Raw genomic sequence first — 55,772 nt, 5'->3', positions numbered from 1 at the left:
CCGGTTCCACGCCCTAGAATCCGCCGATGCACAGCCCTCTTCCTCCGTTATCCGACGCCGCGCGTGCGGTCGCCGATCTCAAGGCCCACGGTTTCGCGGTGCTGGCCCCCGACGCGCTGTCGGCGTTGTGCGATGTCGCGATCGCCGATCTGCAGGCGCTGCGATCCGACTGGGACGCGTTGCCGCCCGACGACTACCTGCGTGATGGCGGGCGCTATCGCCGGCGCCGCCATGCCTGCTACGTGCAGCGCGGCGACCAACTCGTCGCGGCGGCGCGACGCGCGCACTGGCAATCGGAGGACTACAACGCGCTGCACGGCGGTATGCATCGCTGGTTCGAACCGGTCGACGCGGCCACGGCCGCGGCGCCGGTGTGGACGGCGCTGATCGCCGGGCTCGGCGCGGTGTTCGACCAGGTCCGCGCACGCCAGCCTTGGTACGTGGAGGCGCACCAGTTCCGCATCGACACCACCGATGGCATCGGGCGGCCGACGCCCGAAGGTGCGCATCGCGACGGCGTGGATTTCGTCGCCGTGCTGCTCGTCGCCCGCGAGGGCATCAAGGGCGGCGAAACCCGCGTCTTCGACGCCGACGGCCCCAGCGGCCAGCGCTTCACGCTGACCCGGCCGTGGTCGGCATTGCTGCTCGACGACCACCGCGTCATCCACGAATCGACGCCGATCCAGCCGATCGACGCCACCGGCCATCGCGATACTCTGGTGCTGACCTACCGCAGCGGCGCGTTCCAGGGCGAGGACTGATCGCGGGCCGGCACTTGGTTACAATCGCAACGAATAGCCGACGCCAACCGGAGTTGCCATGAAGCTGGGTTCATTGAAGGAGGGCGGCCGTGACGGCACCCTGATCGTCGTCTCGCGCGACCTGGCCACGGCCGTGCGTGCCACCGGCGTTGCGGCGACACTGCAGCAGGCGCTCGACGACTGGTCGAACGCCGCGCCCCGGCTCAATGCGCTCTACGAATCGCTCAACGCCGGCGACGCCGACGGTGTCTTCGACCTCGATCTCGTCCGGCTCGCCGCGCCGCTGCCGCGCGCCTACGAGTTCGTCGACGGCAGCGCCTACCTGCCGCACGTCGAGCGGGTGCGTCGCGCGCGCGGCGCCGAGGTGCCCGAGAGTTTCTATACCGATCCGCTGATGTACCAGGCGACCAGCGCCGGGTTCTACGGCCCGCGCGACACGGTCAAGGTGACCAGCGAAGACTACGGGATCGATCTGGAAGCGGAGATCGTCGTGGTCACCGACGATGTGCCAATGGCCGTGACGCCGGTCCAGGCGGCCGGCCATATCCAACTCGTCGGCCTGGTCAACGACGTCAGCCTGCGCAACCTGATCCCGGGCGAACTCGCCAAGGGCTTCGGCTTCCTGCAGGCCAAGCCGAGGTCGGCACTGAGTCCGGTGTTCGTGACGCCGGACGAGCTGGGCGATGCCTGGCGCGAGCACAAGCTGCACCTGCCGCTGGTGACCCACGTCAACGGCGAATGGTTCGGCGCCCCGGAGGCGGGCGTGGACATGCAGTTCGACTTCGCGCAACTGGTGGCCCACGCGGCCAGGACGCGGCCGCTGACCGCCGGCACGATCGTCGGTTCGGGCACCATCGCCAACGCCGATACCAGCAAGGGCGCCTCGTGCTTCGCCGAGCGCCGCGTCGTCGAAACCCTCGAGCATGGCGCGCCGAAGACGCCGTTCCTGTCGTTCGGCGACACCGTGCGCATCGAGATGCTCGATGCGTCCGGGGCGAGCATCTTCGGCGCGATCGAGCAGGTCGTCGAGCGCTACGTGCCCGACGTAGACGCCGACGCATGACCGATGCTGCGCTGACGCTGTACGGCTACTGGCGTTCGAGCGCCGCGTACCGCGTGCGCATCGCGCTGCACCTCAAGGGGCTGGCGTTCGCGTCGGTGCCGGTGCACCTGCTGCGCGACGGCGGCGAGCAGCGCGCGCCCGCGCACGCGGCGCGCAATCCCCAGCGGCTCGTGCCGGTGTTGCGGCATGGCGAGCGCATACTGACCCAGTCGCTGGCGATCATCGAATACCTCGACGAGGTCTTCCCGTCGTCGCCGTTGCTGCCCACCGATCCCGTCGCGCGGCATCGCGCGCGCGCGCTCGCGCAACTGGTGGCCTGCGACATCCATCCGCTCGGCAACCTGCGCGTGCTGCAGTTCCTGGAGCACGAATGGGACATCGATGCGGCGGGACGCACGCGCTGGATCGAGCGCTGGGTCAGCGATGGGCTCGCGGCGTTCGAGCGCCTGCTGGGCGAGGCGCCCGAAGCGGGCAGGTTCTGCGTCGGCGACGCGCCCGGGCTCGCCGATTGCGCGCTGGTCCCGCAGCTCTACAACGCCCGCCGTTTCGGCGTCGAGCTTGCGCAGTACCCACGCATCCTCGCGATCGAGGCGGCTTGCCTGGCGATGCCGGCCTTCGCCGACGCGCGGCCCGAGGTCCAGCCCGACGCCGCCTGAAGGCCGCGGGCTAGAGCGACTGCGGGGCGAACACGTCCGCGTACGGGTCGTGGGCGTCGGCTGAACCTTCGGAGAGCCGGAACTTCAGATCCAGACCGTCGCGCGAGTCGGCGGCGCGCAGTGCGGTTTCGCGCTCGATGCGCCCGCTCTTGTAGAGGCGGTACAGGCATTGGTCGAAGGTCTCCATGCCTTCCTCGAGCGATTCCTCCATCGCCTGCTTGACCTCGTGGACATGGCCCCGGCGCAGCAGGTCGCGGATCGTCGGCGTGTTGAGCAGCACCTCGGTCGCCGGCAGCCGGCGGCCGTCCACGCCCTCGACCAGGCGTTGGGAGATCACCGCGCGCAGGTTCAGCGACAGGTTCATCAGCACGTTCTTGTGCGCGGCCTCAGGGAAGAAATTGAGGATGCGCTCGATCGTCTGGTCGGCGTTGTTGGAGTGCAGGGTGGCCAGACAGAGGTGCCCGGTCTCGGCGAACGCGATCGCCGCTTCCATCGTGGTCGCGTCGAGGATCTCGCCGATCAGGATCACGTCGGGCGCTTCGCGCATCGCATTCTTCAGCGCGTTGTGGAAGGTCTGGGTGTCGATCCCGACCTCGCGCTGGTTGACCAGTGAGCGCTTGTGCCGATGCAGGTACTCGATCGGGTCCTCGATGGTGAGGATGTGGCCGGCCGAACAGGTATTGCGGTGATCGATCATCGACGCCAGCGTCGTCGACTTGCCCGAGCCGGTGGAGCCCACGATCAGCACCAGCCCGCGCGGGGCGGTGATCACGTCCTTGAGCACCTGCGGCAGCTGCAACTGCGCGATGTCGGGAATCTTGCTGCTGATCGCACGCACGACCATGCCGGCTTCGCCGCGCTGCCGGAAGACGTTGACCCGGAAGCGGCCGACCTCGGGCAGCGAGTAGGCCATGTTCATCTCGAGGTCGCGCTCGAAACGCCGGATCTGCTGCTCGTCCATCATCGAGTAGGCGATCTGGCGGACGACCCCCGGCGCCAGATGCGTGCCCTCGAGTGGCTGCAACCGACCTTCGATCTTGATGTGGATCGGCGCGCCGGTGCTCAGGAACATGTCCGACGCGCTTTTTTCCGTCATCAGCTTCAGAAACGGGCCGATGTCCATGTATGAATTCCCCACGGGCGACCGGGGCACATTGCGCGCCCCCGGCTTGCTGACGACAATGCCCGCAATGACGCTTTTCGGGCACGATGCTTCGATGAAGACAAGCTTCGCATACATCCGGCCACTGCTGGGCGCAGCCGTGCTCGCCTGTGCCCTGTCGCTTGCAGGCTGCGCCAGCGCACCGCCACCGACCGAGGATCTCGCGGCTGCCCGGCTGTCGGTCGCCCGGGCTGGCGACGCGGACGCCGACCAGTACGCACCGATGCAGATCGACCAGGCGCGTCGCGCGCTCGAACAGGCGCAAGCGGCAGCCGGCAACGGCCGCGACGCCGAAGCGCGGACGCTCGCGCTGTCGGCCTCCGCGCTCGCCGATCTGGCCCACGCCCGCGCGCGTCAGGCGGTCACCGAGGCCGAATTGGCGCAGCGACGCGCCGAGATCACCAATCTGCGCCAGCGGCTGCAGGGGGAGAACTGAGCATGCGCCTGTCGATTCTGATGCTCGCCCTGACCATGGCCGTGTCGACGGCCTGGGCCCAATCGGGCAACGACATCGATGCCGCCGCGCTTCAGCAGCGGCTGCAGGCCATCGATGCCGATGCCGGGACCGCCGGCGCGGCCGCCTACGAGCGCCTGCAGGCACGCCAGGCCCTGGCCACGCTCGCCACGGTGCGGAGCAGCCAGCGCGCATCCGCGCTGCAGATTGCACAGTGGCGGGTGGAAACGGCCGAAGTCGCCGCGCAGACCGAGGTCGCGCGCCGGGAACTGGGCGAGCTCGAGCGCGAGCGCGCGCAGTTGTTGGTCGAGGCCAGCCAGCAAGACGCCGTGCGGGCACGCCAGGAGGCCGAGCGCCTGCGTATCCAGGCGCAGATCCAGGCCGAGGAGGCGGCGCGCCTGCGTCTGGCGGCCGAGGAGGAACTGGCCGCGCGCCAGCAAGCCGAGACCGTGCTGCAGGGGGTCGCGAGCGGCGAGGCCGCCAAGCTGCGCGCCGCGCGCCAGCGTGAAGCCGAACTCAAGCGGCGCGAGGCCGAACTGCTCAAGAGCCTCGAGCCCTGAGTCATCCGTCGGCTGTGTGAGACGGCCGGCGCGACATGCGAGCCTTGTCACTGGCTGTGGGCGCGCGGGGATGTGCCGTCCCGGTGGATCACCTCACATCCATGAATCCAAGTGGAATCAATCACTTGGCCTCGTCTTAACGTGCCGGCCGCGCCATGACGCGATGCGCGTAGGTCCCCGAGCGCCACTCTTAACGCATCTGACTGCGCAGCTGCGTCGCAGCATGCCGTCGGGGCCTTGCCGCCGTTGCGACCCCGGAGTAGGGTCGATTGCGCCGGGTGGTCTCCTCTTTCGCCATCCGGTCAACGAACCAGGCCGATGACCGAGACGATCCCCTACGAGGTTCCCGATGCCCGCCCCAAGCGCGGCACCGCATTCCCGAGCGGATCGTTTCAGGCCATCCCTGGAGGCCGTCCCCGCAGCGCCCCTGCCGTCGCCGGCCGGGGCGTTCGCATTCGTGTCAGGAGGATTTCATGTTCGAAGCGCACTCGCAGGTGGAACTCGAAGAAATCATGAAGGGCAATGTCGAGTTCCGACAGCTCTACTACCGGCACAAGGAGTTGGACAAGAAAGTGCTCAATGCCGAGCTGGGCGTGTTGCCGGTGGATGAAGCCACGCTGTCGCAGATGAAGCGCGAGAAACTTGCCGCGAAGGACCGCCTGGCGTCGATGTACGACGCGATGCAGAAACACTAGGTTCACGTCAGTCGCGGGCGGTGGCGGTCATCCTCGTCGGCCGCCATCGCCCGCGAATGCCGGGTACCGCGACCGGCGCGGTGGCGATGGGCGATAATCGACGGCCCGCCTGCTGTGGACCGGACCCCATGCCGATCGCCTCTTCCGTCCTCGACCTGATCGCCGAGACCCCGATCGTCAAAGCGCGCCGCCTCGACGCCGGCGTCTGCGAACTCTACTTCAAGCTCGAGAACCAGAATCCTGGCGGCTCGATCAAGGACCGGATCGGCCTGAGCATGATCGAAGCGGCCGAACAGCGCGGCGACATCGCGCCCGGCGCCACGCTGGTCGAGGGCACGGCCGGCAATACCGGCATCGGCCTGGCGCTGGTGGCCCAACAGAAGGGCTACAAGCTGATCCTGGTCGTTCCCGACAAGATGAGCCGCGAGAAGATCTTCAACCTCAAGGCGATGGGGGCCGAGGTCGTGCTGACGCGCTCGGACGTGGCCAAGGGCCATCCGGAGTACTACCAGGACCTCGCCGCGCGCATTGCCGCCGAGACCCCCGGCGCTTACTTCATCAACCAGTTCGGCAACCCCGACAATCCCGCTGCGCACGAGCACGGCACCGGCCCGGAGATCCTGCGCCAGATGGCCGAGGTCGGCGGTCTGGACGCGATCGTCTTCGGCTGCGGCAGCTCGGGTACGATGACCGGCCTGTCGCGCTGCTTCGCCGAACATGCCCCGGACGTCGAGCTGGTGCTGGCCGACCCGGTCGGCTCGATCCTGGCCGAATACATCAACGACGGCACGCTCAGCGACAAGTCCGGCAGCTGGATGGTCGAAGGCATCGGCGAGGACTTCCTGCCGAGCATCTCCGACTTCTCGCGCGTGCGGCAGGCCTATGCGATCAGCGACCGCGAGAGCTTCCTGGCGGCACGCGAATTGCTGCAGGCCGAAGGCATTCTCGGCGGCTCGTCCACCGGCACGCTGCTGGCGGCTGCGCTCAAGTACTGCCGCGCCCAGACGCGCCCCAAGAAGGTGCTGGTGTTCGTCTGCGACACCGGCAACAAGTACCTGAGCAAGCTCTACAACGACTACTGGATGCTCGACAACGGCTTCATCGAGCGCGAGCAGCACGGCGACCTGCGCGACCTGATCCTGCGCCCGTATTCGCGTCGCGACACCGTCGTGCTGGCCCCGGGCGATCTGCTGGTCACCGCCTACCAGCGCATGAAGCTCTACGAGATCTCGCAGTTGCCGGTCATGGATGGCGACCGGATCGTCGGCATCCTCGACGAGAGCGACGTGCTGCTGCACGTCTACGGCGACGAAGGCCGCTTCCGCGATCCGGTCTCGACCGCGATGGTCAGCAAGCTCGACTTCCTGGACGTCAAATCGCCGGTCGAGGCGCTGTTGCCGGTGTTCGACCGCGGCCAGGTCGCGATCGTCACCGAGGGCGAGCGCTTCCTCGGCCTGATCACCCGGATCGACCTGCTGAACTACCTGCGGCGGCGGGTGCAGTAGGCGCCGCGAAGGCGCTGTCGAGCCGGTCTTGATCGACTCGCGCTGCGGTTTGCGGCAGTTCTGGCGCCACGCCAGCTGAACGGCGTGCGCATGGCCTTCTGCGCGCGTCCGTGCCCCGTGGGGCGCGTGAGGCCCGATGCTAGAATCGCCGGCCAGTCGAACAGGACCTTCTTCCATGACCGATGACCGCAACGCGGCCGATCCGGCGCAGTGGGCACTCGGCACCAAGGCGATCCACGCCGGCCAGTCGCCCGACCCGAGCACCGGCGCAGTCATGCCGCCGATCTATGCGACGTCGACCTACGCGCAATCCAGCCCGGGCGAGCACCAGGGCTTCGAGTACTCGCGCACGCACAACCCGACCCGCTTCGCCTACGAGCGCTGCGTGGCGGGCCTGGAAGGCGGCAGCCGCGGCTTCGCCTTCGCCTCGGGCATGGCCGCCACCGCGACCCTGCTCGAACTGCTCGATAGCGGCGATCACGTCATCGCGATGGACGACCTGTACGGCGGCACCTACCGCCTGTTCGAGCGCGTGCGCACGCGCAGCGCCGGTCTGACGTTCAGCTATGTCGACCTGACCGACCCCGACGCGTTCGACGCCGCGGTGACCGACAGGACCAAGCTCGTCTGGATCGAAACGCCGACCAATCCGCTGCTCAAGATCGTCGACATCCAGGCGATCGCCGAGCGGGCCCACCGCCGCGGCCTGCGCGTGGTCGTCGACAACACCTTCGCCTCGCCGATCGTCCAGCGCCCCCTCGAACAGGGCGCCGACATCGTCATGCATTCGGCCACCAAGTACCTCAACGGCCATTCGGACATGGTCGGCGGCATCCTTGTCGTCGGCGACGACGCCGACCTGGCCGAGCAGATCGCGTTCCTGCAGAACTCCGCCGGCGCCGTCCAGGGCCCGTTCGACAGCTTCCTGGCGCTGCGCGGCCTCAAGACGCTGCACCTGCGCATGCGCGCGCACTGCGAGAACGCCCAGGCGCTGGCCGAGTTCCTCGAAGGGCATGACGCCGTGGCGCAGGTGATCTACCCAGGCTTGCCTTCGCACCCGCAGCATGCCCTTGCCAAGCGCCAGATGGATGGCTTTGGCGGCATCGTCTCGGTCCGCATCAAGGGCGGCTACGCGGCCGCGCAGCGCTTCTGCGAGCGGACCGAACTGTTCACACTGGCCGAGTCCCTCGGCGGCGTGGAAAGCCTGGTCAATCACCCTGCGGTGATGACGCATGCCTCGGTGCCACCGGCGCGGCGCGCACAGTTGGGGATCCACGACGACCTGGTGCGGTTGAGTGTGGGGGTGGAGGGGTTGGAGGATCTCAGGGCCGATCTTTCCCGAGCCTTGGGGCAGTGAATTGATATGGGCCTGCTCTCTGCGTTCGGGCGTGACCGCTCCCTCGCGTTCGAGCTGACGCGGCGTGAAATTCTGGGGCGATACAGAGGTGCAAGCTTCGGCATGCTCTGGTCGCTGATCACGCCGTTTCTGATGTTGCTGGTCTACACCCTTGCATTCGGATTCATCATGAAGGGGCGCTGGCCCGGCTCATCCGGTTCGACGACCGATTTCGCATTGATCCTGTTCGCCGGCTTGACAGTCCATGGGTTCTTCGCGGAATGCTTCACGCGGGCGCCGCAATTGATTGTCGCCAACACCGGCTACGTGAAGCGGGTGGTGTTTCCGCTGGAAATCCTGGTCTGGAGCATGGCCTTCTCTGCGCTGTTCCATCTGGCGACGAACATGTTGGTTCTGTTGCTGCTGTTCGTTGGTGTCAAGGGCGTTATTCATCCCACAGCGCTGCTTCTGCCGGTCATTCTGGCGCCGTTGGTCATCCTGACGGTTGGCGTGTGCTGGATTGTATCGGCGCTCGGGGTCTACCTCCGGGACATTGGTCAGATTGCAGGCGTGATCGCCGCAGCGATGCTGTTCCTCTCGTCGGCAATCATTCCCGTCGAATCCGTTCCCGAAAGCTATAGACTCGTTTTCGAGCTTAATCCGCTCACCTTCATCATCAATCAGGTTCGCGAGGTCGTGATCTGGGGGCGGCTCCCGGATTGGACTGGCCTGGGTATCTACACCGCGATCGCATGCTCGTTCGCCGTCGTAGGCTACGTGGTCTTCAAAAAGCTGCGTGTGGGATTCGCCGATGTCATCTGAACACGTAGACGTCGACAACGTGATTGAAGTGAAGTCGGTGGGCAAGTCCTACCATATGTACGAACGTCCGTCGCATCGCCTGTGGCAAGCGATGATGGGCAAGCGCAAGTCGTTCTACAAGGATTTCTGGGCCCTGCGCGATGTCAGTTTCTCGATCCGTCGTGGTCAGACGGTGGGCATCGTGGGGCGCAATGGATCCGGAAAGTCGACGCTGCTGCAAATGATCGCCGGTACGCTCAATCCAACAGAGGGAAGTATCGTTGTTCGTGGCAAGGTGGCGGCGCTGCTTGAGCTCGGCAGTGGGTTCAATCCCGAGTTCACTGGGCGGGAAAATGTCTATCTCAACGCGACGATTCTGGGGCTGAGTCGGGAACAGATTGAGCAGCGATTGGAGAGTATTCTCGAATTCGCCGACATTGGCGAATTCATCGATCAGCCGGTTCGAAGCTACTCCAGCGGCATGTCCGTGCGGCTGGCCTTCGCGGTCATCGTGCACGTCGACGCAGACATCCTCATTATCGATGAGGCGCTGGCGGTAGGCGATGCGTTTTTCTCACAGAAATGCATGCGGTTCTTGAGAGAATTCCAGAAGAAGGGGACATTGCTGTTCGTCAGTCACGATGCCGCGGCAGTGACCAATTTGTGCGAAAGTGCGGTCTGGCTTCAGAACGGGCGTATGAGGATGGTCGGCACGTCTCGTGAAGTTGTCGAGTCCTATATGACGGAGCAGCATGTCGTCGGTCGACGCGAAGCGGGTGCTGAGGACATCGTGGTCACGCACAAATCGCCACGGAGTGTTGACCGCAGCGCTGCGGATTTTCGCCTGGAGGATTTTCGAGAAGCCGGCGTGCGGCACCGCATCGCGGTATTCGAGTTTGATCCTGAGAATGTCGGTCGCGAGTTCGGTGCGCAGGGTGCACGCATTGTCGATGTCCGGCTCAGGAATAGCGAGGGAAATCCCGTTCAGGTTGTGGAGGGCGGTGAGCTCGTCAGGCTCGAGATCCGCGTCGCGCTGGAGCAAGCGCTAGATAAGCTGATTGTCGGGTTCTACGTCAAGGACCGACTTGGGCAGAGATTGTTCGGAGACAACAGCTACTTTGCCTGTAGGGAAAGCCCTGTCGGTGGCGCTGCGGGCGACACCATCGTCGGATCGTTCCTGTTCCGCATGCCGGTTCTCCCTTCCGGCTCATACATGATTGATGCTGCCGTCGCTTCCGGTGACCAGCACGATCATACCCAGCAGCATTGGATCCATGATGCGCTGGAGTTCCGAGGCGTGGATGAAACCATGCGCTTCGGGCTGATCGGCCTTCCCATGCTGTCCATCGAGGTTTCGAAAGAATCGCAATGATCGAGTTCACAGGCGAGCGATATGTCCCCACCGAGCAGGGCGTGATTCGGCAGGAACACCTGCATCGCTATGCCTGGTGTCTTCCGCTGGTCGACGGGAAGGATGTCCTGGACATCGCCAGCGGCGAAGGCTACGGAAGCGCGATGCTGGCTCGACGCGCTCGTTCCGTGTGCGGAGTCGATATCTCTTTGGAGGCGGTCAGCCATGCAGCTGCGCGCTATGCGGATATCGATAACTTGCGTTACCTGGCGGGTTCGGCCGCGTCGATTCCGCTGAGCGACAGCAGTGTCGACGTGGTCGTGTCATTCGAGACCATCGAACACCTGCTCGAGCAGCATGAAATGCTGGCCGAGATCCGACGAGTACTCCGGCCTGATGGCGTCTTGGTGATGTCTTCGCCGAACAAGGCTGTCTACTCCGATCGGGCTGGTTATCACAACGAGTTCCATGTTCGCGAGCTCTATCTCGACGAGCTCGAGGATCTGGTGTTGCGCCATTTCCCGGCAGTGCGCATGTATGGGCAGCGCATGGCGGTATGCTCGACCATCGTGGCCGTGGAGGGGGCGCAGCGTGAAGTGGCATATCGAGGGTTGACCGACACCGGAGATGTCGTGGAAGAGCGTGTCGCCTCGACGCGTGATGCGGTCTACTTCATCGTGGTCGCCGCTGCGAACCAGTCCATTCTGTCTGGTATGCCGGCATCGGTTCTTTACTCGGAGGCTGAGGACATCTATGCCCTCCAGCATCAGACTGCGCGATGGGCGCAAGGGGTCGATGGAGAGCGTGAAAAAGCGGTGCAGTGGGCACGTTCGCTAGAAGCGGATCTGCGCAAGTCTCAAGACGAGTACCGGCGTATTGAGGCGGAGTTCGAGGGGCGGACCCGGTGGGCTCTCGAGTTGAATGCCATCGTAGAGAGCCTAGGCGGCGCGCAAGGTGCGGAGGCCATACGTGGAGAGGTTGATCGACTGCAAGGTCTCCATGCCGACCTGGCGGCCGAGAACGGCCGGCTAACCCGGGAGCGGGACGCGGTCGTCCTGCAGCTCGATGCCGTAATGGCGGAGCGAGATGGAGTCGTCTCGCAACTGGACGCAGTGGCGGCGGAGCGAGACGCGCTGCTCGTAGCCAGGGATGAGGTCTTGTCTCGTTTGGAAGACGAGCAGCGCGCGGCACGTGTCCATGCCGATTACCTGCGTGAGGCACTCGAGAACGCCGATCAGAGTCTTGCGCAGAAGCTGCAGCTCTTCGAAGGCTTGCGACAAAGGACGGGTTTGACCGCGCCGGCAAAGGGCAGTGGCAGCACGGAGCTTGAAATCAGGCGGATTATCGCGAGCTACGACGACCAGTTGAACGGTCTCAGCGAGACATTGAACAGCGTGCTCGAATCGAAGTCCTGGCGATTCACAAAGCCGATGCGCTTTGCGTCGAGACTGCTGCGCGGTGATGCGCCTGCGGTCCTTGCTTCTTTGCGTGGCTCTCCTCTTGTTCGCCATCGGTGGCTGGCGCCATTCGCGCGGCCCGTGCGCAATTGGTTGTTGAGTCGGAGCAGGGAAAGCGTGCAGCCGCCGGCGAATTTGTCATTGCCTGCGGTGCTGGCAAGCGGCGACGAGGTCCTCAGATCGCTGTCCTTCCCTGAATGTGATGCGCCAGAGGTCAGCATCGTCATCCCTGCTTATGGGAATCTTCCGCATACTCTTTCGTGCCTGCAGTCCATCGCGAAGTATCCACCTGCCGCGAGCTACGAAGTCATTGTGTTGGAAGATGCATCGGGCGATCCGGAAATCGAGAAGCTGGAGCAACTGGCTGGATTGCGCTTCCATCGGAACGCCCAGAATTTGGGCTTTTTGCTATCCTGCAATCAAGCTCTCGAGCTGGCGCGCGGGCGTTATGTGTACTTTTTGAACAACGACACCGAGGTCCGGCCCGGCTGGCTGGATGCGATGCTCGATGTTTTCAAGACGCATTCGGACTGCGGCATGGTCGGCTCCAAGCTCATCTATCCGGACGGTCGTCTGCAGGAGGCGGGTGGCATCGTCTGGCAGGACGGATCGGCTTGGAACTATGGCCGCTTGGATGATCCGTCTCTAAGCCAGTACAACTATCTGCGGCGCACCGATTACTGCAGCGGCGCCAGTCTGCTCATCACGACGGCGTTGCTACGCAGGTTGGGCGGATTCGATCCTGTGTTCGTGCCGGCCTACTGCGAGGATTCGGATCTGGCATTTCGGGTACGGCAGGCCGGGCTGGAGCTTTACTATTGCCCGGCATCTGAGGTCGTGCATTACGAAGGGATTTCGCACGGAACCGATACCGGCAGCGGCACGAAAGCCTATCAAGTGGCCAATCAGCGCAAGCTATACGACCGTTGGAAGGCCGAGTTGTCCCAGCATCCGCAAAATGGCGAGCACGTGGTTCTGGCGCGTGATCGTGGCTGGCAACGCGAGACGATCATGATCGTCGATCACTACGTGCCGCAGCCGGATCGCGATGCTGGGTCGCGAACGATGATCGCGTTTATCGATGCACTGATTGCCCGAGGCTGTATGGTCAAGTTCTGGCCCGACAACCTCTACTACGATCCTGTTTACACCCCGCCGCTGCAAGCACGGGGTGTGGAAGTGATGTACGGAGGCCAATGGGTGGGCGGCTTCGCTCGCTATCTTGGCGAGAATCCTCATATCCGGGCAGTGATGCTTTCGCGTCCGCATATCTCCGAGCACTATCTCGAGGCATTGAGGCAGAACCCACAGGTTCACTCCGTGTATTACGGGCACGATCTGCACTTCCGCCGCATGGAGATGGAAGCTCGGCGTAATGGAGGAGACGATTCCGATGCGCGCGATATGGAGCGTCTGGAGCGCAGGATATGGGGCTCGGTGAACCGTGTTCTATATCCGTCACCGGAGGAGACGAATGATGTTCGCATGCTCGCGCCGGATGTCGACGTGCGCACGATCCTTCCCTACGCATTCGATGTGTTCCAGGAGGATGCCGTCCCGGCCCATCGAAGTGGAATTATCTTCGTGGCGGGGTTTGCGCACGGCCCCAACGTCGATGCCGCGCGATGGCTGGTGGAAGTGATCATGCCCCTCGTGTGGGAGGCGCGGCCGGATGTCAAATTGTCTTTGGTCGGCTCCAATCCTACCGCTGAGGTCCTAGCGCTGGCCGGATCTGACGTTGAGGTGACGGGATTCGTGACCGATGAAGAACTGACCAAGCGTTATGCCTCCGCTCGCGTGGCGGTGGTGCCGCTTCGATTTGGTGCGGGCGTCAAGGGCAAGGTCGTTGAGGCGATGCAGCAGGGGGTGCCGATCGTGACGACGCCGGTCGGCGCACAAGGTCTCGATGGCCTGGAGCGTGTTGCTTCGGTCTTCGACGAACCTGAAGCGATTGCGGCGCAGCTGGTGAACCTGATGGCGGATGACACACTTTGGGTACAGCGATCCAGGGACGCGGCGGCCTATTGCCGCGCTCGCTTCTCGCGCGATGCCTTGGGGCGCGCGCTAGAGTCTGCGTTCGCTAGGGAGGCAGCGCGATGATTGTGCGTTCACGTGCACCCTTGCGTCTTGGCTTGGCGGGTGGAGGAACCGACGTATCGCCGTTCTGCGACCAGTTCGGCGGTCATGTGATGAATGTCACCATCGACAAGTATGCCTATGCGACGCTGGATCCTTCGCCGCAGGGAAAGGCGGAGTTCTATGCGCAGGATGCCGACGTTTATGAATGCATAGAGCCTGCCGAGGTCGAAGCTTTGGCAGGCCCTTTGCAGCTGATGAAGGGCGTCTACTTGAGGGTCAGCGATGAGTTCCTCGGTGGCCGGCGGCCTGCTATCCGCATACGTGCCCATTCTGACGCCCCTCCCGGATCAGGGCTGGGGTCATCGTCCACGATGGTGGTGGCGATGGTCACGGCCTTCGCTGAGTATTTCTTGTTGCCGCTGGGGGAATATGAAATCGCACAGCTCGCATATCGCATCGAGCGGAGCGACCTGGGCCTTTCGGGGGGGAAACAAGACCAGTACGCCGCGGCGTTCGGCGGGTTCAATTTCATGGAGTTCTACGCCTCCGATCGCGTGATCGTGAATCCACTGCGCATCAAGGAATGGATATGGAGCGAGCTGGAAATGGGGCTTGTGCTCTATTTCACCGGCGTCTCCAGGGAGTCGGCGAAGATCATCGACGAGCAATCCCGCAACATCCACGAGGGCCGCGTCACTTCGCTCGATGCCATGCACCGACTGAAGGAAGAGGCCAGCCAGATGAAGGAATCCCTGTTGAAAGGTGACTTCGAGAGGCTCGCTCAAGTGATGCAGTCAGGCTGGGAAGCCAAGAAGCAGAGTGCAAGCAGCATCAGTAACCCGATGATCGATGAAATTGAAGCATTGGCGATGCGACATGGCGCCCGGGCGACCAAGGTGTCGGGTGCCGGCGGCGGTGGTTTCATGATGTTCCTGTGTGATCCAGCCAGCCGTCTGCCTCTGGTACGTGCTTTGTCCAGTGCTGGCGGCACCGTGTTTGACACTCATTTTACGGATCAGGGGGCTAAGGCATGGAAACTGGGATGACAAAGCAGTATATCGAGAGCGAGTTTTCCAAGGCGCTGGCCAATTTCCAGAAGATGCAGAGCGACCCGGCATTGGCCGCGCAGATCGAAGCTGCCGTCTCCTTGTGTGTGGACGCATTGCGCAAGGGTCGCAAGATCATGTTTGCCGGTAACGGCGGCAGCGCCGCCGACGCCCAGCACTGGGCCGGGGAGCTTGTGAGCCGCTTCTACTATGATCGGCCAGGTTTGCCCGGCATTGCGCTTACCACGGATACGTCGATTCTGACTGCAATCGGGAACGATTACGGCTATGACTACGTGTTCGCCAGGCAGGTCGAGGCATTGGCCCAGGATGGGGATGTGCTCGTCGCTATCTCTACCTCGGGCCGATCAAAGAACATCCTGAGTGCCTTGGATGCATGCGAGAAGAAGGGTGTAAAGGTGATCGGTTTCACGGGCGGGCAGGGGGGCGAGATGGCGCATCGCTGCGAAATCTGTTTCCGGGTGCCTTCCGACGAGACGCCTCGAATTCAAGAGGGGCACGAGTTCATCGGCCACCTGCTGTGCGCTTTGATCGAAAGCGCCATGTTCCCGAGGTGAGCATGCGCTGCGAGGAGGTGCTGATCCTGGCCGGTGGGCTTGGCACGCGCTTGCGTAGCGAAGTGCCCAATCTGCCCAAGCCACTGGCGCCGGTGAATGGCAGGCCTTTTCTCGCGTATCTGCTTGATCGATACGCGAGCGTCGGGATGCGGCGGTGCATCCTCGCGACCGGCTATCTGGCCGAGATGATTCAACGGACCGTGGGGGCGCGTTGGGCGGGGATGGAGATCGTGTACTCGCAGGAGGACGCCCCACTGGGAACAGGAGGGGCGATCGCAGCTGCCGCGCACTTGACGGTGGGCAGTGGTCTGCATGTGTGCAATGGCGACACGTATCTCATCTACGCGCCCCCCGCACTGGAGGCGGCGGCCGCGAACGGCGGCATAGCGATCGCCTTGGCGTACGTGGAGGATGTGTCCCGCTATGGGGCCGTCGCTGTCAGCAAAGGCCGAGTGCTGCACTTCGAGGAGAAGCGCGCGGGTGGTGCTGGGTTCATCAATGCGGGAAGCTATTTTCTTGACACAGAAGCGTTGTCGCGTCTGCCTCAGGGACGAGCATTCTCGTTCGAGAAGGATGTCCTCGAGCCCGAAGCGGCTGGTGGGAGGGTGGGCGCGCTTGTCGAGACGAGCGGTTTCATCGATATCGGTGTTCCCAGCGATTTCAGGCGTGCGCAATCGCTTTTCGCGTCAGGTGATTGCTGATGCAGGCTTGTCGCCCGAGGATAGAAGGGGTACCACCAGGTTCGCTGTCATCTGAGCAAAGACCGGCGATCTTTCTTGATCGGGATGGCGTGATCAATGTAGATCACGGATACGTCAGTACACCCGAGGCAACCACCTGGGTGCCAGGCATTTTTGATCTCTGCAGGTTGGGTCAGGAGCTCGGCTACGTACTGCTCGTGGTGACCAACCAGGCCGGCATAGGAAGAGGGCTGTATACCGAGGCCCAGTTCAAGTCGTACACGCGTTGGATGCTGGGTGAGTTCACGGCGCGGGGTATTTCGGTCTCCGCTGTCTATTACTGCCCGCATCATGCAGATGCCGGCGTTGGCGACTACAGAACAATCTGCCGCTGCCGCAAGCCTGCTCCTGGCATGTTGTTGGCCGCCAAAGAGGATTACGGTCTGGACCTGCGACGCTCGGTGATGATCGGGGACAACGTCTCGGACATGCAGGCGGGCCTTGCGGCGGGCGTTGGAACATGTGTGCGGCTGCTTCATGACTCATGTAGTCTGCAGGCCGGGGTGGGATTTAGGCAGGTAATGGACTTGTCGGAAGTTGCCGGTCATGTTCGTGCGGCAGCAGCATCGGCATCGTGCGCCTCATCGCGCGGAGGTTGAATAAGACGATCGGCTTGGTTTTGTCGTGCACCTGGGTTCTAGTCAACAAGGAGTGCGGTGATGCAGGATCCACAAGAGGATGTGTCGTCTCAATTGATCAGCGTCGCGAGCGATTCCGTGGGCTGTCTGCTTTGTGGCGATGCGGCTTTCAGCATGCGGAAGGTGGACGGAGTCGATTATTACGAGTGCCCGGCCTGTGATTTCGTGTTTGCGGATCCAGTGTTCATCGAGCGCGTCGATCAGGGCATGGCGAGCCGCGAGTACGACCAGGACTATTGGGCATCCGAACTCGCATCGGCGAGACAGCGCTCTTATGGCTCGAGTCTGGCGCGGCTTGCAGAGGCGCTGCTCTATTGCACGGTGCCAGTCAATAAGTTCATCGATATCGGGGCCGGGCCGGGCTACCTTCTTGATGCCGTCCACGCATATCTCCCATCCAGCTCCGACGTCTTCTATGGTGTAGAAAAGTTCCCGCCTTCTGAAGAGTGCGCGACAGACAATAAGAACTACATTCGAGCCGATCTATCCGATGTAGAGATGAAGTTCGAGTGTGGTGTATGTGTAGAGGTCATCGAGCATCTCACACCCAAGATGGCGAAAGGACTGGCGGCATCACTTGCCAAAGTGTCTTTGCCCGGATCTCTCTATCTGTTCAATACTGGACTCACGGACTATCTTCGATTCGAAGATCCAGGTTACCTGGATCCGTTTCGGCGTGGTCACATCACATGCTGGTCAATCAAAGCTGCTTCCCGCGTGTTCGAACCGCATGGGTTTGTCGTCCGACCGTTGGTCGGAAAGAGCTGGGCGTTCGTTGTCGAAATGCCGGGTGTGCCGGAGCGGATGGAGGTTCCCCTCGCAGATCGCATATGGACCGCGGAAGTCCGTAATACGGAGTTGCTGCGCGACAGTAAGATGGGGGATGTGATGTACATCCTGGGAAGGGAAAGTGCGCGCGCCTATCGATGAGTCCCTACGTTGCCCGTGATGGCATCGCTTTGTTACCTAGACGGGGCGAACGCGGTACGCGCTCCGGGGTGCAGCGTTACGCGCGCCGGGCCATGTGGTGTTTGCGCATCGATCGAGGGCTGCACCGCTGTGCATAGGCACGCGATCGGTAGTTATCCTCAGGGTCTGTATCCAGGGCGATGGGCCAGTTCCAAGTGACGCGAACTTGATTTGCGCGCCACTGTGAAGCACCGCCGCGCGTTTGCTATCATGCCGACGTGAAGGGGATGTGATAAGAAGGTTGCAGTTTGAGGGCATCAATCGTCGCCAGGACGGCCGCGACGGGCCGTTTCGTCATACTCACTTGTGCGATCGGAACCGCGGTGGGAGCCGCTAGCAGATGGGCTGCTCTCGACAGCGCGCCCAGCCTGTTGGGCGTAACGCTCGATGCGATGTTCGCGTTGTGCTTTCTGTGGTTGATCAAAAGAGGGGGGGGCACCAGGGCGCAGATCGTCGCTGCGCTGTCTGTTTGGATCTTCGTCTTCCAGCTCACGCACGTCGTAAAGCTGTCTGCGCTGGGCGTGCCTGCTTTTTTCGGCGATCTGTCAGCGCTTGGCGTATTGATGAGCGTGTCGGCCCCCTTGCACGTGGCTTTGTTGGTTGCCTCGATCGTGCTTCTGTTGCTGTTGCTGGCGTTCGGCCTGTGGCCAGCGAGCCGGAAGCAGATGTTGTGGCCTCTCGCGGCGTTGTCGATGCCCTTTGCGTTGTACATGCTGGCCCCGTGGCAGGGGCGTTTGGTCGATGCTCTTTTCCCGTCGCTTCCTGGCGATTACACGACACATCTGCAGCACAGAGGGGGCGTCCAGTTCCTGCTGGACCAGCACGCGCGCCGGCAAGCACTGGCGGCCAGGCAGGGAGATCTCCTGCAGCGGCGGGATGCCGCCTACGCGCCTCGACTGTCCCACCGCCGCAATGTCCATCTCGTACTACTCGAAACCTTCTGGGACCCCCATGCATTTGGGGCGTTCGAGTTTAGTCGGGATCCGTTCGATCCACGCTTCCGGGCGTTGCTGGATGAGGGTGGAAGCTCGGGTGTGCTGACGCCTCATTTTGGGCATCTGACTGCTAACGCGGAATTCGAGGTCCTCTGTGGACTACCTGCTGCCCATGTTGCGGTATTTCAGAGCAGGATGACGGGATCACTGCCTTGCTTGCCGAGGTTGCTACGCGAGCTTGGCTATCAAACCCTCGCATCGCACTCCAATCACGCCGATTCCTGGGGCCGTGATCGTGCTTACGGTTGGATGGGATTTGCCCATTTCAATGCCTACGACAGCTTCGTTCGCGATGATCTGGACGGGGTGTTCCTCAATGACGGCAGCTTCTATCGACAGAATCGCGAGGCGATCGCAGGGCTGAGTCCGGGTGCCCCATACTTCAACTATTTGGTGACGATCAGCTCCCACTATCCGTATCGTCAGAACCCGGAGCGAAGACCTGCGCTTGTCGCGACCACGCCGACGAATGCGGCGGTTGAGGACTATGCAAACGCAATAGCGTACTCGAGTGCGGCGTTCATGGACTGGCTTGCCGATGTTCGACGCACCGATCCGGACGCGTTGATCGTGGCATTTGGCGACCACGCGCCTACCATGCCCCCTGACCAACGGCCCTACTCGCAGTCGGGGATCAAGATCCATGCAAGGCCGTTCGAGGACGCGCACACCTTGCTCTCGATGTCACGCACCCCCTTGTTGTTCATCGACGGGCGCAAGGGGGCCGTGAACGTGGGTACGGTGTCATTGGAGTACCTCCCCGTTCTCATCACGCGGGCGTTGGGGATTCAGCCTGAAGGACTCCCGTACCTTACTGACGATATGGAGAGTGCGCGCGCGGCGAGAAGCGCACGCTTTCTGGGGAATGTCATCACCTTAACGGATGAAGGTTGGGTGATCTGCGGCCCTCAGGAGGGCGAGAGCCAAGCTTGCCTTGAGGCCACCGAACTTTACGACCAGAAGCGTTCGCTGCGTGACGCGCTTCTTGCGCGCCCTCTCCAGACGCTCGAATTACTTGGCCTCGAGGCTTTGGCGCAGCCGACCGAAATGAACATCGATGCACCGAACGGTTGCCTGATCGACGTTCAGGATTGGGGGCCCAAGTCTGCGGTTGCGGGAGATCATTTCAATCGCCAAACGGGCTCGGGCCTGAGTGCGACATGGCTGCGTGTGGCCCGCGTGCAGGGCAAGCCTCGGCTGCAGATAGGCGTGATGAGCGCCAAGGTGGAGGGGGCGGGGGACGTTCTTGCGGCGGTGTGGCCGGCACCGAGCGTGATCAAGGACGCTGGCGAGTATCCGGTACGTGTCCTTTGTGGCGAGACAGAAGTGGCGACGTTGGGCACCATGACAGTTGCCGCACCATCGCTCAATGGCGGTGCTGATTCATCTTCGCATGGCGAAGCATTCGAGGACGTGGGGCGGACAGTGACCGGCCCATTGTCGGTGCAGCCCGAGGATGCCGGCTCTCTCCAGGTCTCGGCATCCGCGCTATCGGGCGTGTGTCGTGGTGACAAGATGGAGGCTGCCGTCGTCGAGATGCATTGGCAGCATCCCGAAGGTGAGCATGGCATTCGTGTCATGGTGCAGCAAGGGCGGGAGACGCCCAAGCTATGGAGCGAAAGCGGACCCCAAGGGACATCGATCACGGGTCCTTGGGTGAACGAGGATGTCCGCTTTATCTTCACAAACTCGACGGGTCACAAGCTGGGGGCGGTGAAGCTGATGGCCCCCGGGTGCGGCTGAGGCTGGATCGGAGGCTCTACCCCTGCATCTGCAGCTGCGCATACGCTACTGGTAGCATAGCGCTGCACGCCCGCAGTGGGCGCTTCCCATCGTTGCAGTAGGGTAATCGTCGGCATGGATGACTTTCCGCAAAGCGCATCCACAACCTCTATTCGACCCGCCGCGAAGCTGGTCGTCATCGGGTTGCTGTCGATGGTCGTCCTGTCCATCGTGCACCAGGTGCTGCTGACGCGCGCAGCGCCTGACGTCCCGTACATGGATTCGCTCAGGTTGCTCGCTCAACTGCAAGACTGGAGGACGGGTCTCCTGTCTACGCTGGAGTTTTGGGGGCAGGGATCGGCCCATCGGGGCTTCGTGAATCAGGCATTCCTCCTGGCCAATGTCGACTTCTTCGGCCTGGACGTCATGCTCGCCAATCGTCTGACGGCGATAGTCATTCTGGCGGTGTCGTTCGTCCTGGTTCTGGCCTGGGGCCGTGATGTTCGTACTCAATACGTCTCACCTGGCCGCATGACGAGGATTGTACTGGCGCTGACGACAGTGGCGATCGCGGGGTTGTGCTTCAGTTGGGCTGGAGTGGAGTTGTTCACGCTGGATCTCGGGTTGCCGTTGTGGACGAAGAATCTCTGTTTCCTGCTCTTCTTCGTCGGACACGCCGCCATTCTGTCGGGACAGGTGTCGAGCATCCGGAAGCTGCAAGTCGTCCTGGCTGCGACAGCGCCATTTCTCGTATTGCTGGTAGGGATGGGGTGGAACTACGCCTTCGTCGGCGCTGTGCTGGCGCTGCAACTGCTCGCCTTTCTTCCCAAGTGGCGACAGGAAGGCCGATGGCTCGGTCTTCTGCCGACGATCGCAGTGTTGGTCTCATTCGCGATCTATATCGGATCAGGCCAGATGATCCATGCAGAGGTCGACTCTGCACGCATTTCTTTCAGTGCCGAAACAATGGTCCTGCCCTTCTATGCGTTCGGGAGCGCGTTTGGGGGGCACGAGGCGTTGTTGCATGGGGGGCGCAGCCGTGAACTTCTGCTCGGCCTTGGTGCGTTGCTCGTGATATCGGGCGGCGCCGCCTCTTTGAGTTGGTTGCGCCGTGGTGCGCCAGGTTCGCGACTTCCGCTTTACCTCATACTCTACGGCGGTCTGACTGCTGTTTCCGTATCGATCGCCCGTGGTGGTGACGGTCCAGGGGCGGTTGTCGCGTCGCGGTACTACATGGATTTCGTGTTCCTGCTGATCGGCGTGCTGTGGCTGGCGGCGCGCGAGGTGGCTGCTCTTGCGCCCTCGGCTCGGCGCCTGCCGGGCAGTGCGGTCCTTGTGCTGTTGTGCTTGGTGGCATCAGGACATGCCCTGACTTACTTCCGCGAGTGGCAAGCGGGCCCATTCCGCGAACTCATCTTTAAGGCCATGGGTGAGGCCATGGTCCAGGGCGTTCCCGACGAGGAGTCGGCGAAGTTGCTCCAGTCGCCACTCGATCACGCACGTCGAGGCGTCAACGTCATGCGTGACAACCGTCTTGCGCTGTTCTCTGGGTTGCCTGCGGACTACTGCCGCCTCGATGATGTCCGGTACGGCGCAGGCTGGAACGGCGAGGAGGCGCAAGGCAGGTGGACTCGGGACGCCTCGGAGCTATTCCTTCCCACGTGTGACTGCAACTTCGCTGTCGAGGTCTATTTGCCCGCCGTGATGTCCGCGCGCGAGGTCCGAGTCATCGGAAGCGACGGCCTGGAGCGCAGCGCTCGTGTCGAGCCTGGCCGCTCTTCGCGCTTGGTTCTGGGGCCCAGCGTTGATGGCGGGCGGGTCCGCTTGCTGGTGTCGCCGACGACGATACCCAGTCGCGAGTCCCCTGGCAGTCTCGACGCGCGCGTGCTCGGCGTTATGGTGAGCGACATTTCCTTGAGTTGCGATGGTTCGCCAAAGTGAGCGGGACACTGGGGCGTAAACACCCGGAGGAAGGCGAGATCGCGCCACAACCCGGTCCCCTGCAGCGTCTGTTTCGCGACCAACGGTTGCTCTTCCTCGTCGTGGGGGGGCTCAACACGGCCTTCAGCACGGCATTGTTCGCAGCCCTCGTCCTGTACCTCGGGCCACGCGTACCGTCGGCGGTCAGCCTGGCCATCGCATGGATCATCTCTCTGCTCCTCGTCTTCAACGTGCACAGGCGCCTCGTTTTCAAGGTGCAAGGGCACGCCTTGCGGGATTTCGTCCGGTTCGTCGGCGTCAACGTCGTGTCCTTCCTGCTCAATGCGGGTGCGCTGACATTGTTGGTGGAGATCGTGGGCTTTTCTCCCATTCCGGTGCAGATTCTCATCACGATCGTGCTCGTGGTATTCAACTTCGTCGGCCACAAGTACTTCTCGTTTCGCAGGTAATCCATATGACGCGCTCGAGCGATGCGCCCCGTGTTTCGGTGGTGATACCCGCCTACAACAATGCCCGCGACATCCGGTCGGCCATCGATTCGGTGCTTGCGCAGGACTACGCTGACTACGAACTCGTTGTGGCTGACCATGCATCCACAGACGGCACATCCGCGATTCTGGAGGACTATCGCGATTTGCCTCGGGTGCGTGTGCTGGCGCCGACACCTGCGGGCGGAGGAGCGTTGGCGAACTGGAGCCGTGTGACGGCACACGCGCGTGGCGATCTTTTGAAGCTCGTATGTGGCGATGACCTCATCACCCCCGATGCGTTGCGTCGCCAGGTCGCGGCGTTCGATACCAATCCGGATGTCGTGATGGTCGCGACGCGACGTAACCTCATCGATGCGAGCGGCCATCAGTTGTTGGCTGCGCGCGGGCTGGCTGGGTTGCAAGGGTGCTTGCCTGGTCACGAGGCCGCCAAGATCAGTATCTTGGCCGGCACAAACGTGTTTGGTGAGCCGGCATGCGTGCTGCTGCGTCGCGACATTCTTCAAGAAGAGGGGGGATGGGACGGACGGTTTCCTTACCTCATCGATCAGGCCACCTACAGCCGCGTCCTGATGCGCGGGAACTTTGTGGCGATCCCGGAGGTCATGGCAAGCTTCCGTATCAGCGCTGGGCAATGGAGCGTGCGCTTGACGCGCGAGCAGTCGCAACAGGCCATCGCCTTTCACGAGTACTTTGCCTCGGCGCATGCGGGTTTGTTGAGCGCGGCTGAGTTGCGCCGTGGCAACCGGCATGCGCGCTGGATGGCGCATGTTCGGCGCATCGCCTATGCCTGGTTGCGGCGACGGATGTAGGTGGTGTGCGCGGGATCACGTCGGGGGCAGCGCCGGCGCACCTGCTGTCAGGCGAGAGGCGCATCTGTGCGTTCGAGTTTCAGTATGTCGTCGGCATCACGACACCGGTGCGAAAACTCGTCTGTCTGTCGCCCTTACGTCGTGATTCCACGGAACGGCCGCATCGTTCTCAGGACGGGTTGCTGGCGTCCGCCTGGAGATTGACGCGCTGGCCGACCACATACTGAGGGCGGCTATTGATGTTGAGCAGGATGCGACCGATGTACTCGCCGATTGCCCCCAACGCCAACAGTTGCAGTCCGCCCATGAACAGGATGGCCACAATCAGCGATGGCCAGCCGACCGCCATGCCGGGGTCCACGAGCTTCCTCCATACGACGCCCAGGGCCGTGAGAAAAGCGAAGGCCGAGGCGAGCACGCCAGCAAGTGAGACCAGCCGCAGTGGCACGATCGAGAAACTGGTGGCCATCTGCAGCCATAGCGATACGGACTTTCGCAAGCTGTAGCCCGACTTTCCATCGCGACGGGCATGGTGCTTGCCTGTGATGCTCGTGTAATTCGCTGTGCCTTGCAGCAGGAGCCCGTCGACGTATACGAACGGGCCCTTGTACTTCAGGGCCGTCTCGCAGACTTCGCGCCGGATTCCACGATATGGTGACAGATACAGACTGCGTGGCTTGCCAAGCAGCCTGCTGGCCACCAGGTCGTTGAACGCACTACCCATCTTCTTCCAGAGGGCATGTTCGCGTTTCTCGAAGTTCACATAGCACAGATCCGCGCCGTCTTTGAGCGCCTGCACAATCCTGGGAATATCGTCGGGATCATGCTGCAGGTCGTCATCCATCGTGATGATGAAACGCCCCGTCGCATGGGCAAATCCGGCCATGACCGCATTGTGTTGGCCTGCGTTTCGCCTCAGGTTGACGCCTTTCAACCACGGGCGATCTGCTGCCAAAGCGCAGATCACCTGCCAAGCGTTATCGGGGCCGTGGTCGTGAACCAAAATGACTTCGAATGCATCTGTCGTGTAGGCCTTCAGGCACGACTCGAGGCGTTCGACCAGCGATGGAAGAATGCCGGCGCTTCCGTACACGGGGACGACCACAGAAACTTCCATGTTCATCGACTCCCGCCGTAGTATTTCTCGACAACACGGTAGGGGTAGTCCTTCCCGAAATCCAGACCGATGTCAGTGGCTATTTGGTCGCTTAGCGACGCGTCAATATGCATGTCGTCCCCCCGATCGATTTCGATGGCTTCGGCGCGGCGTCCAAGAACCGATTCGAATATCTCGAGTATTTCCCGCATCGAGAGCGTCCAGGGCGATGCAACGGATACTCGACGCGGAAAGGCGCTTGCGTTTGTCAGGATGTGATGCGTGATCGCCACCACGTCGTCGATATCGATGAGGTTGCGTCGGGCACGCGTCCACAGCTTGACCATCTGACCGGTCATGATCTGGTGGGCGAGATGGTTGGTCAGCGTGTTGGGATTGTTCGTCGCGCCGACGACTTGGGGCAGGCGAATCACCAGCCCGAAGGCAGCGTCGCCCACCAGCCTTTCCATCGACCGTTTGTGCTCGAAATAAGCCGACTTCTGTTTTGGATTGGCGACATTGCAGCTTCCAAAGTACACCAGACGCTCCGGCTTGCGCGCGATATGGTGTAGAACCAAATCGCGCTCCCGCGCGAATGCCGCATCGCTTGTCTCTGCCGAGTTGGAAACGCCCGATGCGAATACGATGGTCGCCTCGTCGTCCGCATAGAGAGGCGAGAACGCGCGGGCTATCAGGCCGGTTCCAACAATCATGAACGATCCTAGGCGCGGTAGGGAAGCATGCGAAGCATGGCCGACAGGTTGTCGGCTGATCAATGCCCGGTATCAGGTCAAGATGGCGTTGAAAGCGGCTAATTCCTCACTTTAGCCGAGCGCGGCTTCCAGCTCCGGCAACACCTTGAACAAGTCCCCGACCAGGCCGATGTCCGCAATCTCGAAGATCGGTGAATCCGCGTCCTTGTTGATCGCGACGATGGTGCCGGCGTCCTTGATCCCGGTCAGGTGCTGGATCGCGCCGCTGATGCCGATCGCGACGTAGAGTTCGGGCGCGATGATCTTGCCGGTCTGGCCGACCTGCAGCTCATTGGGAACGTAGCCGGCATCGACCGCCGCACGCGAGGCGCCTACGGCGGCGCCGAGCTTGTCGGCGAAGTCGAAGATGATCTTGAAATTCTCTTCCGAGCCGACACCGCGGCCACCCGAGACGACGCGCTTGGCGCTCTGCAGGTCAGGACGATCGGTGCTGCCCGCCGCCAGGGCGACAAAACGCGTATGGGTGGGCAGGTCGGCATCGACGGTGGTCGGCTCGATCGCCGCGCTGCCGCCGCGTGCGGCTTCCTGCCACGACGCGGTGCGCACGGTGGCGACCACGGGCTGGCCCGCAGGCGCCTCGACGGTGACGATGGCATTGCCCGCATAGATTGGGCGCTTGAAGGTGTGGCTGCCTTCGACCGTCATCAGGTCGGAGATCTGATTGACGCCGAGCAGGGCGGCCACCACGGGCATCAGGTCCTTGCCGAAGGTGGTCGACGGCGCGAAGACATGGCTGTAGCCGGCGGCGAGCTTGGCGATTTGCGGGCCGAGCACCTGGGCCAGCGGCTGCGCATTGGCCGGGTTGGCGACCGTGAGCACCTTGGCGACACCCGCGATGGTCGCCGCATCGGCCGCGGCGCCGACAGGGTCGGCGGCGAGCACGACGACGTCGATGGTGTCCGGCGAGAGCGCCTGCGCCGCGGCGACGGTCTTGGCGGTCGCGCTGGCGTTGAGCTTGCCGTCGAGGTGTTCAGCGATGACGAGGACGTTGGACATGGAAGTTCTCCTGGGAATCGTCGCGTCCGTGCGGGCTCGCGTCGATGCACTCCGGCTTCGGCCGGCAGTCACTGGGCTCCCGCGGTGCGGGAGCGACGGTTCAGAGCAGACCCTTGGCCTTCAGCGCGGCAACGAGCTCGGCCGCGTCCTTGACCATGACGCCCTTGCTGCGCTTGGCCGGCGCCTCGTAGCGCGAGGTCGTGAGCGTGTCGGCGGTCTCGACGCCCAGATCGGCGAACGGGATCGACTCCAGCGGCTTGGCCTTGGCCTTCATGATGTCCGGCAGCTTGATGAAGCGCGGCTCGTTCAGGCGCAGGTCGGTCGTCACCACCGCCGGCAGGTCCACTTCGAGGGTTTCCAGGCCGGCATCGACCTCGCGGGTCACCGTGGCCTTGCCGTCGGCGAGCTCGAGCTTGCTGGCGAAGGTCGCCTGCGGGCGTCCCCACAGCGTGGCCAGCATCTGGCCGGTTTGGTTGGCGTCGTCGTCGATCGCCTGCTTGCCGAGGATGACGAGGTCCGGCTGTTCCTGCTCGACCAGCTTGAGCAGCGTACGGGCCGCGGTCAGCGGCTGGATCGGCTGGTCGCAGACCACGTGCAGCGCTCGGTTGGCGCCCATCGCCAGGCCGTTGCGCAGGTGCGCCTGGGCGTCGGCCGGTGCGATCGTGGCGACCACGACTTCCGTCGCGACGCCCTTGTCGCGCAGTCGCAGCGCCTCTTCGAGCGCGATCTCGTCGAAGGGGTTGGCCGACAGCTTGACGCCGTCGGTGACGACGCCGGAGCCGTCGGGCTTGACCTGGATGCGGACGTTGTAGTCCACCACGCGCTTGTAGGCGACGAGGATCTTCATCGGGCGGGCATTCCTTGATGTCTGACGGGTCACCCGGCCGCGGCGGCAGGCACGGGGCGAATCGCCCGATTCTAGCGGTCTGCGGGGTAGGCCGCGAGCCCGGTGTCTCGGCTTGGCGGCTTTCCACCGAAATCCCTGGGCCGACCCGGTATCCTGTGGCATCCGCCCCTGCATGGCGGTCCAGCGTATTCACATAGGAGCGTGTTTCCGTGCCCACTTGGCTCGTCACCGGCGGCGCCGGCTTCATCGGCGGTAATTTCGTGCTCGAGGCGGTCCGCCTGGGCGTGCGCGTGGTCAACCTGGATGCGTTGACCTACGCGGGCAATTTGCAGACCCTGGCCTCGCTGGAAGGCAATCCCGACCACGTCTTCGTGCATGGCGATATCGGCGATCGGGCCCTGGTCTCCCGGCTGCTGACCGAGCATCGGCCCGATGCCGTCCTCAACTTCGCCGCCGAAAGCCACGTCGACCGCTCGATCGACGGCCCGGCCGCGTTCATCGACACCAACGTCGTCGGAACCCTGGGTCTGCTCGAGGCGGTGCGCGACCACTGGAAGCAGCTCGACGGCGACGCCAAGGCGGCCTTCCGCTTCCTGCACGTGTCCACCGACGAGGTCTACGGCACGCTCGGCGAGACCGGCAAGTTCACCGAGACTACGCCGTATGCGCCCAACTCGCCGTACTCGGCCTCCAAGGCGGCGTCCGACCACTTGGTGCGCGCGTTCCACCATACCTACGGCCTGCCGACGCTGACCACCAACTGCTCCAACAACTACGGCCCCTACCATTTCCCCGAGAAGCTCATCCCGCTGGTGATCGCCAAGGCGCTGGCCGGCGAGCCGCTGCCGGTCTATGGCGACGGCCAGCAGGTGCGCGACTGGCTGTTCGTGACCGATCACTGCGAGGCGATCCGTACGGTGCTCGAGAAGGGCCGGGTCGGCGAAACCTACAACGTCGGTGGCGATTCGGAGCGCCGGAACCTCGAGGTCGTCGAGACCATCTGCCGACTGCTCGATGCGCGCCGCCCACGCGAGGACGGCCAGCCGCGCAGCAGCCAGATCACCTTCGTCGCCGACCGGCCGGGCCACGACCGGCGCTACGCGATCGATGCCTCCAAGCTGCAGACCGAACTGGGCTGGAAGCCGCGCCACACCTTCGAGACGGGCATCGCCGAGACCGTCGACTGGTACTTGGACAACCAGGACTGGGTGCGCGGCATTCTCGATGGCAGCTATCGGCTCGAGCGGATCGGGACCGCGGTCTGAATCGCCCCACCCCGGGCCCTCCCCCGCTTGCGGGGGAGGGAGATCAGTGATCCCCGTGCGCGGGGATGAGACGAGAGAATTCCAATGACGCAACGCAAGGGCATCATCCTGGCCGGCGGCTCGGGCACCCGGCTCTATCCGATCACCAAGGGCGTCAGCAAGCAGCTGCTCCCGGTCTACGACAAGCCGATGATCTACTACCCGCTCAGCGTGCTGATGCTGGCGGGCATCCGTGAGGTGCTGATCATCAATACCCCGCACGAGCAGGCGCTGTTCCAGGCGCTGCTGGGCGACGGATCGCAGTGGGGCATGGACATCCGCTACGCGGTGCAACCGAGTCCCGATGGTCTGGCGCAGGCCTACCTGATCGGGCGCGAGTTTGTGGGCGGCAAGCCGAGCTGCCTGGTGCTGGGCGACAACATCTTCCACGGCCACGGTCTGACCGACACGCTTCGGCGGGCGGACGCGCGCGGCGACGGCGCGACGGTCTTCGGCTACTGGGTCAACGATCCCGAGCGCTACGGCGTGGCCGAGTTCGATGCCCACGGCAAGGTCGTCGACATCGCTGAGAAGCCCGAGCAGCCGCGTTCGAACTACGCGGTGACCGGCCTGTACTTCTACGACGGCCGGGCCAGCGACTATGCCGCCGAGCTCAAGCCCTCGCCGCGAGGCGAACTGGAGATCACCGACCTCAACCGCCGCTACCTCGACGACGGCGCGCTGTATCTCGAACAGCTCGGCCGTGGCTATGCCTGGCTCGACACCGGCACGCACCAGTCGCTGCACGAGGCCTCGAACTTCATCCAGACCATCCAGGACCGCCAAGGCCTGCAGGTATGCTGTCCGGAGGAGATCGCCTTCGGGCAGGGCTGGATCGATGCCGAGCAATTGCTGGCGCTGGCCAAGCCGTTGTCCAAGAACGGTTATGGCCAATACCTGCAGACGCTGGTGACCCGAGGAGTGGTGCGTTGAAGATCATCGAAACCAAACTGCCCGGCGCCGTCGTGCTTGAGCCTGCCGTATTCGGCGATGCTCGTGGTTTCTTCTTCGAGACCTGGAACGCGGCGCGCTTCGGCCAGCATGGCCTGCCGACGAGCTTCGTGCAGAGCAACGTGTCCTCGTCCGCGAAGGGCGTGCTGCGTGGCCTGCATTACCAGTGGCCACGTCCGCAGGGCAAGCTGGTCAGCGTGCTCCAGGGCGAAGTGTTCGACGTGGCGGTCGACATCCGGCGCGGCTCGCCGACGTTCGGCCAGTGGGAAGGCGTGCTGCTGAGCGCGGAGAACAAGCGTCAATTCTGGATCCCGGAAGGCTTCGCCCATGGCTTCGCAGTGCTGTCGGAGACGGCGCTGTTCAGCTATTTGTGCACCGATGTCTACGTCAAGGAAGCCGACGCAGGCGTGCGCTGGGACGATCCGCAGATCGGCGTCGAATGGCCGGTCAAGGCGCCTCTGCTGTCGGACAAGGATGCGCATGCGCCACTGCTGGCCGATATCCCTGAGGATCGGTTGCCGGACTTGCGCGCATGACCACGCTGATCTTCGGTGCCAACGGCCAGGTCGGCCGCGAGCTGCTGCGTGCGCTCGTGCCACTCGGGGCGGTGCAGGGCACGACGCGCAGCGGTACGCTCGCCGATGGCGCGCCATGCCTGCAGGCGGACTTTGCCGACGCGGAAGCCGTTGTGGCGCTGCTCGATATCGTGAGGCCGGATCGGGTGATCAACGCCGCGGCGTACACCGCCGTCGACAAGGCCGAGAGTGAATCTGCGGCCGCGTTCGCCGCCAATGCGACCACGCCCGGCGCGATCGCACGCTGGTGCGCCGCACACGACGTGCCGTTGGTGCACTACTCGACCGACTATGTATTCGACGGCCAAGGCACGCGCCCGTACCGGCCGGACGACGCCACCGCACCGCTGGGCGTCTACGGGGCCAGTAAGTTGGCCGGCGAGGACGCGATCCGAGCCGCTGGCGGGCAGCACCTGATCCTGCGCACAGCCTGGGTCTATGCAGCGCACGGCCACAACTTCCTGTGCACGATGCTGCGCGTGGGGGCCGAGCGCGACGTGCTGCGCGTGGTCGCCGACCAGGTCGGTACGCCCACGCCGGCGGCGCTGATCGCCGACGTCACCGCGCGGTTGCTGCAGGACGGCGGCGAGCGGCGCGGCACTTGGCACCTGACCGCGCACGGCGAGACGAGCTGGCACGGCTTCGCCGAGGCCATCTTTGAAGGTGCGCTCGCACGTGGCCTGATCGACCACGTGCCAAAGGTCGAGCCAATTACGACCGCCGACTATCCGACCCCCGCCAAGCGCCCGGCCTACTCGCGCCTGGATACCGGCACGCTGGAGCGCGACTTCGGTGTCGTGCTGCCCGATTGGAAGCGTGCGCTGGGTGGCGTCCTCGATACGCTCGCCGCGGATCGCTGACAGGGCCTCGAATGCAGGACGGCGCCCGGAGGCGCCGTCCTCGAAGTTGAGCGATGAGGTGCCGACTCAAGCGCGGCCGTAGGTGTCCTCGAAGCGCACGATGTCGTCCTCGCCCAGATAGCTGCCCGACTGCACCTCGATCAGCTCCAGTGGCAGCTTGCCCGGGTTGCGCAGGCGGTGGGTCACGCCGAGCGGGATGTAAGTGCTCTGGTTCTCGCTCAACAGCAGCACATCGTTGCCGCGCGTGACTTCGGCGGTGCCGCTGACGACGATCCAGTGTTCGGCGCGGTGGTGGTGCATCTGCAGGCTCAGTGTCGCGCCCGGCTTGACGGTGATGCGCTTGACCTGGAAGCGTGCGCCGTTGTCGATCGAGTCGTAGGCGCCCCAGGGCCGATAGACCTTGCGATGCCAGCTGGCCTGCGGCAGCTGGCGCGCCTTGAGCTCGGCGACGACGTCCTTGACCTGCTGGATCCGGTCGCTGCGCCCGACGAGGATCGCGTCGTCGGTTTCGACAACGATCGTGTCTTCCAGGCCGATCATCGCGATCAGCCGGTTGCCGTGTGCGTAGGTATTGCGGCAGTCGATCGCCACGACATCGCCGTGATGTGCATTGCCATCCGCGTCTTGCGGACTGACTTCGCGCAGCGAGGCCCATGAGCCGACATCGCTCCAGCCGGCGTCGAGTGGCATGACCACTGCGGCGTCGGTCTTTTCCATGACCGCGTAATCGATCGAATCGGATGGGCTGGCGGCAAACGCGTCGCGATCGAGGCGGGTGAAGTCCGCATCCTTGCGCGCGCGTTCCCACGCAGTGCGGACCGCCGACAGAATGGCCGGTGCGTGCCGTCCGAGTTCCTCCAGATAACGGTCCGCGCGGAACAGGAACATGCCGCTGTTCCAGTAGTACTGCCCCGAGGCCACGTAATGCTGGGCCGTTGCCAGGTCCGGCTTCTCGATGAAGCGTTCGACTGGAAGGGCCGCATCCTCACCCGTCCCTGCCTTGATGTAACCGTAGCCGGTCTCGGGGGTATGGGGCACCACGCCGAAGGTGACGAGCTTGCCGGAGGCTGCGGCCGGCAGCGCGGCGCGGACCGCTGCGAGAAAAGCGTCCGGGTCTTGGACCACATGGTCCGATGGCAGCACCAGCAGCACTGCATCGGGCGCGGAGTGCGCCGCCTCAAGTGCGGCCACTGCGATAGCGGGTGCTGTATTCCGGCCTGCGGGTTCGAGCAGGATCGTTTCCGGACGGGCCCCGACTTGCTGCAGCTGTTCGGCGACGATGAAGCGATGCTCTTCATTGGCGACAATCAGTGGCCTCTGCTCCCCTGCGAGCGGGGCGACCCGTTGCCATGTCGCCTGCAGCATCGTGTGCTCGCCCACCAGTGGCAGGAACTGCTTGGGATACATCTCGCGCGACAGCGGCCAAAGCCGCGTGCCGGAGCCACCGGACAGAAGTACCGGAATGATCGCGGTCATCTTGGTTCTCAAGCGTCTGGGGACAGTAGCTGCGACAGTTCCTGCGTCCGCGCCTCGAGCAATGCGCGATCGCCGCGGGTCTCGACGTTGAGTCGCAGCAGGGGTTCGGTATTGGAGCTGCGCAGGTTGAAGCGCCAGTCGCCGAAGTCGGCGCTGATGCCGTCGGTGTGGTCGAGCGCCGGCGACTGCGCGGCGTAGTGCGCCATCACGCGATCGACAGCGGCCTTGGCATCGGCGACGCGGAAATTGATCTCGCCGCTGCAGGGGAACTTCGCCACGCGCGCGGCGACGAGATCACCGAGCGTGCGCCCGCTCTTGGAGACCAGTTCGGCGATCAGCAGCCACGGAATCATCCCTGAGTCGGCATAGGCGAACTCGCGGAAGTAATGGTGAGCACTCATCTCGCCACCGTAGACCGCATCCTCGGCGCGCATTTTTTCCTTGATGAAGGCGTGCCCGCTCTTGCACAGCACCGGGACGCCGCCGGCGGCCTCGACCTGTTCGACGGTGTTCCAGACCAGGCGCGGGTCGTGCACGACCTTGCCGCCCGGCTGCTTGGCCAGGATCGCCTGCGCCAGCAATCCGACCAGGTAGTAGCCCTCGATGAATGTGCCGCTCTCGTCGAAGAAGAAGCAGCGGTCGAAATCACCGTCCCAGGCGATGCCGAAGTCCGCGCCGTGCGCGCGCACCGCATCGGCGGTCGCCTGGCGGTTCTCGGGCAGCAGCGGATTGGGAATGCCGTTGGGAAAGCGCCCGTCGGCGTCGTGAAAGACGCGCACGAACTCGAACGGCAGGTGCGGGGCGAGCAGGTCCACGATGGCGCCGGCGCCGCCATTGCCGGCGTTGACCACCAGCTTGAGCGGACGCAGCGCGGCCGTATCGACGTAGCCGAGCAGGTGCGCGATGTACTCAGATTTGTCCGTGTGGGGGCGTTCGCTGCCCGGATCGGCCACCGGTGGCGGTAGCTCGCCGGCCTCGACCGCGTCGCTGATCGCGAACAAGCCGGTATCGGAACTGATCGGCCGCGCCTGCTGCCGGACCAATTTCATACCGTTGTAGTCCATCGGGTTATGGCTGGCGGTCACCATGACGCCACCGGCCGCGCCCAATCGGTCGACCTGGAAGTAGACCTCTTCGGTCCCGCCCACGCCGATATCCACCACTTCGCGGCCCTGGCTGCGCAGTCCTTCCGACAGCGCGGCCTGCAGCTCTGGGCTGGTCAGGCGCACGTCGCGGCCCAGTACCACCGCCCCCGGCTCGAGTTGGGCGGCCAGCGCAACGCCGATGTCGCGGGCCAGCGCCGGGTTGAGTTCGTCGGGCACGCGACCGCGCAGGTCGTAGGCCTTGAAAGCGGGCAGGGGCATGGCGCATCCATGTGGAAAGGGGGAGCGCCGATTCTATCCCGCGCGCCGACCTGCCGGCGGCAAGGCGCGCTGCCGGCTAGAATGCGCCGAGTTGCGCCACGAGGATCGAGATGAGCGAGCAGAGTTCCGCCGCGGCCCGCCGCGGCAAGCTGTACCCCGATGCGGCGTCGGCGCTGGCCGGCGTCGTCGCTGACGGCCAGACCCTCGCGGTCGGTGGCTTCGGCCTGTGCGGTATCCCCGAAGCGCTGATCGCCGCGCTGCGTGACTCGGGCGTGACCGGGCTGACGGCGATTTCCAACAACGCTGGCGTCGATGGCTTCGGCTTGGGGCAACTGTTGGAAACCCGGCAGATCCGCAAGATGATTTCCTCCTACGTCGGCGAGAACAAGGAGTTCGAGCGCCAGTACCTGGGCGGCGAACTGGAGCTGGAGTTCAACCCGCAGGGCACGTTGGCCGAGCGCCTGCGTGCCGGCGGTGCCGGTATTCCGGCGTTCTTCACCGCCACCGGTTACGGCACGGTCGTTGCCGAGGGCAAGGAAACGCGCGAGTTCGACGGCCGCCATTACGTGCTCGAGACCGCACTGGTTGCCGACGTGGCGCTGGTCAAGGCGTGGAAGGCCGATAAGGCCGGCAACCTCGTGTTCCGCAAGACCGCACGCAACTTCAATCCGGCCTGTGCGATGGCCGGCAAGGTCTGCGTGGCCGAGGTCGAGGAACTGGTCGAGACCGGCGACATCGATCCCGATCAGGTGCACCTGCCGGGGATCTACGTCGACCGCATCGTCGTCAATGCGACCCCGGAGAAGCGCATCGAGCAACGCACCGTACGGCAGGAGGGGAACTGAGATGGCCTGGACCCGCGATCAGATGGCGGCGCGCGCCGCTCGTGAGCTCACCGACGGTGGCTACGTCAACCTCGGCATTGGCCTGCCGACGCTGGTGGCCAACCACATTCCCGACGGCGTCGACGTCTGGTTGCAATCCGAGAACGGACTGCTGGGCATCGGCCCGTTCCCGACCGAAGACGAACTGGACGCCGACCTGATCAACGCCGGCAAGCAGACCGTGACCGCGCGCCCGGGTGCCAGCTACTTCGGCAGCCACGACTCGTTCGCGATGATCCGCGGCGGTCACATCGACTTGGCGATCCTCGGCGCGATGCAGGTCACCGATCGCGGCGACCTCGCCAACTGGATGGTGCCCGGCAAGATGGTCAAGGGCATGGGCGGGGCGATGGATCTGGTCGCCGGCGTCAAGCGCGTGGTCGTGCTGATGGAGCACGTCGCCAAGGACGGCGGCCACAAGATCCTGCCCGAATGCACGCTGCCGCTGACCGGCGTCGGCGTGGTCGATCGCATCATCACCGACCTGGCGGTGTTCGACGTCACGCCCGATGGATTGGTGCTGGTCGAGATGGCCGACGGCGTGGACGCGCAGTCGCTCGAGGCCAAGACCGGCGTCGCATTCGCAAGCCCCTGAGGCCGGCCGGCGAGGAGGCGACATGGGCTCAACCGGCAGCACGCCCGCGCTCCCGGGCGCCGACCTCACCTTCGACCCGCACTGGCTGCCCGCGACCGAGGCCGACGCGCTGTTCGCGGCGCTGCAGGCCGGGCTGCCGTGGACGACGCATCGCCTGCGGATCTTTGGACGGCAGGTCGATGCGCCGCGGCTGAGCTGCTGGATCGGCGATCCCGGCGCGAGCTACCGCTACTCCGGAGCGCGGTTCGAGCCGTTGCCGTGGCCGGCCGCGCTTGGCGCGATGCGCGCGCGCGTGGCGGAGGCTGCCGGGGTGTCGTTCGACAGTGTGCTGGCCAATCTCTATCGCGACGGCCGCGACGCGATGGGCTGGCACAGCGACGACGAGCCCGAACTCGGGCCGCAGCCGGTGATTGCGTCGCTGAGCCTGGGGGCGACCCGGCGCTTCGTGCTCAAGGCGCGCGATGTGCCGCCCGGACAGCCACCGGCGCGACTTTCGCTGGATCTGGCGCACGGCAGTCTGCTGGTAATGCGGGGCGAGACGCAGACCCGCTATCGGCATGCCTTGCCCAGAACCGCGCGGCCGGTCGGGCCACGCATCAACCTCACGTTCCGGCGGGTGCTGCGCTGATCGACGGCCGTCGGTCGGCGACGTCAGCGAGGTGGGGTGACATTGCCGTTGTGGTGGCTGGCCTCGTGGGCATTGCCCGAGGTCAGGATCCAGCCGACCATCTCGCCGCCGATGCTCTGCAGTGCGGTGCCGAAGGCGTCGACGACCTGTGCGACCTCGGTGCCGCTGGCGGGGATCGCGGCCAGGAATGTGCGCGAGCCGACCACGGTCTGGTCGATGTTGTGGATCAATTTGGCGTTGGCTTCGATCGTCGCCGATGGCATCGCGTTGCCGGCGTAGTCGGCCTCGAAGCGCCGCAGGTCGATGACCAGTTTGTAGTCGGCGGTGATGCCCGCGCCCTGGCGTGCGACCGCGGGGATCCGGCCCGAGTCTTCGAGCGTGCGCAGCACCACGTCCTGCAGCATATCTGTGGGGGTCTTGGCCCAGTTTGCGCTGCGGTAGACCTGCAGTTCGCTGGGCGTCGGCCGGACCGCGATGCGGAAGCTGTCGATCATGCGTGCGGCGGTCGGCGGACTCAGGGTCAGCTGCCAGTCGGCATGCGGCCACTGCGCCACGGTCTGTACGCGCGGATCCGGAGCGTAGATCGTCGAGCGGTCGCGGTCGCCGGCACCGCCGCCGAGCAGCGACGAACAGGCACCGAGCAGGGCGACCAGCACCAGGCCAGCCGATGCGCGTGCGACATCGCGGGTCGCGGTCGAGGAGAGTTTCATTCGGGGTCGAACTCCTTCGGGGCGTCGCGGCCGAGCAGGTAGCGCGCGGGGTTGGCGTCGAGACGGTCGCTGATGCGGCGCAGGTCGCGGACCAGCGAGCGCAATTCGCCCAGCGTCGGCCCCAACTGCGATAGCCCGTCGTTGGCGAAGCTGCTGATCGCGGCGCGATTCTCGTTGAGGATCGTGTCGGCGCCGCCGGCCGCAGAGTCGAGCCGGGTCAGGGTGCTGTCGAGGCGGGCGACGAGGTCGGGCAGCTTCTGCACCAGTTCCCGGTCGAAGCTGGTCATCGCGCGGTTGGTCGTGGTCAGGGTCTGCTCGAGCTGCTCGCTGGCACGGCGGGCGTTGACGATCATCGCGCCCAGGTCCTCGCGCTGGCCGGCGACGGCGCCGGTCATGCCTTCGATGTTCGCCAGCGTCTGCGAGATGCGTGCGACGTTCTCTTCGCTGAGCACCTGGTCGAGCCGTTCGACCAGCCGGTTGGCGGTGTCGGAAATGTTCTGCAGCGCCGAGGCCTCGGTCTGGATCACCGGCACGTCGTCGCCCTCGGACACCGTGAGCAGCGCCGCCTCGGGCGAGCCGCCGGTGAGCTGGATGATCGGCGAGCCGGTCAGGCTGGTCATCGACATCCGGGCGCGGGTGTCGGTCTTGACCGGGGCGTTGGCCTGGATCCGCAGGCGCGCGATGACCTGCCGCGGGTCCTCCGGTGCCAACTGCAGGTTGTCGACCGTGCCCACGGCGATGCCGTTGTATTGCACGCTGCTGCCTTCGGTCAGGCCGGTCACCGGTTCGCGGAAGATGACGTCGAACTCGTTCCAGCTGCGGTCGGACGAATACTTGGCGGCCCACAGCGCGAAGCCGAGCAAGGCGATCGTCGCCACGAGCGTGAACGCACCGATCAGGACGTAGTTGGCTCTGGTTTCCATGGTCGTCTACTGGGCTCCCGGCCCGTTGGCCCTGGCATCGCGTGCGGCGCGGCCGCGGGGGCCGTGGAAGTAATCCTGGATCCACGGGTGGTCGACCCGTTCGATCTCCTCGACCGGCGCGACTGCGATGACCCGCTTGTCCGCCAGAACGGCGATCCGGTCACAGATAGCGTAGAGGGTGTCGAGGTCGTGTGTGATGAGAAAGACGGTCAAGCCCAGCGCTTCTTGCAGGGTGCGGATCAGGCGGTCGAATGCGGCCGCGCCGATCGGGTCCAGGCCCGCGGTGGGTTCATCGAGGAACAGCAGTGGTGGGTCGAGTGCCAGTGCGCGCGCCAGACCGGCCCGCTTGCGCATGCCGCCGGAGAGCTGCGAGGGCAGCTTGCCGACGGCGTCCGCCGGCAGGCCGGCGAGCTTGACCTTCAGCAGCGCCAGCTCATAGCGCAGCTTGTCGGGCAGGCTGCCGTGGTGTTCCTTCAGCGGCACCTCCACGTTCTCGCCGACGGTCAACGACGAGAACAAGGCGCCGTCCTGGAACAGCACGCCGGTGTGGCGCTCGATATGGCTGCGGCTATCGGGGTCGCGCGACAGCGCGTCGGCGCCCAGGACCTCGATGCTGCCCGCCTGCGGCGCGCGCAGGCCCAGGATCGCGCGCATCAGCACCGACTTGCCGGTGCCCGAACCGCCGACCACGCCCAGGATCTCGCCGCGACGCACATCGAGGTCGAGGTCCTCGTGCACGACCTGCTCGCCAAAGCGGTTGACCAGCCCGCGTACGCGGATGGCGATGTCGCCGTCGTCGCTGCCGTGATCGGCGGCCTGCGCTGGGCGATCGGGCACGACGCCGCCGTCCCGCGCGTCGGGCGGGCTCGTCTGCGCCTGCTCTGCCGAATCACCCATCACGTCGTCACCACCCCATGTGCATGAACCAGATCGCGGCGAATGCATCGAGCACGATGACTAGCGAAATGGACTGGACGACGCTGGAGGTCGTGCGCTCGCCGACCGACTGGGCGGTCCCTTCGACCTGCAGCCCTTCCAGGCAGCCGATCAGGCCGATGACGATGGCAAACAGCGGGGCCTTGGACATGCCGACCAGGAAATGCCGCAGTTCCATCTGGTCGTGCATGCGCGACAGGTAGGCCTGCGGCGGGATGTCGAGACTGAAGGCGCCGACCGACAGGCCGCCGATCAGGCCCGCGACCATCGCGATGAAAGTCAGCAGCGGCAGCATCGCCATCAGTGCGAGCACCCGCGGAATGACCAGCAGGTCGACCGGGTCCAGCCCCAGGGTCCGGATCGCATCGACCTCCTCACGGCCGACCATCGCACCGATCTGCGCGGTGAACGCGCTCGCGGTCCGCCCTGCGAGCAGGATCGCGGTCAACAGCACGCCGAACTCACGCAGGAAGGCGATCGACACCAGTTCGACGACGAAGATCGTCATGCCGAAATCGGCCAGCACCGATGCGCCCAGGAACGCGATCACCGCGCCGACCATGAACGACAGCAAGGCCACCAGCGGGACCGCATCCAGCCCGACCTGCTCCATGTGGTGGACGGTGGAGGTGAGCCGCAGCCTGCGCGGCGAGGCGACCAGACGGACGAGCTTGACCAGCAGCTCGCCCAGGAAGCTCACCAGCGAGATGATCCCGCGCCAGTTGCCGTGCATCGTGTAACCGAGCCGGCCGAGCGCTGCGGCAAAGCCGTACTCGCGCTTGCGCGGCGGGCGATCGTCGGCCACTTCGTCGATCGCCTCGACCAGCGCGCGATGGTCCTGGCGAAAGTCGAATGCAGCAAAATCGAGCTGTCGTTTGTTGGCGTAATGCCGTAGTTGCAGCACCCCGACCGAGTCGAGTCGGTCCACGCCGGTCGCATCGATGTCCGTGGCGTCATTGGTCTCGCGCAGCACCCGCTCGATCGCGCCCGCATGGTCGAGCGTCCAATCGCCGCGCAGCCGCAGCCGGCCGGTAGCGTCGGCGTCTGCGCTGGGCGTGGCGTGTCGGGAAGCGGTCATTGAAGAGCGTGCGGCCGGGCAGGGGCAAACAGTGACGAGAATACCGAAAAACCATGTGACGCCGAGCATCACGCATCGCCGTGCCAGCGCGCCCATGCCATGCTGTGTCGATGTCCACGACGATCGCCTCGCTGACCTCCGCCAGCTACGCCGCCCGCATCGCCTTCGTGGTCGAGCTTGCCGAGCATTTGCACGCCTACGGCACGACCGCCCAGCGCCTGGAAGGGGCGGTGATCGCGGTGACCCAGCGGCTGGGCATCGAATGCGAGCCCTGGGTCAATCCCACCGGCATGATCCTGACGTTCAGCGATCCGCTGCGTCCGCCCGGCGATAGCGATACCACCCGGGTGATCCGGATGCCGCCCGGCGAGGTGGATCTGTACAAGCTGTGCGAGACCGACCGGATTGCCGAGCAGGTGATGGCCGGCGGCATGGACCTGGCCGAGGGGCATGCCGCGCTGCGTGCGCTCGACCAGCGTCAGCCGGGCCGGGCTGGCAAAGCACTGCACGTGCTCGGCTTCGCGCTGGTGGCCACCGGCGTGGCCGGGCTGTGGCGGTTGCCGTGGCCCGACATCGCCACCGCCGGCACGATCGGTCTGCTGATCGGCCTGCTCGATCTGGTGACCCGCAACGGAACCCGGCTCAAGGAGGCCGGGGAGGCGTTGGCGGGCATGCTCGCCGGCTTCGTCGCCATTGTCGTGTCGGCGTTCCTGACCCCGCTCAATCTCAACACGGTCATCATTGCCTCGCTGATCGTGATGCTGCCGGGCATGGCGCTGACCAATGCGATCAATGAGCTCACCAGTCAGCATCTGGTCTCGGGCACCGCGCGGTTCGCGGGCGCCATTACCACGGTGCTCAAGCTGACCATCGGCACGGTCATCGCGTTGGCGCTGGCGCAGTTGCTCGGTGTCTCGCCGAATGTGCGCGCGCTGCGGCCGCAGCCCGACTGGGTGGAATGGGGCGCGCTGGTGGTGGCCGCATGTGCATTCGCCATTCTGTTCCGCGCAGGCAAGCGCGACGTGTTGGTGGTTATGGCCGCAGCGGCCTCGGGTTACCTGATCTCGCGCTGGGTCGGGGCGGCGCTGGGGCCGGAGATCGGTCTGTTCGTCGCCGCACTGGTGATCACGGCGGCCGGCAACGGCTATGCACGCTGGGCCGACCGCCCGGGGGCGGTGATCCGGGTGCCCGGCATCATCATGCTGGTGCCCGGCAGCAATAGCCTGCGCGGCCTGATGAACCTGATACAGCAGCAGAACGTGGCCGCTGGCCAGGAGGCTGCGCTGCTGGTGATGAATATCGTGATGGCGCTGATCGCCGGCCTGATCTTCGGCAACGTGCTGCTGCCTGCGCGCAAGAACCTGTGAGCTCAGGCGAAGGGCGCCGGTGCACGCGTCCTGTGATAGTCGCGGCAGGACCGTCGGCCGTCGCGCCTTGGCGTGTCGAGGGCCTTGGTATGTGGATGCGCGTAAGGTGAATGGGCGCAGTGGCAGGGCCTGCGCCAGGTGAAACACAAGAAAAAGGCGCCGAAGGCGCCTTTTCTTCCTGCGAGCGCCCGATTACTTGATCAGGAACTCTTCGAGCTTCTTGCCCTTCTTGATCTGGGCGGCCAGCCACAAGGGCTGCTTGCCACGACCGGTCCAGGTTTCGGCCTTGTTGGCGGGGTTGCGATACTTCGGCGGCACCTTGCCGAGCTTGCGGCCCTTGGCAGGCCCGGTACGGCCAGCCCTTGCAGGCGCTCCGGCACCGCCGGCCCCGAACAGCTCGGCGACGCTGTAGCCCTCTGCGGCGGCCAGGTCGGTGAGCTTCTTGCGGACGGTGGCCAGCGGCTTGCGCTTCTTGAGCGTGGTCTTGCGCTCCTTGGCCTGGGCAATCAGCGCATCGAGTTGCTGCGGGGAAAATGCATTGAGATCAAACGCCATGTGTACGGCTCCGGCTGGTTAATGGGGGTGACCAGTCCTTTGGCATGGCGGGCATCATAATCGGGATTATCCCAGGAAACAAATCACCGCTGCGCCCGACATGGTCGCCGGGCGCGGTGCGGGTGGATCGAGGGATTAACCGGCCCCGTGAAGGCGCGAGGAAACTTCAGTCGCGAAGCCTGGAGAACAGCGATTCGCGATCGAGATTCTCTGCATCCGCTGCCGTACGTTTACGATATTCGTAGGTGCCCGACGCCAGGCCACGGCTCGAGACCACAACGCGGTGGGGCACGCCGATCAATTCGATATCGGCGAACATCGCGCCGGGCCGCAGGCCGCGGTCGTCGAGCACGGTCTCGATGCCGGCTGCCAGCAACTCCCGGTACAGCGCCTCGGCCGCCTCGGCAACATGGGTTTCGTTCTTGGGATTGATCACGCAGACCGCGACCTGCCAGGGCGCCATCGCGGCCGGCCAGATGATGCCGTTGTCGTCGTGATTCTGTTCGATCGCCGCAGCCACCACGCGCGACACGCCAATGCCGTAGCAGCCCATGCACGGCACCACGGCCTTGCCGGCGGCATCGAGCACCTTGAAATTCATCGCTTCGGCGTACTTTCGGCCCAGCTGGAAGACGTGACCCACCTCGATGCCGCGCGCCATCCGCAGCTCGCCACCATCCTCGGCGCGGTCGCCGGCGACCACGTCGCGAATATCGGCGACGACGTCCGGCTCGGGCAGGTCGCGACCCCAGTTGACGCCCGCCAGATGCCAGCCGGCCTCGTTGGCACCGACCACGATGTCGGCCATCGCTGCCACTTCCAGGTCGGCCACGACCCGGATCGGTCGACGCGGCGCGACCGGGCCCAGGAAGCCCGGCTCGCTGCCCAGGTAATCGGCGATTTCCGCCTCGCTCGCCAGCCGGTAGTCGGCCAGGCCCTCGACCTTGGCGAGCTTGATCTCGTTGACGGCGTGGTCGCCGCGCACGAGCGCGAGCACGAACTGCTCGCCAGCCATCAGTGCGATCGATTTGGCGGTGCGGGCCAGCGCGATGCCGAGCAGCGCGGCGACGTCCTCGCAGGTCTTCTGGGTAGGCGTCTCCACGCGGCGCAAGGCCTCGCTGGGCGCCGGTCGCGCGCCCGGCGAGGCAGCGCGGGCGGCCTCGACGTTGGCGGCATAATCGGAAGATGTGGAAAACACCAGCGCGTCTTCGCCCGATTCGGCCAGCACGTGGAATTCCTGCGAGGCGTCGCCGCCGATCGCACCCGAGTCGGCCTGCACCGCGCGAAAGTCCAGGCCCAGCCGGGTGAATATCCGGGTATAGGCCGCGTGCATCTTCTGGTAGGAGGCGGCCATGCCCGCCTCGTCGATGTCGAACGAATAGGCGTCTTTCATGACGAATTCGCGCGAGCGCATCACGCCGAAACGCGGGCGAATCTCGTCGCGGAATTTCGTCTGGATCTGGTAGAAGTTCAGCGGCAGTTGCTTGTAGCTGGCCAGCTCGCCGCGGGCGAAATCGGTGATTACTTCCTCGGCGGTCGGCGCATAGCAGAATTCCTGCTCCTTGCGGTCCTTCACCTTCAGCAATTGCGGGCCGAATTTCTGCCAGCGGTCGCTTTCCTCCCACAACTCGCGTGGCTGGATCGTCGGCATCAGCAGCTCGATCGCGCCGGCGGCGTCCATCTCCTCGCGCACGATTGCTTCGACTTTGCGCAGCACGCGCAGGCCCAGCGGCGACCAGAGATAGATTCCCGCGCCCAGCTTGCGCAGCATGCCGGCCTTGAGCATCAGCTTGTGGCTGACGAGCTCGGCGTCGGCGGGCGTTTCCTTTTCGGTACGGAGGTGGAACTGCGACAGGCGCATTGGCGGCATCTGGGTCAGGATCGGACCCGACATTGTGCCACGCAGGCCCGCGGCCCCGCGGCGATCAGCGGCAGTATGCGCGCACCGCGGCGCGGGCCAGTTCCAACTGATCGACGCGCTGGGCAGGCGAGAGCTCGCGCAACTGGCCGTCGTCGCCGGCCTGGCGGACCGGCGCATCGGTTTCAAGCGCGGCGACGCTGTCCTTCGCCAGGGCACACTGCGTCTGGAGGCTGCCGGCATCGCCGGGTGTGGCGGTCGGGGCTGGCACCACGGGGGCCTCGCCGGACCGGTCGCGCGTCCCGGCCTCGGCATCCTGGCGGACGGTCCGCAACTGGTAGCGCACGCCCGACGGGGGCGGGGTCTGGGAATAGTGGGTGACGCCCGCCGCGTCCTTCCAGGTGTAAACGTCCCCGGCTGCGGCAGCGCAGGCCGGCAGCACAAGGCAGAGCAGGACAAGGGCACGGCGCATGGTGGGCTCCAGGAGCCGGGCGGGGGACGGGCGCGATTCCAGCACCCGGGAGCCTGGCGCGCAACCGTTGCGCCGACGGCCGCGGCCGTCCAGGCGCTACACTCGTGCGATGAGCGAGATCGATCCCACACCGCGCCGCGGCCGCGGCATCTACCTGCTGCCGAACCTGTTCACCACCGGCGGCCTGTTCGCCGGCTTCTTCGCGATCATCGCCGCGTCCCAGGGCCGGTTCACGGCCGCGTGTCTGGCGATCTTCGTGGCCGCGATCCTCGACGGCATCGACGGGCGCGTCGCGCGGCTCACCAATACCCAGAGCGAGTTCGGCGTCCAGTACGACTCGCTGGCCGATCTGATCAGTTTCGGCATGGCGCCGGCGATGGTGATGTACCACTGGGCGCTGTTGTCGCTGCGGCTCGACGGGCCAACGCTGGGCAAGATCGGCTGGTTGGGCGCGTTCCTCTATGCCGCCTGCGCGGCGCTGCGCCTGGCGCGCTTCAACAGCCAGGTCGCGACGGTCGACAAGCGCTACTTCGTCGGACTGGCGAGCCCGGCCGCGGCCGGTTTGATGGCCAGTTTCGTCTGGACTTGCCACGAGCTGGAGTTCAGCGGCGACGACCTGCGCTTCGTCGCCCTCGGGGTAACCGTCGTGGCGGCGCTGCTGATGGTCAGTCGCATCCGCTACACCAGCTTCAAGGGCAGCGGCCGTGGTCCGCGCTCGGACCGGGTGCCGTTCGTGGCGCTGGTGGTCGCGGTCGGCATCCTGATCGCGCTGTGGGTGGATCCGCCCAAGACCTTGCTCGCCGCGTCGCTGCTGTACGCGTTGTCGGGTCCGGTGCTGTGGTGCCTGCGGCGGCGAGGCGGCGCAGGAGCGACGCCATGACCTGGGATGCGCTGCAGTGCGCCGCGCTCGATGCGCTCGGGCATGTGCGCTATCGCACGCAACTGCCCGGGCAAACGCTGCCCGACGATGCGCTGCTCGACGCCTTGCTGCGTGCGGCTGGCCGCAGCCGCGACGCCGAGGACGCGTTCGCGATCTACCGCAGTCTTGGCGAACTGCGGGCGCTGCGCGATGCGCAAGCCAAGCGCGCGCTGTGGCCGACCCTGCGGCGGTTGCGCGCACGCGCGGGCTGACGATGGACGCGCCGATCGACATGCCCAGGCCGCGCGCCGTCGCAGCGACGCTGCGGCCGATGCGGGGCGACGACCTGGATGCGGTAATGGCGGTCGAACTGCGCGCCTACCCGTTTCCGTGGACCCGCGGCATTTTCGAAGATTGCCTGCGCGCGGGCTATCCGGCCTGGGTGCTGGACGCCGACGGTGACATCCTGGGCTACGGCGTGCTCAGCATCGCAGCCGGCGAGGCGCACGTGCTCAATGTCTGCGTCGATCTCCATGCCCAGGGCCGCGGGCTGGGGCGGCGGCTGTTCCGTGCGCTGGTGGACACCGCGCGCCGGCACGGCGCCCAGCGGGTGTTCCTGGAAGTGCGCCCGTCCAATCCGCATGCGATCGCGCTCTATCACGATGAGGGCTTCAACGAAATCGGCCGCCGCCCACGCTATTACCCGGCGCATCATGGGCGCGAAGACGCGATCGTGATGGCACGCGAGCTGCTCGACCCCTGACGACGCGGCGTCGGCCGGATCGGGCAGACTGGTCGCCCGCGCACCCACAGGAACCAGGCCATGCACGGCCCCCGGATCGACGACGAGAAACGCATCGCGCTGCTGATCGATGCCGACAACGCCCCCGCCTCCAAGATCGATGTGATCCTGGCCGAGATCGCGCGGCACGGTGTGGCCAACGTCCGCCGCGCCTACGGCAACTGGAAGAGCCAGCATCTGTCGGGATGGGAGAAGGTGCTGCACGAGTACGCGATCCGTCCGATCCAGCAGTTCGCCTACAGCACCGGCAAGAACGCCTCGGACATGGCGATGGTCATCGATGCGATGGATCTGATGTACGCGCGCAATCTCGATGGCTTTGCGATCGTGTCCAGCGATGCTGACTTCACGCCGCTGGTGATGCGTCTGCGCAACGACGGCTACGGGGTCTACGGCTTCGGCCAGGAAAAGACGCCGGCGCCGTTCGTCAAAGCCTGTTCGACGTTCCTGTACCTGGAACAGCTGCGCGCCCTCGACGAACCCGACCATGCCGGCACCGGCAAGCCGAGGACGTCGGCCGAACTGCAGGCCGATCGCGAACTCGTGCAGTTGCTGCGCAATGCGGTCGCGGCCGCCGCTGACGATGCCGGGTGGTCGCATCTGGGCGCGGTCGGCAGCCATGTGCGCAACCAGGGTTCGTTCGATGCGCGCAACTATGGCTACCGCAACCTCAGCGCGTTGATCGACGCCGTCGGCCTGTTCGAGGTCCGGCGCGATGGCCAAGCCGTGGAGATTCGCGAGGCGCCGAAGCCGACGCCGAAAAACCGCAGCCCTCGAGGCGCCTCAAAGAACTGAGCGAGGGCATCGGCGCGCCGCGCAGCCGATGCCGAGCTCAGTACAGATCCACCGGGTCGATATCCAGCGACCAACGCGTCCGCCGCGCCTCGGGGAGCGCGTGGATCGCCGGCAACGTCGCCTCGAGCACGCCGTGCAGGCGCGCCCGGTGGTCGGCAGCCAGCAGCAGTTGCGCGCGATAGGTGCCCGCGCGTCTGGGCATGGGGGCGGCGACCGGGCCGTCGAGCGACAGCGTCGGTGCGCCGTTCGCGTCGCGGCCGATGTGGGCGGCAAGCAACGCGCGGGCCGCGTGCAGGAAGGCCATCGGCGGCTGCGCGTGCGGCGATTCGGCCCGCAGCAGCGCCAAGGGCACGAACGGCGGGAAGCCAGCCGCCTGGCGCTGGTCGAGCTCTTGGGCGGCGAAGGCGTGATAGCCGCCGTGCACCAGTGTCTGCAGCAGTGCGTGGTCCGGGTGGTGGGTCTGCAGCAGCACCTGCCCGGCCTTGTCGGCGCGGCCGGCGCGGCCGGCGACCTGGATCAGCAGTTGCGCCAGTTTTTCGCCGGCACGGAAATCGGCCGAGAACAGGCCTTCGTCGACCCCGACCACGCAGACCAGGGTCAGGTTCGGCAGGTCGTGCCCCTTGGCGAGCATCTGCGTGCCGATCAGGATGCCCGGACGCGCGCCCAGTTCTGCAAACAGGCGTTCGAGCGCATCGCGCCGCCGTGTGCTGCCGCGGTCGATGCGCAGCACCGGCACGTCCGCAAAACGCGCGGCCAGCAGTTCCTCCAGCCGTTCGGTGCCGATGCCCTGCGGCTGCAGGCCCAGACTGGCGCAGTCGGGACAGGCCGGCGGCGCGCTCTGGCGGTGACCGCAGTGGTGGCACTGTAGGCGGCGGCCGCTGGCATGCACGGTCATCGGATGGCCGTGCTCGGGCGTGCTGCATCGTGGGCAGTGCGCGCTCCAGCCGCAGTCGTGGCACAGCAGCACCGGGGCGTAGCCGCGGCGGTTCTTGAACACCAGGACCTGGCCACCGGCATCGAGTGCGCCGCGGATCGCGACGAGCAGTTCGGGCGACAGGCCGGCCTCGAGCGGGCGCTTGCGGACATCCAGCACACGGACCGTCGGCGGTCGCGCACCGCCGGCGCGTTGCGCCAGGCGCAGGTGGCGGTAGCGCCCGGCCACGGCGTTTTGCAGCGACTCGAGCGACGGCGTGGCGCTGCCCAGCAGCACCGGCACGCCGAGCGCCTTGCCGCGCACCAGGGCGAAGTCGCGGGCGTGGTAACGGATGCCGTCCTGCTGCTTGTAGCTGCCGTCGTGCTCTTCGTCGATGACGATCAGGCCGGCGTCGGGCAGGGGTACGAACACCGCCGAACGGGTGCCGACGATCACGCGCGCCTCGCCGCGCCAGGCCGCGGCCCAGACCCGGGCGCGCTCGCCGTCGCCCAGGCCCGAATGCAGCGCATGCACCGGCACGCCCAGACGGGCGCGGAAGCGGGCCAGCGTCTGCGGGGTCAGGCCGATCTCCGGCACCAGCACCAAGGCCTGGCGTCCACGGGCCAGGCAGTGCGCGATGGCCTGCAGGTAGACCTCGGTCTTGCCGCTGCCGGTCACCCCATCGAGCAGCAACGCGGCGAACCCTTCGGTGGCAGTCACCGCGTCGATGGCGGCGCGTTGCTCCGGGTTCGGGTCGGGCCCGGCCTGTGGGGCCGGTGCAAGGCGGGACGCGGCGATGGCGATGCGTTCGACCAGGCCCCGCGCCGCCAGGGTGCGGGCCGCACTGCGCCAGTCGGGTAGCAGCAGGTCCAGCGCGTCCTCGTCGCGCGGCGTGGCCTGCAGCAGTTCGGCCAATCGATGCGGGCGGGCGCCTGGCTTCAGGCCTGGGGCCGCCGTCTGGCCGGCTTCGGTCAATTGCCAGGCCCAGGCGTGGGTCTCAGGCAGCGGGTCGCCGCGCCGCAGTGATGCCGGCAGCGCGGTGGTCAGCACCTCGCCCAGTGGAGCGTGGGTGTAGCGCGAGAGCCAGCGCAGTGATGTGTCGAGCTCGCCCGCGAGCAGCGGCGCGTCATCGAGCAGCGCGAGCGCCTCGCGCAGTTGCGGGGCATCGCCGGCCGGTGGCCCCACCTCGGCCACCACGCCGACGAGCTCGCGCGGCCCGAACGGCACCCGCACGCGTCGGCCGACGTGCGCGGGCGTGGCGGGATCGCCGCCGACCGGCGGCCGATAGTCAAACAAGCGCGGCAGCGGCACCGGCAGCGCGACGCGCAATACGGTGGGGAGGGAGGCAGAGGTGGACACCGGCGCAGTCTAGGCGCTGCGCGATGCCCAGGTCAGGTCCGGCGAGCGACGTGACGTGGGCTGGAGTGCGGATTCGCCGGCGCCATCCCCGGCAGTGCCGCCGTGCAGAGGCGTCGCGCCGTTTGCAGGCCGAAGTTGCGGACAGATTCACGTTTCCACTGCAAGTGACGGATTGGTAAAGAAATCCGGCTTATCCACACATCCTGTGGATAAGGCTGTGCATGAACGGATTGAACCCCCCTCGTAGTCGGCATTCAGTGCGGCCGACGTTCGGTTGGACAAAAAAGTGCCAAATCTTTCTTCTTCTTTAGAATCAAAGGCTTGGCCGTGAAACATTCCGGTCATGACCCGCGCGATGCCGCTTGACTTCAGCCAAATGACAGCTTCGTGAGTCCTGTGCACAACATCGACATGCATCCGGCGCCTGTGGAAAGCGCAATCGCGCTTGTCAAGACTCGCCTGCATCGGCGTGGCCGCTATGATGCCCGGCCCGAACCGTCCTTCCCGATGCGTCCGTCTCCGTCGTCCGTCCCCGGCAACCCGCCTGCCGCTGCCGCATTCCTGCGTGGCGTGGAGCGACGCGCGGCGATGTTCGCGCAGTGGCAATGCGGCGACCTCGACAGCGGGGACGCTGCCGTCGCCGCGGCGATGGCCGAGTTCGTCCGGGGGGCGACCACGGTGCCGTTCGCCGACTGGCCGCGCCGCTTCTGGTCGTTGCTGCTCGCGGCCCCCGCGCTGCGCGCCCCTCGGGCCGGCAGCGCGGCCGATGGATTGCCGGCGCTGGACCGCCTGCCCGGCGGGCCGCGCGTCGTTGTCCTGCTGCGGCTGGCGGCTGGCTTGCCCGAGCACGAGGCGGCCGCGGTGCTCGGTGTGTCACGTGCGACCTATCGGCTCGGCCTGCAGCGCGCCTTGCCGCGGGGCGAAGACGGCAGCCCCGATGTCGCGGCCTGGCGCGCGCTGGCCGAGGCCGTCCAGTCCGGCATCCGGACCCTGCCGCCCGACCGCCTCGCACGCTTGGCCGCCCTGCGCGAGGCGGCGCTGCGCGGCCGCGCACCGACGCTGCGGCGCTATCCGGTGGCGCGCGGCGAGGTCGAGGCGCCACCGCCCGAAACCCGAGCAGTGGCGCGGCGCCCGGGATGGCTCTGGCCAGCGATGGTTGCCGTCGCATTGGCGACGGTGCTGGCGCTGGCCGCCACCTGGAACGGGTCGTGGCGCGGTGGGCTGGCCGAAGAGGAGATCCGGATCGAGGCGCTGGCCGACAGCGCCCCGGCCGCGCGCTATGACGCCCAGGCTGCCCTGGTGACCGAGCGCGACTTCGAACTGCTGCTGGCGCAGGACGAGGACACTGGCTGGCAAGCGGACCCGGCGTTCTTCGCCTGGCTGGCGGCGCAGCGCGAGCGTCCGCAGGACAGCACGGCGGACACCCATCTGCAGCCCGCCCAGACCGACGACGATGGCGAACCGGAGACCAGCGATGCGGAGCTGTAAACGCGCGTTGCGCCTGCTCGGTGCGTCATTGCTGGTGCTGACCGGCAGCGCGTGGGCGTTGCCGCCGGCCTTGCCGCTCGAGCGGTTGCCCGATCTGGATCGGGCCCGCCTGACCGAGCGGGCAGCGCGGCTGGCCACGATGTCGGCCGCCGAGCGCGAGGCGCTGGCGGCACGGCAGGCGGCCTGGGCTGCGTTGCCGGCGGCCGAGCGCGCACGTCGGCGACTGGCATTCGAGGCGGCGTCCGATCTGCCCGAGGCCGAGCGTGCGCGGCTGCAGCAGGCCGCCGCCTATTTCGACAGCCTGCCCGAGGACGAGCGACAAGCGCTGCGCCTGCGCTTCGAGCAGCTGGACCTGGGGATGCGCCGCGGCTGGCTGCTCGGCCCGACGCTGGGGGCGATGTGGCCGCAGTTGCATCCGCTGTTTGCCGCCATGCCCGACGCCCAGCGTGCGCCTGCGATCGCGGCGTTGCGGGCGGCGTCGTCCCAGGGGCTGGCGGACCTGGCGTTGTTGGCCCAGCGCACGCCGCCGCAGGATCGCGATGCCCTGCGGCGCCAGTGGCTGGCGGTGCCGGCGCCCGAACGCGACGCGTGGTTGCGTGCACGCGTCGCGCCATAATCTTTCTGAGCTCAGGCCGCGTACAGCGCGTAGCCGGCCATCGGGATCGCGACGCTCAGAAACAGCACGACGTACAACGGGCCGATCGCCGCGAACTTGATCAGCGTCCAGGGCCACGACTGGCCGTAGACGCGCCTCTGCATCGCCAGCAGGTACAGCGGCAGCGCGCACAGCAGCAGCGTCTGTCCCCAGCCCAGCGCACGTGCCGCCCAGCCGGCATGGGGGGCGAGCCAGCCACCGGCGAGCGCGCAGCAGAACACCAGCAGCAGGCCGAGCATCAGCGCCGCGTGGCTGTAGAGCGCGATGACGACGTGCTCGAGGTAGAGCCGGCGCTGGAACAGATAGGCCAGCTTGAGCAGCAGCGCGAACAACGGGACCAGGATGAACAGCGCCGTCGGTGCGGCGCCGAGCAGCGCACGGCTGAAGGCGTCGGGGTCGTCGCGCATGCGCATGAGGTTGCGTTCGATGCGTTCGGCCAGCGGTCCACCGATCGTCGGCGGTGTCGGACTGTCGGCGGCGGCCGTGGCGTCGCGGGCCGCGGCTTCGCCCTGCGCCGTGCCGTCCTCGTGCGCGCCTGCGCCCGCGTCCCCGCCCAGCGCGTGGATCCGCGCCTGCGCCTGCTGCCGGAGCAGCGCCTCGGCGCCGTCGAGCTGTGTCCGCACGCCGGGGAGCGCGCCGGTGACGCGGCGGGTCTCCTCCAGATCGCTGAGCACGTCGTCGCGGACCTGCACCACCTCGGCGACCGTCGTGGCCGCAGCGATGCGTCCGTGCGTCTCGCGGTCGAGGCTATCGGCCGCGATGGCGAACGTCGCGCCGTCGACGAGGAACTTGGCGACGAAGAACGTCAGCAGCGTGAGGATCACGAACAGCCGCATCGGCGCGACGTAGCGCACGCGTTGTCCGGCCAGGTAGCGCGCCGCGACGCGGCCGGGCACCAGCAGGTCACGCAGGGTCCGGAAAATGCGTCCATCGAGATGCCAGAAGGACTCGAACACCTCCTCGATCGCATGGCTGGCGTGGCGGACTGGGCTGTGGGTGGACTGGCCGCAGCGATGGCAGAACGCGCCCTGCAGCGGGGTCTCGCAGTTCTCGCAGGCGGCGGGCGCCGGATCGTGGGCATGAGGCATGGGCAAGTGTCGGTTCGTGTCGCGATAGACGATGCGCGCGACTGGGAGGCCCGCGGTTGCGATTGCGCCTTGGCCCGCCGGCCGATGGCCGTTCCCCCGGGATTCGCGCAATGCCCGTAAAATAGCGGGCTTGCGCGCCCCGGCGCCAGCGCACGCATCGGTTTCGTACGCGCGGCCGCAGTCGCCAGAGTGGTCCCCATGTCCTCCCCGCCTGCCATCCCGCGCTTCGGCCACGAAGTGCGCAGCACCGCCTTCCTTGCTGCCCCCCTGGTTGCCGGCCATGTCGCCACCGGCCTGATCGGCTTCGTCGATTCGGTCATTGCCGGCCACCACGGTACCAACACGCTGGCCGCCGTCGCGGTCGGCACAGCGATCTTCTGGCTGCCGCTGATGGTGCCCATGGGCACCTTGATGGCAGTGCCACCATCGGTGTCGCAGCTCGACGGCGAAGGCCGCCATGCCGAGGTGGGGCCGCTGTTCCGGCAGGCCCTGTGGCTGGCCGCCGGGTTGGGTGCGCTGCTGCTGGTCTTGCTGACGCTGCTGGCCAACGCGCTGGGGCCGCTCGGCATCGCACCGGACATCGTGCCGGGGGCCACGGCATTCCTGCATGGCATCCGCTGGGGTGTGCCGGCGCTGACGCTGTACTTCTGCATGCGCTATCTGAGCGACGGCATCCACTGGACGTTGCCGACGATGCTGTTCGGCTTCGGTGGGCTGCTGGTGCTGGTGCCCACTGGCTACGCGCTCGCCTTCGGCTGGGGGCCGTTCCCCGAACGCGGCGCCGGTGGCCTGGGCCTGGCCTCGGCGATCATGATGTGGCTGCAGGCACTTGGCTTTGCGACCTATCTCGCGATGTCCAAGCGCTTCGCCGGCTACGCGCTTTTTTCGCGATTCGATCCGCCACGCTGGTCGAAGATCGGTCCGTTGCTGCGGACCGGGTTGCCGATCGGGGTCACGGTGACGATGGAAGGCAGCCTGTTCGTGGTGACCGCGCTGCTGATCGGCCGGCTGGGCGAGATCGAGGCGGCTGCGCACCAGATCGCCATCAATGTCGCCGCGCTGTGCTTCATGGTGCCGTTCGGGCTGGCCGAGGCCACCACGGTGCGCGTGGGCAATGCCGTCGGCCGTGGGCTCGGCAGTGCCGGCGTGCGCCGCGCCGGATTCGCCGGGCTGGCCCTGGTGCTGGCGACCCAGACCCTGTCCGGCATCGCGCTGCTGCTGGGTCACGACCACGTGGTCCGCGCCTACACCCAGGATGCGGCGGTCGCATCGCTGGCCGGCGCGCTGCTGCTCTACGCCGCGGCGTTCCAGTTTCCCGACGGCATCCAGGCGTTGTCGGCTGGCGCGCTGCGCGGGCTCAAGGACACCCGGGTGCCGATGTTCCTGGCCGCCGCGGCGTACTGGGGCGTGGGCATGGCGCTGGGCGCGGGCCTGGGCTTGGGCCTGGGCTGGGGACCGAAGGGCATGTGGATCGGGCTGATCGCCGGCCTGTCGGTGGCCGCGGTGCTGCTGGGCGGCCGGTTCCTGCGCACCAGCCGGCGCGTGACGACGCCGTTGGCGGGCCGGCTGTCACAGTGACCACCGGCGCATGCATTCGGCCGGCCGCCCGGGTAGTCTGCCGCGGTGGACCGGACCGTGCGTGGCATTGTCTACATCGTCAGCGGATCCGGGCCCTTTTCTAATGGAGTCGTATCGAGCATGAGTACCGTTGTGCAGCCCCCGCGCGCGCCGTTGACGCGCTTCATCGTCGGTCTCTGGGACGGCATGAACTTCATCCGCAGGCTGATCCTGAATCTGCTGTTCTTCGGCCTGTTGTTCCTGTTCGCGCTGCTGGTGTTGCTGGCGATCGTCGGCGGCGGCTCGCGGCAGGCGCCGCTGCTCGACCGCACGACGCTGGTGATCGCGCCCGAAGGCGCGCTCGTGGAGCAGTACCGCAGCGATCCGCTGACGCGCGCGCTGGCCGAAAGTGGCGGCGGTGGTACCGGCGAGGTCCAGCTGCGCGATGTGCTGCGTGCGCTCGAGGCCGCCAAGCAGGACGACCGGATCGAGCGCGTACTGCTGCGGACCGATCGGCTGACGTTCTCGGGTTATGCGTCGATGCGCGAAATCGCCGACGCACTGGCCGAGCTGCGCGCGGCCGGCAAGCAGGTGGTCGCATTCGGCGAGTACTTCGGCCAGCAGCAGTACCTGCTCGCCGCGCAGGCGGACGAGGTCTACCTCGACCCCGAGGGCGGCATGATCCTCGAAGGTCTGAGCGGCTATCGCCAGTACTACCGCGAGGCGCTGGCCGACAAGCTCTCGGTGGACATGCATCTGTTCAAGGTGGGCGAGTACAAGTCCGCGGCCGAGCCGTTCATTCTCGATGGCGCTTCGCCCGAGTCGAAGGAAGCCGACCTGTACTGGATGAACGACATCTGGCAGCGGCACGTGGCCGACATCGCCAAGGCGCGCGGCCTGACGCCCGAGGCGATCAACGCCGAGATCGAGTCGCTGCCCGCCGGCATCGAGGCGGCGCAGGGCGACCTGGCGCGCTACGCGCTCGACCACGGCTACGTGGACGGTCTGAAGACCTTCGAGGAAGTCGAGCAGTTGCTGGTCGAGCGCGGCGTCGCCGATGACGATGCCGACGGTGGCTTCCGCCAGATCGCAATGCGCGACTTCCTGGCCCATGTCGAGCCGCGGGCCACCGACCGCCGCGCACAGGTGGCGGTGGTCGTCGCCGAAGGCGGCATCACCGGCGGCGACCAGCCGCCGGGCACGATCGGCGGCGAGTCGACCTCGGCGCTGCTGCGCGAGGCGCGCGAGGACGAGCACGTCAAGGCTGTCGTGCTGCGTGTGGACTCGGGTGGCGGCGAAGTTTTCGCCTCCGAGCAGATCCGCCGCGAAGTCGACGCGCTCAAGGCCGAGGGCAAGCCGGTGGTGGTGTCGATGGGCGATGTCGCCGCATCGGGCGGCTACTGGATCAGCATGAACGCCGACCGTATCTATGCCGATGCCTCGACGATCACCGGGTCGATCGGCATCTTCGCGCTGGTGCCCACGTTCCCGCGCACGCTCGAGAAGATCGGCGTGCGCACCGACGGCGTGGGCACGACCCGCTTCGCTGGCGCCTTCGATCTGTCGCGCGAACTGCAGCCCGAGGCCGGGCAGGCGATCCAGGCGATCATCGATCGCGGCTACCGCAACTTCATCGGCAAGGTCGGCGATGCGCGTGGTCGCAGCAGCGAGGAGATCGACACCGTCGCCCGCGGCCGCGTGTGGAGTGGTACCCAGGCGCTCGATCGCGGTCTGGTCGACGAACTCGGCGGCCTGCGCACGGCGATCGCCAAGGCGGCCGAACTCGCCGAACTCGGCACCGACCGCTGGCGCGTGCGCTACATCGAGAAGACCGCGACGCCGTTCGGACGCTTCCTGACCGGCCTGGTCAGCGGCCGCGCCGGCAGCCTGCTGCTGGGCCACAGCGATCTCGCGCGCGGGCTGCTGTCGCGCGCCGCGCCGCGGGCCGAACAGGACCTGCGCCTGCTCGAGAGCGTGATGACGCCGGTGCCCGGCAAGCCGGTCAAGGCCGTCGCCTACTGCTTCTGCGAGCTCTAGTCCCTCCCGCGTCACACCAAACCGGGGTCAGAGTGCATTTTCCCTGAAGGAAAATGCCACTCTGACCCTGAGGTATCCCCACGTTTCTAGCTCAACAGCATCTGTTGCAGCACGTGCCCAGGCAGTACGTGTAGGCGGGCCAGCCATTGGCTGATGGGTTCC

General features: G+C 65.9%; 52 protein-coding genes and 1 pseudogene. 36 read left to right on the top strand and 17 right to left on the bottom strand.

The features are described 5' to 3' along the window. The first annotated feature begins 26 nt into the window (after positions 1-26). Genes FHW73_RS15560 through maiA form a run of 3 tightly spaced genes read left to right on the top strand, consistent with a single transcriptional unit; the run spans position 27 to position 2,480 of the window. Positions 27-761 carry a 2OG-Fe dioxygenase family protein gene (locus FHW73_RS15560; protein WP_183427675.1) on the top strand — a complete coding sequence of 245 codons (735 nt, stop codon included), beginning with the start codon at positions 27-29 and terminating at the stop codon, positions 759-761. Between the two features lie 58 nt (positions 762-819). Further along, positions 820-1,824, top strand: a complete 1,005-nt coding sequence (locus tag FHW73_RS15555; RefSeq protein WP_183427674.1) for a fumarylacetoacetate hydrolase family protein — start codon at positions 820-822, stop codon at positions 1,822-1,824. Then, positions 1,821-2,480 carry a maleylacetoacetate isomerase gene (maiA, locus tag FHW73_RS15550; RefSeq protein ID WP_183427673.1) on the top strand — a complete coding sequence of 220 codons (660 nt, stop codon included), beginning with the start codon at positions 1,821-1,823 and terminating at the stop codon, positions 2,478-2,480. Before FHW73_RS15555 ends, maiA begins: the two co-directional genes overlap by 4 nt. Before the next feature lie 10 nt (positions 2,481-2,490). Here maiA and FHW73_RS15545 read toward each other — a convergent pair whose 3' ends face one another. Continuing rightward, entirely contained in the window at positions 2,491-3,603 is a 1,113-nt protein-coding gene (locus FHW73_RS15545) for a PilT/PilU family type 4a pilus ATPase (RefSeq protein ID WP_183427672.1), read from the bottom strand. Between FHW73_RS15545 and FHW73_RS15540 the strand changes: the two genes are divergently transcribed. The 17 genes from FHW73_RS15540 (at position 3,551) to FHW73_RS15460 (ending at position 23,809) form a co-directional block, all read left to right on the top strand. After that, positions 3,551-4,078 (top strand): DUF4398 domain-containing protein, encoded by a 528-nt coding sequence (locus FHW73_RS15540; RefSeq protein WP_255493045.1) that lies wholly within the window; start codon positions 3,551-3,553, stop codon positions 4,076-4,078. The two genes, FHW73_RS15545 and FHW73_RS15540, sit on opposite strands and share 53 nt — an antisense overlap. A gap of 2 nt (positions 4,079-4,080) precedes the next feature. Beyond that, a complete protein-coding gene (locus tag FHW73_RS15535; protein ID WP_183427670.1) occupies positions 4,081-4,656 on the top strand; it encodes a hypothetical protein in 576 nt (191 codons plus the stop codon). Between the two features lie 473 nt (positions 4,657-5,129). Then, positions 5,130-5,351, top strand: coding sequence for a YdcH family protein (locus tag FHW73_RS15530; RefSeq protein WP_047137910.1), 222 nt, complete (start codon positions 5,130-5,132; stop codon positions 5,349-5,351). A gap of 128 nt (positions 5,352-5,479) precedes the next feature. Beyond that, on the top strand, positions 5,480-6,856 hold the full coding sequence (locus FHW73_RS15525) for a pyridoxal-phosphate dependent enzyme (protein ID WP_183427669.1): 1,377 nt from the start codon (positions 5,480-5,482) through the stop codon (positions 6,854-6,856). Positions 6,857-7,031: 175 nt separating this feature from the next. Continuing rightward, positions 7,032-8,213, top strand: a complete 1,182-nt coding sequence (locus FHW73_RS15520; protein WP_183427668.1) for a cystathionine gamma-synthase — start codon at positions 7,032-7,034, stop codon at positions 8,211-8,213. Between the two features lie 6 nt (positions 8,214-8,219). Next, on the top strand, positions 8,220-9,014 hold the full coding sequence (locus tag FHW73_RS15515; RefSeq protein WP_183427667.1) for an ABC transporter permease: 795 nt from the start codon (positions 8,220-8,222) through the stop codon (positions 9,012-9,014). Then, a complete protein-coding gene (locus FHW73_RS15510) occupies positions 9,004-10,365 on the top strand; it encodes an ABC transporter ATP-binding protein (protein WP_183427666.1) in 1,362 nt (453 codons plus the stop codon). The genes FHW73_RS15515 and FHW73_RS15510 overlap by 11 nt, the downstream gene beginning before the upstream one ends. Then, entirely contained in the window at positions 10,362-13,901 is a 3,540-nt protein-coding gene (locus FHW73_RS15505) for a glycosyltransferase (protein WP_183427665.1), read from the top strand. Before FHW73_RS15510 ends, FHW73_RS15505 begins: the two co-directional genes overlap by 4 nt. Then, on the top strand, positions 13,898-14,926 hold the full coding sequence (locus tag FHW73_RS15500) for a dehydrogenase (RefSeq protein WP_183427664.1): 1,029 nt from the start codon (positions 13,898-13,900) through the stop codon (positions 14,924-14,926). The genes FHW73_RS15505 and FHW73_RS15500 overlap by 4 nt, the downstream gene beginning before the upstream one ends. Next, entirely contained in the window at positions 14,923-15,504 is a 582-nt protein-coding gene (locus FHW73_RS15495; RefSeq protein ID WP_221187605.1) for a D-sedoheptulose 7-phosphate isomerase, read from the top strand. Before FHW73_RS15500 ends, FHW73_RS15495 begins: the two co-directional genes overlap by 4 nt. 2 nt (positions 15,505-15,506) lie before the next feature. Further along, positions 15,507-16,205, top strand: a complete 699-nt coding sequence (locus FHW73_RS15490; protein WP_183427662.1) for a sugar phosphate nucleotidyltransferase — start codon at positions 15,507-15,509, stop codon at positions 16,203-16,205. Next, positions 16,205-16,843, top strand: a complete 639-nt coding sequence (locus FHW73_RS15485) for an HAD family hydrolase (RefSeq protein WP_183427661.1) — start codon at positions 16,205-16,207, stop codon at positions 16,841-16,843. Before FHW73_RS15490 ends, FHW73_RS15485 begins: the two co-directional genes overlap by 1 nt. Positions 16,844-16,903: 60 nt before the next feature. Further along, positions 16,904-17,812, top strand: coding sequence for a methyltransferase domain-containing protein (locus tag FHW73_RS15480; RefSeq protein ID WP_183427660.1), 909 nt, complete (start codon positions 16,904-16,906; stop codon positions 17,810-17,812). Positions 17,813-18,222: 410 nt separating this feature from the next. Continuing rightward, entirely contained in the window at positions 18,223-20,589 is a 2,367-nt protein-coding gene (locus FHW73_RS15475; protein WP_183427659.1) for an LTA synthase family protein, read from the top strand. A gap of 114 nt (positions 20,590-20,703) precedes the next feature. Next, entirely contained in the window at positions 20,704-22,509 is a 1,806-nt protein-coding gene (locus FHW73_RS15470) for a hypothetical protein (RefSeq protein ID WP_183427658.1), read from the top strand. Beyond that, the gene (locus FHW73_RS15465) at positions 22,506-22,958 is read left to right on the top strand and encodes a GtrA family protein (RefSeq protein WP_221187604.1); all 453 of its coding nucleotides are present in this window, start codon (positions 22,506-22,508) and stop codon (positions 22,956-22,958) included. Before FHW73_RS15470 ends, FHW73_RS15465 begins: the two co-directional genes overlap by 4 nt. 5 nt (positions 22,959-22,963) lie before the next feature. Further along, positions 22,964-23,809: a glycosyltransferase family A protein gene (locus FHW73_RS15460; RefSeq protein ID WP_183427657.1), complete on the top strand. Its 846-nt coding sequence runs from the start codon at positions 22,964-22,966 to the stop codon at positions 23,807-23,809. 169 nt (positions 23,810-23,978) lie between these two features. Here FHW73_RS15460 and FHW73_RS15455 read toward each other — a convergent pair whose 3' ends face one another. The 4 genes from FHW73_RS15455 to FHW73_RS15440 all read right to left on the bottom strand — a co-directional run bounded on the left by FHW73_RS15455 (position 23,979) and on the right by FHW73_RS15440 (position 27,521). Then, entirely contained in the window at positions 23,979-24,932 is a 954-nt protein-coding gene (locus FHW73_RS15455; protein WP_183427656.1) for a glycosyltransferase, read from the bottom strand. Then, positions 24,929-25,618 (bottom strand): NAD-dependent epimerase/dehydratase family protein, encoded by a 690-nt coding sequence (locus tag FHW73_RS15450; protein WP_183427655.1) that lies wholly within the window; start codon positions 25,616-25,618, stop codon positions 24,929-24,931. Before FHW73_RS15450 ends, FHW73_RS15455 begins: the two co-directional genes overlap by 4 nt. 111 nt (positions 25,619-25,729) lie before the next feature. Further along, positions 25,730-26,674, bottom strand: a complete 945-nt coding sequence (locus tag FHW73_RS15445) for an electron transfer flavoprotein subunit alpha/FixB family protein (protein WP_183427654.1) — start codon at positions 26,672-26,674, stop codon at positions 25,730-25,732. A 100-nt stretch (positions 26,675-26,774) separates the two neighbouring features. Continuing rightward, entirely contained in the window at positions 26,775-27,521 is a 747-nt protein-coding gene (locus tag FHW73_RS15440; protein WP_183427653.1) for an electron transfer flavoprotein subunit beta/FixA family protein, read from the bottom strand. A gap of 209 nt (positions 27,522-27,730) precedes the next feature. Between FHW73_RS15440 and rfbB the strand changes: the two genes are divergently transcribed. The 4 genes from rfbB (at position 27,731) to rfbD (ending at position 31,211) form a co-directional block, all read left to right on the top strand. After that, a complete protein-coding gene (gene rfbB / locus FHW73_RS15435; RefSeq protein ID WP_183427652.1) occupies positions 27,731-28,786 on the top strand; it encodes a dTDP-glucose 4,6-dehydratase in 1,056 nt (351 codons plus the stop codon). Between the two features lie 84 nt (positions 28,787-28,870). Further along, the gene (rfbA, locus tag FHW73_RS15430) at positions 28,871-29,758 is read left to right on the top strand and encodes a glucose-1-phosphate thymidylyltransferase RfbA (RefSeq protein WP_183427651.1); all 888 of its coding nucleotides are present in this window, start codon (positions 28,871-28,873) and stop codon (positions 29,756-29,758) included. Further along, complete coding sequence (gene rfbC, locus FHW73_RS15425) at positions 29,755-30,312, top strand: dTDP-4-dehydrorhamnose 3,5-epimerase (protein WP_183427650.1); 558 nt, start codon at positions 29,755-29,757, stop codon at positions 30,310-30,312. The genes rfbA and rfbC overlap by 4 nt, the downstream gene beginning before the upstream one ends. Next, the gene (gene rfbD / locus FHW73_RS15420) at positions 30,309-31,211 is read left to right on the top strand and encodes a dTDP-4-dehydrorhamnose reductase (protein WP_183427649.1); all 903 of its coding nucleotides are present in this window, start codon (positions 30,309-30,311) and stop codon (positions 31,209-31,211) included. Before rfbC ends, rfbD begins: the two co-directional genes overlap by 4 nt. Before the next feature lie 66 nt (positions 31,212-31,277). Here rfbD and FHW73_RS15415 read toward each other — a convergent pair whose 3' ends face one another. Both FHW73_RS15415 and FHW73_RS15410 read right to left on the bottom strand, forming a co-directional pair. Then, a complete protein-coding gene (locus FHW73_RS15415) occupies positions 31,278-32,687 on the bottom strand; it encodes a mannose-1-phosphate guanylyltransferase/mannose-6-phosphate isomerase (protein WP_183427648.1) in 1,410 nt (469 codons plus the stop codon). A gap of 8 nt (positions 32,688-32,695) precedes the next feature. Beyond that, positions 32,696-34,051: a phosphomannomutase gene (locus FHW73_RS15410; protein ID WP_183427647.1), complete on the bottom strand. Its 1,356-nt coding sequence runs from the start codon at positions 34,049-34,051 to the stop codon at positions 32,696-32,698. A gap of 110 nt (positions 34,052-34,161) precedes the next feature. Here FHW73_RS15410 and FHW73_RS15405 point away from each other — a divergent pair, with 110 nt between their 5' ends. From FHW73_RS15405 to FHW73_RS15395, 3 genes are read left to right on the top strand one after another with little or no spacing between them, the layout of a single operon-like run. Beyond that, complete coding sequence (locus FHW73_RS15405) at positions 34,162-34,896, top strand: CoA transferase subunit A (protein ID WP_183427646.1); 735 nt, start codon at positions 34,162-34,164, stop codon at positions 34,894-34,896. Between the two features lies 1 nt (position 34,897). Next, a complete protein-coding gene (locus FHW73_RS15400) occupies positions 34,898-35,530 on the top strand; it encodes a CoA transferase subunit B (RefSeq protein WP_183427645.1) in 633 nt (210 codons plus the stop codon). 22 nt (positions 35,531-35,552) lie between these two features. Then, positions 35,553-36,158, top strand: a complete 606-nt coding sequence (locus FHW73_RS15395) for an alpha-ketoglutarate-dependent dioxygenase AlkB (protein ID WP_183427644.1) — start codon at positions 35,553-35,555, stop codon at positions 36,156-36,158. A 23-nt stretch (positions 36,159-36,181) separates the two neighbouring features. Here the strand turns inward: FHW73_RS15395 and FHW73_RS15390 are convergent, their stop codons facing one another. The 4 genes from FHW73_RS15390 to FHW73_RS15375 are packed head-to-tail and all read right to left on the bottom strand — an operon-like array spanning position 36,182 to position 39,805. After that, positions 36,182-36,868, bottom strand: a complete 687-nt coding sequence (locus FHW73_RS15390; RefSeq protein ID WP_183427643.1) for an ABC-type transport auxiliary lipoprotein family protein — start codon at positions 36,866-36,868, stop codon at positions 36,182-36,184. Further along, positions 36,865-37,791, bottom strand: coding sequence for an MlaD family protein (locus FHW73_RS15385; RefSeq protein WP_183427642.1), 927 nt, complete (start codon positions 37,789-37,791; stop codon positions 36,865-36,867). Before FHW73_RS15385 ends, FHW73_RS15390 begins: the two co-directional genes overlap by 4 nt. Before the next feature lie 6 nt (positions 37,792-37,797). Next, positions 37,798-38,688 (bottom strand): ATP-binding cassette domain-containing protein, encoded by an 891-nt coding sequence (locus tag FHW73_RS15380; protein ID WP_183427641.1) that lies wholly within the window; start codon positions 38,686-38,688, stop codon positions 37,798-37,800. A 7-nt stretch (positions 38,689-38,695) separates the two neighbouring features. After that, positions 38,696-39,805, bottom strand: coding sequence for an ABC transporter permease (locus FHW73_RS15375; protein ID WP_183427640.1), 1,110 nt, complete (start codon positions 39,803-39,805; stop codon positions 38,696-38,698). Positions 39,806-39,909: 104 nt separating this feature from the next. Here FHW73_RS15375 and FHW73_RS15370 point away from each other — a divergent pair, with 104 nt between their 5' ends. Beyond that, complete coding sequence (locus tag FHW73_RS15370) at positions 39,910-41,172, top strand: threonine/serine exporter family protein (protein WP_183427639.1); 1,263 nt, start codon at positions 39,910-39,912, stop codon at positions 41,170-41,172. Positions 41,173-41,370: 198 nt separating this feature from the next. Here FHW73_RS15370 and FHW73_RS15365 read toward each other — a convergent pair. From FHW73_RS15365 to FHW73_RS15355, 3 genes and pseudogenes are all read right to left on the bottom strand, one after another. Continuing rightward, positions 41,371-41,727: pseudogene (locus FHW73_RS15365) on the bottom strand (H-NS histone family protein); the annotation flags it as partial. 166 nt (positions 41,728-41,893) lie between these two features. Then, positions 41,894-43,588: a proline--tRNA ligase gene (locus FHW73_RS15360; protein ID WP_183427767.1), complete on the bottom strand. Its 1,695-nt coding sequence runs from the start codon at positions 43,586-43,588 to the stop codon at positions 41,894-41,896. Between the two features lie 64 nt (positions 43,589-43,652). After that, positions 43,653-44,057, bottom strand: a complete 405-nt coding sequence (locus FHW73_RS15355; RefSeq protein ID WP_183427637.1) for a DUF4124 domain-containing protein — start codon at positions 44,055-44,057, stop codon at positions 43,653-43,655. A gap of 109 nt (positions 44,058-44,166) precedes the next feature. Between FHW73_RS15355 and pssA the strand changes: the two genes are divergently transcribed. From pssA to FHW73_RS15335, 4 genes are read left to right on the top strand one after another with little or no spacing between them, the layout of a single operon-like run. Continuing rightward, positions 44,167-44,937, top strand: a complete 771-nt coding sequence (pssA, locus tag FHW73_RS15350; RefSeq protein WP_183427636.1) for a CDP-diacylglycerol--serine O-phosphatidyltransferase — start codon at positions 44,167-44,169, stop codon at positions 44,935-44,937. Beyond that, positions 44,934-45,188, top strand: a complete 255-nt coding sequence (locus FHW73_RS15345; RefSeq protein ID WP_183427635.1) for a hypothetical protein — start codon at positions 44,934-44,936, stop codon at positions 45,186-45,188. Before pssA ends, FHW73_RS15345 begins: the two co-directional genes overlap by 4 nt. Before the next feature lie 2 nt (positions 45,189-45,190). After that, positions 45,191-45,679 (top strand): ribosomal protein S18-alanine N-acetyltransferase, encoded by a 489-nt coding sequence (gene rimI, locus FHW73_RS15340; protein WP_183427634.1) that lies wholly within the window; start codon positions 45,191-45,193, stop codon positions 45,677-45,679. Positions 45,680-45,739: 60 nt separating this feature from the next. Continuing rightward, complete coding sequence (locus FHW73_RS15335; RefSeq protein WP_183427633.1) at positions 45,740-46,513, top strand: NYN domain-containing protein; 774 nt, start codon at positions 45,740-45,742, stop codon at positions 46,511-46,513. Positions 46,514-46,550: 37 nt separating this feature from the next. Here the strand turns inward: FHW73_RS15335 and FHW73_RS15330 are convergent, their stop codons facing one another. Continuing rightward, a complete protein-coding gene (locus FHW73_RS15330) occupies positions 46,551-48,785 on the bottom strand; it encodes a primosomal protein N' (protein WP_345776199.1) in 2,235 nt (744 codons plus the stop codon). Between the two features lie 147 nt (positions 48,786-48,932). Next, positions 48,933-49,202 carry a hypothetical protein gene (locus FHW73_RS15325; RefSeq protein ID WP_183427632.1) on the bottom strand — a complete coding sequence of 90 codons (270 nt, stop codon included), beginning with the start codon at positions 49,200-49,202 and terminating at the stop codon, positions 48,933-48,935. A 90-nt stretch (positions 49,203-49,292) separates the two neighbouring features. On the opposite strand from FHW73_RS15325, the gene FHW73_RS15320 reads away from it, so the two are divergent. Further along, on the top strand, positions 49,293-50,273 hold the full coding sequence (locus tag FHW73_RS15320; protein WP_183427631.1) for a sigma-70 region 4 domain-containing protein: 981 nt from the start codon (positions 49,293-49,295) through the stop codon (positions 50,271-50,273). After that, positions 50,260-50,889: a DUF3106 domain-containing protein gene (locus tag FHW73_RS15315; protein WP_183427630.1), complete on the top strand. Its 630-nt coding sequence runs from the start codon at positions 50,260-50,262 to the stop codon at positions 50,887-50,889. Before FHW73_RS15320 ends, FHW73_RS15315 begins: the two co-directional genes overlap by 14 nt. An 11-nt stretch (positions 50,890-50,900) precedes the next feature. Here FHW73_RS15315 and FHW73_RS15310 read toward each other — a convergent pair whose 3' ends face one another. Continuing rightward, positions 50,901-52,016 carry a DUF3667 domain-containing protein gene (locus FHW73_RS15310; protein ID WP_183427629.1) on the bottom strand — a complete coding sequence of 372 codons (1,116 nt, stop codon included), beginning with the start codon at positions 52,014-52,016 and terminating at the stop codon, positions 50,901-50,903. A gap of 198 nt (positions 52,017-52,214) precedes the next feature. Between FHW73_RS15310 and FHW73_RS15305 the strand changes: the two genes are divergently transcribed. Together FHW73_RS15305 and sppA are read left to right on the top strand one after the other, a co-directional pair. Continuing rightward, positions 52,215-53,594 carry an MATE family efflux transporter gene (locus FHW73_RS15305; protein ID WP_183427628.1) on the top strand — a complete coding sequence of 460 codons (1,380 nt, stop codon included), beginning with the start codon at positions 52,215-52,217 and terminating at the stop codon, positions 53,592-53,594. Between the two features lie 120 nt (positions 53,595-53,714). Further along, on the top strand, positions 53,715-55,610 hold the full coding sequence (sppA, locus tag FHW73_RS15300) for a signal peptide peptidase SppA (protein ID WP_183427627.1): 1,896 nt from the start codon (positions 53,715-53,717) through the stop codon (positions 55,608-55,610). Positions 55,611-55,772: the final 162 nt, after the last annotated feature.

Source organism: Luteimonas sp. RC10, from assembly GCF_014192745.1.
GTDB lineage: Bacteria > Pseudomonadota > Gammaproteobacteria > Xanthomonadales > Xanthomonadaceae > Luteimonas.
The sequence above is the reverse complement of the archived record's forward strand: the minus strand, read 5'-3'. Positions and strand labels throughout refer to the sequence as shown.

Excerpts from the sequence above, each read along its gene's own strand:
- FHW73_RS15495 (WP_221187605.1), top strand. The coding sequence starts at position 14,923 with ATGACAAAGCAGTATATCGAGAGCGAGTTTTCCAAGGCGCTGGCCAAT.
- rfbA (WP_183427651.1), top strand. The coding sequence starts at position 28,871 with ATGACGCAACGCAAGGGCATCATCCTGGCCGGCGGCTCGGGCACCCGG.
- maiA (WP_183427673.1), top strand. The coding sequence starts at position 1,821 with ATGACCGATGCTGCGCTGACGCTGTACGGCTACTGGCGTTCGAGCGCC.
- FHW73_RS15375 (WP_183427640.1), bottom strand. The coding sequence starts at position 39,805 with ATGACCGCTTCCCGACACGCCACGCCCAGCGCAGACGCCGACGCTACC.
- FHW73_RS15310 (WP_183427629.1), bottom strand. The coding sequence starts at position 52,016 with ATGCCTCATGCCCACGATCCGGCGCCCGCCGCCTGCGAGAACTGCGAG.
- FHW73_RS15530 (WP_047137910.1), top strand. The coding sequence starts at position 5,130 with ATGTTCGAAGCGCACTCGCAGGTGGAACTCGAAGAAATCATGAAGGGC.
- FHW73_RS15345 (WP_183427635.1), top strand. The coding sequence starts at position 44,934 with ATGACCTGGGATGCGCTGCAGTGCGCCGCGCTCGATGCGCTCGGGCAT.
- FHW73_RS15320 (WP_183427631.1), top strand. The coding sequence starts at position 49,293 with ATGCGTCCGTCTCCGTCGTCCGTCCCCGGCAACCCGCCTGCCGCTGCC.
- FHW73_RS15500 (WP_183427664.1), top strand. The coding sequence starts at position 13,898 with ATGATTGTGCGTTCACGTGCACCCTTGCGTCTTGGCTTGGCGGGTGGA.
- FHW73_RS15390 (WP_183427643.1), bottom strand. The coding sequence starts at position 36,868 with ATGAAACTCTCCTCGACCGCGACCCGCGATGTCGCACGCGCATCGGCT.
- FHW73_RS15385 (WP_183427642.1), bottom strand. The coding sequence starts at position 37,791 with ATGGAAACCAGAGCCAACTACGTCCTGATCGGTGCGTTCACGCTCGTG.
- FHW73_RS15400 (WP_183427645.1), top strand. The coding sequence starts at position 34,898 with ATGGCCTGGACCCGCGATCAGATGGCGGCGCGCGCCGCTCGTGAGCTC.
- FHW73_RS15560 (WP_183427675.1), top strand. The coding sequence starts at position 27 with ATGCACAGCCCTCTTCCTCCGTTATCCGACGCCGCGCGTGCGGTCGCC.
- FHW73_RS15360 (WP_183427767.1), bottom strand. The coding sequence starts at position 43,588 with ATGCGCCTGTCGCAGTTCCACCTCCGTACCGAAAAGGAAACGCCCGCC.
- FHW73_RS15515 (WP_183427667.1), top strand. The coding sequence starts at position 8,220 with ATGGGCCTGCTCTCTGCGTTCGGGCGTGACCGCTCCCTCGCGTTCGAG.
- FHW73_RS15545 (WP_183427672.1), bottom strand. The coding sequence starts at position 3,603 with ATGGACATCGGCCCGTTTCTGAAGCTGATGACGGAAAAAAGCGCGTCG.
- FHW73_RS15525 (WP_183427669.1), top strand. The coding sequence starts at position 5,480 with ATGCCGATCGCCTCTTCCGTCCTCGACCTGATCGCCGAGACCCCGATC.
- FHW73_RS15480 (WP_183427660.1), top strand. The coding sequence starts at position 16,904 with ATGCAGGATCCACAAGAGGATGTGTCGTCTCAATTGATCAGCGTCGCG.
- FHW73_RS15470 (WP_183427658.1), top strand. The coding sequence starts at position 20,704 with ATGGATGACTTTCCGCAAAGCGCATCCACAACCTCTATTCGACCCGCC.
- FHW73_RS15355 (WP_183427637.1), bottom strand. The coding sequence starts at position 44,057 with ATGCGCCGTGCCCTTGTCCTGCTCTGCCTTGTGCTGCCGGCCTGCGCT.
- FHW73_RS15485 (WP_183427661.1), top strand. The coding sequence starts at position 16,205 with ATGCAGGCTTGTCGCCCGAGGATAGAAGGGGTACCACCAGGTTCGCTG.
- FHW73_RS15335 (WP_183427633.1), top strand. The coding sequence starts at position 45,740 with ATGCACGGCCCCCGGATCGACGACGAGAAACGCATCGCGCTGCTGATC.
- FHW73_RS15540 (WP_255493045.1), top strand. The coding sequence starts at position 3,551 with ATGTCCGACGCGCTTTTTTCCGTCATCAGCTTCAGAAACGGGCCGATG.
- FHW73_RS15440 (WP_183427653.1), bottom strand. The coding sequence starts at position 27,521 with ATGAAGATCCTCGTCGCCTACAAGCGCGTGGTGGACTACAACGTCCGC.
- FHW73_RS15460 (WP_183427657.1), top strand. The coding sequence starts at position 22,964 with ATGACGCGCTCGAGCGATGCGCCCCGTGTTTCGGTGGTGATACCCGCC.
- FHW73_RS15305 (WP_183427628.1), top strand. The coding sequence starts at position 52,215 with ATGTCCTCCCCGCCTGCCATCCCGCGCTTCGGCCACGAAGTGCGCAGC.
- FHW73_RS15450 (WP_183427655.1), bottom strand. The coding sequence starts at position 25,618 with ATGATTGTTGGAACCGGCCTGATAGCCCGCGCGTTCTCGCCTCTCTAT.
- FHW73_RS15505 (WP_183427665.1), top strand. The coding sequence starts at position 10,362 with ATGATCGAGTTCACAGGCGAGCGATATGTCCCCACCGAGCAGGGCGTG.
- FHW73_RS15315 (WP_183427630.1), top strand. The coding sequence starts at position 50,260 with ATGCGGAGCTGTAAACGCGCGTTGCGCCTGCTCGGTGCGTCATTGCTG.
- FHW73_RS15395 (WP_183427644.1), top strand. The coding sequence starts at position 35,553 with ATGGGCTCAACCGGCAGCACGCCCGCGCTCCCGGGCGCCGACCTCACC.
- FHW73_RS15455 (WP_183427656.1), bottom strand. The coding sequence starts at position 24,932 with ATGAACATGGAAGTTTCTGTGGTCGTCCCCGTGTACGGAAGCGCCGGC.
- FHW73_RS15410 (WP_183427647.1), bottom strand. The coding sequence starts at position 34,051 with ATGCCCCTGCCCGCTTTCAAGGCCTACGACCTGCGCGGTCGCGTGCCC.
- FHW73_RS15490 (WP_183427662.1), top strand. The coding sequence starts at position 15,507 with ATGCGCTGCGAGGAGGTGCTGATCCTGGCCGGTGGGCTTGGCACGCGC.
- FHW73_RS15325 (WP_183427632.1), bottom strand. The coding sequence starts at position 49,202 with ATGCATGTCGATGTTGTGCACAGGACTCACGAAGCTGTCATTTGGCTG.
- FHW73_RS15535 (WP_183427670.1), top strand. The coding sequence starts at position 4,081 with ATGCGCCTGTCGATTCTGATGCTCGCCCTGACCATGGCCGTGTCGACG.
- pssA (WP_183427636.1), top strand. The coding sequence starts at position 44,167 with ATGAGCGAGATCGATCCCACACCGCGCCGCGGCCGCGGCATCTACCTG.
- FHW73_RS15510 (WP_183427666.1), top strand. The coding sequence starts at position 9,004 with ATGTCATCTGAACACGTAGACGTCGACAACGTGATTGAAGTGAAGTCG.
- FHW73_RS15380 (WP_183427641.1), bottom strand. The coding sequence starts at position 38,688 with ATGGGTGATTCGGCAGAGCAGGCGCAGACGAGCCCGCCCGACGCGCGG.
- rfbD (WP_183427649.1), top strand. The coding sequence starts at position 30,309 with ATGACCACGCTGATCTTCGGTGCCAACGGCCAGGTCGGCCGCGAGCTG.
- rimI (WP_183427634.1), top strand. The coding sequence starts at position 45,191 with ATGGACGCGCCGATCGACATGCCCAGGCCGCGCGCCGTCGCAGCGACG.
- FHW73_RS15405 (WP_183427646.1), top strand. The coding sequence starts at position 34,162 with ATGAGCGAGCAGAGTTCCGCCGCGGCCCGCCGCGGCAAGCTGTACCCC.
- FHW73_RS15415 (WP_183427648.1), bottom strand. The coding sequence starts at position 32,687 with ATGACCGCGATCATTCCGGTACTTCTGTCCGGTGGCTCCGGCACGCGG.
- FHW73_RS15445 (WP_183427654.1), bottom strand. The coding sequence starts at position 26,674 with ATGTCCAACGTCCTCGTCATCGCTGAACACCTCGACGGCAAGCTCAAC.
- FHW73_RS15555 (WP_183427674.1), top strand. The coding sequence starts at position 820 with ATGAAGCTGGGTTCATTGAAGGAGGGCGGCCGTGACGGCACCCTGATC.
- sppA (WP_183427627.1), top strand. The coding sequence starts at position 53,715 with ATGAGTACCGTTGTGCAGCCCCCGCGCGCGCCGTTGACGCGCTTCATC.
- FHW73_RS15520 (WP_183427668.1), top strand. The coding sequence starts at position 7,032 with ATGACCGATGACCGCAACGCGGCCGATCCGGCGCAGTGGGCACTCGGC.